This window comes from Streptomyces sp. 8N706, assembly GCF_052245415.1.
Lineage (GTDB): Bacteria > Actinomycetota > Actinomycetes > Streptomycetales > Streptomycetaceae > Streptomyces.
The window spans coordinates 1-45,282 of record NZ_JBQQBW010000057.1 but is presented as its reverse complement, the minus strand read 5'-3'; the positions used below and the strand labels follow the sequence as shown (position 1 = coordinate 45,282).

Genomic DNA, 45,282 nt, shown 5'->3' with positions numbered 1-45,282 from the left:
TCCGAGGTCCTCGGGGTGGAGAGGGTCGGCGTCCACGACAACTTCTTCGACCTGGGCGGCGACTCGATCCTGTCCATCCAGGTCGTCTCCCGTGCCCGCCAGGCCGGACTCCACCTCACCTCGAAGCTGCTCTTCCTGCACCAGAGCATTGCCGCTCTCGCGGGCGTCGTGGCCACCGCCGAGCAGCCCTCCTCCGCCGCACCGGCGGAGGTCTTCGGGCGTGCCGAACTGACGCCCATCCAGCGCTGGTTCCTCGACGAGCACACCGTCGATCCCGACCACTACGCGATGTCCGTGCACCTCGAGCTCGCCCCCGGCACAGAGGCCGCGCTGCTGGAGCGGGCCCTCGACGCGGTCGTCGCCCACCACGACGCCCTGCGCATGTGCTACACGCGCCAGGGCAGCGAGTGGATCCAGGAGTACGGCGACCGGCCCAGCGGCATCCTCACCGTCCGCGACATCACCGGCGCCGAGGACACCGAACAGGCCGTGAACGACGCCGCCCTGGAGGCCCAGCGCGCCCTCGACCTGTCCACCGGAACCCTGATCAAGGGCGTCCACATCCGGCTCGGCGACGGCGCAGCCCCCGGCCTCTTCCTCGCCGTCCACCACATCGTCATGGACGGCGTGTCCTGGCGCGTCCTCCTGGAGGACCTGGCCACCGCCTACGACCAGCTCACTCAGGGCCGCCCCGCCGACCTCGGCGCCAAGACCAGCAGTTACCAGCAGTGGGCGGAGCGCCTGACCGCGCACGTCCGCTCCGGTGGCCTCGACCACGAGGTCGACCACTGGCGCGCCGTCGACCCCGACAACTCGCCCGCCCTGCCCGTCGACCACCCGGACGGCCGCAACGCCACCGCCGCCGAGCAGACCGTCGAGGTACGCCTCGGCCGCGAGGAGACCGAGGCACTGCTCCACCGCGTCCCGTCGGTGTACCGCACCCAGATCAATGACGTGCTCGTCACCGCCCTCGGCCGCACCCTGGCGGACTGGACGGGCGCCGACCGCCTCGTCCTCGGCCTGGAGGGGCACGGCCGCGAAGAGCTCTTCGACGACCTCGACCTGTCCCGCACCGTCGGCTGGTACACCACCCACTTCCCGGTCGCCCTCACCCTCCCCGCCGGGCGCGGCTGGGGCGAGACGGTCAAGTCCGTCAAGGAGCAACTGCGCGCCGTCCCGGGCCGCGGCCTCGGCTACGACGCCCTGCGGTTCCTCTCTCTCCCCGGCACCCCGGGCCACGCCCTGCGCGCTGATCGGCTGCCGCCGATCAGCTTCAACTACCTCGGCCAGTGGGACGGCACCACCGCACAGGACAGCCTGATCCGCGACCGTCTCCTCGCCCTCGGCCAAGACCACTCGCCGGACGAGACCCGCCCGTACCTCCTCGACATCGTCGGAATGGCCGAGGACGGCAGCCTCGGCTTCAGCTGGATCTTCTCCGGCGAGGTCTTCGACCGATCCACGGTGGAGCGCGTGGCGCACGAGCACCTGGCGGCGCTGCGCGCCCTGCTGGAGCACTGCCAGCACCCGGCGAGCGGCGGCGCGACCCCGTCCGACTTCCCGCTCGCTGGCCTGGACCAGGCTTCGGTGGACCGGATCGCCGGCGACGGCCGGGACGTCGAGGACGTCTACCCGCTCACGCCCATGCAGAGCGGCATGCTCTTCCACACCCTCGCCGAGCCCGGCTCCGGCGCCTACTTCGAGCAGATGAGTTTCGTCCTGGACGGCGTCGGCGACCCGGAGCTTCTGGAGCGGGCGTGGCAGCACGTCACCGACCACCTGGAGATCCTGCGCGGCGCCGTCGTGTGGGAGCAGGTGGACCGCCCGCTGCTGGTGGTGCGCAGGCACGTTGAGCCGCCGGTCGTCCACCTCGACTGGCGCGGCCTGACCGCCGACGAGCAGGCCCGCGCGCTGGAGCGCCATCTGGCGGAGGACCGGGCGCGCGGCATCGACCTGTCGGCCGCCCCGCTGATGAGGATCACCATCGCCCGCACGTCCGACACCTCCGTACGGGTGGTTCGCACCTCCCACCACGTGCTGCTGGACGGCTGGAGCACCTTCCAGATGCTCGACGAGCTGACCACGGCCTACCGGGCCCTGCTGGACGGGGAGAAGCCCGCCCTGCCCGCGCGGCGCCCCTTCAAAGCCTACGTGGAGTGGCTGGAGCGCCAGGACCTGACCGAGGCGGAGGCGCACTGGCGCGCCCTGCTGGACGGGTTCGACGAGCCGACGGCACTGCCGTACGACCGCCGCCCCGCCGCCACGCACCGCGCGCAGTCCGCCGAGCGGCTGGTGACCCGGCTCTCCGCCGACGCTTCGCGACGGCTCTACGGATTCGCCCGCGCCCACCGGCTCACCGTCAACGCGGTGGTGCAGGGCGCCTGGGCCCTGCTGCTGTCCCGGTACGCGGGGGAGCGCGACGTCGTGTTCGGCGCCACCGTCTCCGGCCGCTCCGCCGGCCTGCCGGGCGTGGACTCCATGGTCGGCATGCTCATCAACGCCCTCCCGGTGCGCGTCGGGATCGACGGTGACGCGCCGGTCGGCGAGTGGCTGGCCCGCGTGCAGCGGGCCCAGGTCGAGGCGCGGCAGTACGAGTACGTGCCGCTGACCCGCATCCAGGGCTGGAGCCGCGTCGAGCGCGGCACCAACCTCTTCGACAGCCTGGTCGCCTTCGAGAACTTCCCCGTCGACGGGGACACCGGACGCGCCGACGACGGCATCCGTCTGCACGGCCTCGAAGGCGCCGACGTCACCAACTTCCCGCTGAACCTCATCGCCTACGCCGGCGAGGAGCTCGCGTACGCCCTCGCCTACGACCCCGAGCTGTTCGACACGTCCACCGTCGAGCGGATGTCCGGGCACCTGAACGCCCTGCTCACCGGCATGGCCGAGACACCCGAACAGCCGGTGTCGGCGGTGTCCATGCTCGCTGCGGGTGAGTGGGAGCGGGTGGTGGGTGAGTGGGCTGTGACGGATGGTGTGGGTGCGTGGGAGGGGACGGTTCATGGCCGGGTGGCTGAGCGTGCCGCGCTGTTGCCGGATGCGGTGGCCGTGTCGTGTGCGGGTGAGTCGCTGACGTATCGGGAGCTGGAGGAGTCGGCGAATCGGCTGGCCCGGCACCTGATGGGGTTGGGTGCTGGTCCGGGGCGTCTGGTGGCGTTGTCGGTGGAGCGGGGTCTGCAGATGGTTGTGGGCCTGTTGGGGATTTTGAAGTCGGGTGCGGCGTATGTGCCGTTGGATCCGGCGTATCCGGCGGAGCGGCTGGCGTACATGCTGGAGGATTCGGGTGCCGGGCTGCTGGTGACGCACCGGGGCCTGGCGTCGGGTCTGCCGGTCGCGGGTGTGCGGGTGGTGGATCTGGACGCTGAGCGGGAGGTCATCGCCGGGCTTCCGGCGACGGCTCCGGTGACGTCGGTATCGGCTTCGGATCTGGCGTATGTGATCTACACGTCGGGTTCGACGGGCCGTCCGAAGGGTGTGGCGGTGGAGCACCGTTCGGTGCTGCATCTGTTGGCCAATTGCCAGCCGCTGTATAACTTCGGCGCGGATGATGTGTGGACGGTGTTCCACTCGTATGCCTTCGACTTCTCCGTGTGGGAACTGTGGGGCGCGCTCGTGACCGGTGGGCGCGTGGTCGTGGTCGGCCACGACACCGCCCGCAGTCCGGAGGCCATGTGGCGGCTACTCCGGGAGGAGCGGGTCACGATCCTCAACCAGACTCCGTCCATGTTCCGGGAGCTGGTCGAACAGGCTGCCCGGTCCTCCGCTTCGCCCCTGCCGGGCCTCCGGTGGGTGGTGTTCGGTGGGGAGGCGTTGGAGCCGAAGCATGTGCTGACGTGGTTCGAGCGGTACGCGTCCGCCGGGACGCGGCTGGTGAACATGTACGGCATCACCGAGACGACGGTGCATGTGACGTTCCAGGAGATCGACGCCGGGCATCTGGCGGCCGGTGGGCGTTTGCCGGCGGGTCGTCCGCTGCCGGGGTACCGGGTGTTCCTGCTCGATGAGCGTGGCGAGCCGGTGCCCACCGGGGTCGCGGGTGAGATCTATGTTGCCGGTGGCGGTCTGGCCCGGGGCTATCTGCATCGCCCGGCTCTGACGGCGGAACGCTTCCCGCTCAACCCGTTCGGGGCGGCGGGGGAGCGGATGTACCGCTCGGGTGATGTGGCCCGCTGGCGGGCCGACGGCACCCTGGAGTACCTGGGCCGCGCGGACGACCAGGTGAAGATCCGTGGCTTCCGTATCGAGCTCGGTGAGATCGAGACCGCGCTCGTCGGACACGATCGGGTACGCGAATGCGTCGTGGTCGCCCATGAGGGTGGGGACGGTCACCGTCGTCTGGTCGCCTATATGGTCGCCGACGGGGAGCTGCCGGTCACGGAGTTGCGTGCGCATCTGGGTGAGACGCTGCCGGACTACATGGTCCCGGCCGTCTTCGTCACCCTGGAGCGGCTGCCGCTCACCCCGAGCGGCAAGGTCGACCGGCGTTCCCTGCCCGAACCCGAGGTGCGGGCCGAGCAGCTCGGCACCACGTACACCGCGCCCCGCAACGACACCGAAGAGGCGCTGGCCGCGATCTGGGCGGACGTCCTCGGGGTAGCGAAAGTCGGCATCCACGACAACTTCTTCGAACTCGGCGGCGACTCCATCCTCTCCATCCAGGTCATCTCCCACGCCCGCCAAGCGGGTCTCCAACTGACCTCCAAGCTCATGTTCGTCCACCAGACGGTCGCCGAGTTGGCCTCCGTCGTCCAGCGCGCCGACGTCGGCGCGACCGCCGACGACGACGCGGCCGAGGCGTCCGGTACGGTCGAACTCACGCCCATCCAGCGGTGGTTCTTCGACGAGCACACCGCCCACCCCGACCAGTACGCGATGTCCGTCCACGTCACCCTGGCGCCGGATACCCACCCTGCGGTGCTGGAGCGTGCCCTGGCCGCGGTCGTCGACCACCACGACGCCCTGCGCATGCGGTACGCGGACGACGGCGCGGGCCACTGGACCCAGGAGTACGGCGAGCGCCCCAACGGGCTGCTCACCGTGCGGGACGTCACGGCCGCACCCGACCCGGAGCAGGCGCTGCACGACGCCGCGCTGGAGGCCCAGCACGCGCTGGACCTGCGCGGCGGCACCCTGGTGAAGGGCGTCTTCCTGCGCATGCCGGATGCGGTGGCTCCGCCCCGGCTGTTCCTGGCCGTGCACCACCTGGTGATGGACGGCGTGTCCTGGCGCATCGTTCTGGAGGACCTGGCCACCGTGTACGGGCAGCTCTCCGACGGCCGTGCGGCCGAGCTGGGCGCCAGGTCCAGCAGCTACCAGCAGTGGGCGCGGCGGCTCACAGAACTCGTCCGCTCCGGCGGCTTCGACCACGAGACCGCGTACTGGCGCAAGGCCTCGTCCGGCGCCGTGGACATCCCGTGCGATGGGCCGGCGTCGAGCACGTACGGCGAGCTCGCGGTGGAGTCCGTGACCCTGGACCGGGCCGAGACGGAGGCACTGCTGCAGCGGGTGCCCGCTGCGTTCCGCACGCAGATTAACGACGTGCTGCTGGCCGCGCTGGGCCGCGTACTGGAGCAGTGGGCGGGCGCGCCGGTCACGATCGCCCTCGAAGGCCACGGCCGCGAAGAGCTGTTCGACGACGTGGACCTGTCCAGGACGGTCGGCTGGTTCACCACCATCTACCCCGTCACCCTCGACGTGCCCGAGGGTCCCTGGGGTATGGCGCTGAAGGCCGTCAAGAAGGCCCTGCGCAAGCTGCCCGGACGGGGACTCGGCTACGGCGCCCTGCGCTACCTGTCCGAGCCCGGCAGCCCCGCGTACACCGCCCTCGCGGCGGCCCCGCACCCGCAGATCAGCTTCAACTACCTGGGCCAGTGGGACGGCACCACGAGTGACAGCGGACTGATCCGGGACCGGCTGGACGGCCTCGGCGCCGACCAGGCACCCGGCCAGACCCGCCCGCACCTGATCGACGTCGTCGCCGCCGTCAGCGACGGCGAACTGCGGATCGACTGGATGCACGCGCCGTCCGCCCACACCCCCACCACCGTCCGCCGGCTCGCTGACGACTTCGCCAGCGCCCTGCGACAGATCGTCGCAGCGGCCGGTAACTGACTGACCTATTGGAAGGCTGTTGTTGTGGCTCGCTACGTACTGAGTGACGACGAAAAGAACGAACTGGCGCGGATCGCAGACGAGTTACTCGCGGCACACCCCGTCTGGGCACCCCTGGACTACGCGGACGACATCCGCGTCGAGGCGGAGCGGCTGCCGGAGGGCGTGCGCCGCTTCTTGGTCGCCTCCCGCGGCGCGGAGGACGCCATCATCGTCGTGGCGAACCTCCCGCTCGACGAGAACCTCGTACCGACGCCCCCCAGCTGGCAGGTCGCGGAGAAGGAGGGCACCGGGATACGCGAGGAGCTGGTACTGCTGCTGATCGGGTCCGTGCTCGGTGACCCTCTCGGCTGGGTCAACCAGCAGAACGGCCGACTCGTGCACGACGTCTGCCCGTCCAAGGGGCAGGAGAACTCCCTGACCAGCGCGAGCAGCCAGCAGCAGCTCACACTGCACACGGAGGACGTGTTCCACTCCTGCCGGGGCGACTACGTGGCCCTGATGTGCCTGCGCAACCCCGACGCCGTGGGCACGACGGTCGCGCTGGTCGAGTCGGTGGAGTTCGACAAGCCGGTGCGGCAGGTGCTGCACCAGGACCGCTTCCGGTTCTTCCCGGACGACTCCCACAACGTGGTGCCGCAGCACACCGCGGAGAACCCCTCGGCGCTGGAGGAGCGCCCGCATGAGGTGGCGTCCGTGCTCTTCGGCCCCGAGGAGGCGCCCTATCTGCGGATCGACGCCGACTTCACCAGCCCGGTGCCCGGCGACACCGAGGCCGAGCGGGCCATGAAGCAGGCCGCCGACCAGCTGGCCGCCGCCGCCGAGCGGGTCGTCCTGAGCCCCGGTGAGGCCGTGTTCATCGACAACTACCGCGCTATCCATGGCCGGGACACGTTCACGCCGCGCTACGACGGGACCGACCGCTGGCTCAAGCGCACCAGCCTGGTGCGCGATCTGCGGCGCACCTACGTGCGGACGAAGTCGCGCTCCCGGCTGCTCGGCTGATGGCGCGCAAGGCCTGGGAGCGGGGCGGCGCACGCGGTTTCTCCCTGCTGTGGGTGAGCGCGGCGTTCGGCGAGTTCGCCTACAGCACCTCGCTGATCGTGCTGCCGCTGATTGTCCTGGCCCTCACCGGCTCACCCTCGCAGGCGGGGATCACCGGATTCGTCGACGCGGCCGCGATGCTCCTGGCGGGGCTGCCCGCCGGGGCCGTCGCCGACCGGTACGACCGCCGAACCGTGATGCTGTGGTGCCAGGCCGCGCTGGTCGCCGTGTTCGGCGCGCTCGCCCTGTTGCTGTGGGCGGACGCGGTCTCGCTGCCCGCGCTGGTGGTGCTCGCCCTGGTGAACGGGGCGGCCACCGCCCTGACGACGGCGGCGGGCGAGGCGATGATCCCGAGCCTGGTGTCGGAGGAACGGCTCTCCGACGCGGTGGCGATGAGCGCGGCGCGGACGTACGCGGGCCAGCTCGCCGGCACGTCCGCCGGCGGGTTCCTGCTGGCGGTGAAGAACACCTTCCCGTTCGTCGTGGGGTGCCTGGCGCATCTGGCCGGGCTGGTGCTGCTGCTGTTCCTGAAGCGGCGGTCCCCGGTCGGCGGCGCCGCCGACCGGCCGGAGACCAGCGGGCGGGGGTTGATGGAGGGGGTCCGCTGGATCGCGCGCCATAGGTTCCTGCGCGTCGGGCTGGTCTGCGCGACGGCGACGAACTTCTTCTTCGGCGTCATCTACTTCATCGTCATCGCTTCCGCGCAGACCAGCGGCATGAACACCGGGCTCATCGGGGTCATGGCCGGACTGCTGGGCGTCGGCGGCCTGGTGGGCGCCCTGGCCGCGCCGCTGCTCCAGCGCGTCCTCACCGGCGCCCGGCCCATCTTCGTCGTGCTGTGGGCATTCGTGCTGCTCACGGCCGGGATCGCGGTGCTGCCGGGCGGCTGGACGCCGGGGGTGCTGCTGGGGGCGATCGCCTTCACGGCGCCGACGGCGAACGCGTACTTCGCCACGTACCAGTTGCTGCTCACCCCGGACAGCCACCGGGGGCGGGTCGTGAGCGTAGCGGCCATCGCGAGCGGCGGGGGCGGCGCGATCGCCCCGTTGGCGGGCGGCATCGTACTGGACCTGGCGGGCCGGTTCGCCGGACTGCTGGGCTGTACGGCCGTGATGGCGGTCATCGCCCTGCTGACGTCGCTGAGCCCGGCTATGCGCGACGTGCCGAAACCCGAACCGACGGAGACGCCGACGGACGCCCAACTGGAGCCAGAGCCGGAGCCGGACAAGGCCACGGCCTGACGCCCCCGCCGACCCCAACCCCACCCCGACCCCACAGCTTCTTACAGACAGGGAAAGACAGCTCACCATGACGATTGATCTGGCCAACCCCGATCTCTACACCACTGACGCCCGCTTCGACATGTGGCAGGAGTACATCCGGTCGGACGCGAAGGTCTGGAGCGAGCCGGGAATCTCCCCGTCCGGTTTCTGGTCGGTCTTCTCCCACCGCGACGTCTCCGCCGTCCTTTCCCCCAAGGCTCCTTTCACCTCCGAGTACGGCATGATGATCGGCTTCGACGCCGAGCGCCCGGACACCTCGGGCGGCCGGATGCTGGTGGTGAGCGACGGAAGTTGGCATTCCGTTCTCAAGCGCCTCATCGGCCCGTTCCTCTCCCGGCTGCGTGCCCCCGAACTGCAATCGGTGCTGCAGCAGGAGGTCAAGGAGATCATCGAGCGGCTGAGGTCGGAGGACTCCACCGACATCGCGCTCGGCGTCGGGCCGCGGCTCCCCGCCGCCATCGTGTGCGAGGTCATCGGCGTACCCCTCAGCGAGCGGGAGCAGCTGATCGAGCTGACCAACCACGCCTTCGGCGGCGAGGAGAACAGCTTCGACAAGATGACGCCCGCCGAAGCGCACACGGAAATCCTCTTCTACTTCCACGAACTGATCGAGCGGCGCCAGAAGGAGCCCGGTCCGGACCTGGTGAGCGTGCTGCTCGCCGACGGCCGGCTGAGCACCGAGGACGTGCTGATCAACTGCGACAACGTGCTGATCGGTGGCAACGAGACCACCCGGCATTCGATCACCGGTGCCTTCCACGCTTTCCAGGCCTTCCCCGGCACGCTCGACGCGCTGCACGCCGACCCGGACCTGACGGACCGGGCCGTCGAGGAGGTGGTCCGCTGGACCTCTCCGGCGGCGCACGTGCTGCGCGTGGCCACCGAGGACTGCGAGATCGGCGGCCAGCAGATCCGCAAGGGCCAGGCGGTAGTGGCCTGGCTGTCGGCGGCCAACCGCGACGAGAGGCTCTTCCCAGACCCGCACCGCTTCGTTCCGGACCGCGCCCCCAACCGCCACCTGGGCTTCGGGACCGGACCGCACCACTGCCTCGGCGCGGCCCTCGCCCGGCTCGAACTGCACGAATTGGTATGTCAGTTGGCGACCGAGGCGCGGGGTGTCGAGCCGCGAGGGGAGGTCTCCTGGATGCGGTCGAACCTGGTCCAGGGCTACCGCAGCCTGAAGGTCTCGATGGACTGGTGCTGAGCGTCCCGGCATTCATATGATCACGAAACGACCGCTGGGTGGGGGGTGCCTCGTCGTGCTGGAACTGTGCCTCAGTGTTGAGGACTTGGCTCGCATTCGCATCATCGGAACCCTGGGCGTGGCGTTCGAAACGCATCTGGCCTGGGGGCGGCTGGCGGAGCAGCAACGCGACGCCCTTTCCGAATGGCGCCGGACGGCTCGGCACCGAGTGCGCAGACATTCCGTCGCGCACCAGGCGATGGATCCGACGCAATCGCTCGTGGAAACCCTGACGTCACCCCTCCCGCGCGATACGGACGCCTTCCACTCGGTGGCCGTCGAACCCTTCTGGGACCGTATTCACCGGTTGCTGAAAGCGGAACGCGACGCATGTGGCCGGGCGATGCTCATCGGCGGCATGGAGCAGGTCCTCAACACCAGACACAGCGCTATCCGGTGGGACGCCCCGGTGCTCCGCATCGACAACTCCCAGCCCGTCCGGCGCACCACCCTGGCCGGCCGCGGCATGACGCTCGTGCCCTCACTGTTCGCGCCCCACCCCATCCTGATCGACGACCGCATGGGCTGGCAGGGGCTGCCCATCCTCGTCTACAACATCACCCCGGACGCGGGGACCGCCGCCGCGCTGTGGCAGAGCCGCGAAGGCGAATCGGCTCTGCACGCCCTGCTCGGCCGCACGCGCGCCGACGTCCTCGCGGCCTTACGGGAAACTAGGTCCACAGGACAGGTCGCCGACCGCCTCCGGATATCCAGTCCCTCCGCCAGCAAACACCTCGCCATCCTGCGCCGCGCCGGATTCGTGACCACGGAACGCCGTCAGAACTCGGCGGTCCACAGCCTCACCCCGCTGGGCGAGGCCATCCTCGGCTGAAGAATCGGACCCCTCACATGCTCTCGCCCTGCCTGACCCGACTCACCTCACCCGCCGACCCGGCCCGGCGCTTGGTGTGCTTCCCGCACGCGGGCGGCGCCGCGAGCTTCTACCGCGGCTGGTCGCGGTACACCGACCCCTCAGTCGAGCTCCTGGCCGTCCAGTACCCCGGCCGCGAGAACCGTTTCCGCGAGCCGCTGATCCCGACGATGGACCCGCTCGCATCGGCCGTCGCCGAGGAGCTGCTGGGTTTGTCGCCCCTGCCCACCGTGCTCTTCGGCCACAGCATGGGCGCGGCCGTCGCGTACGAGGCCCTCCTCCGCATCGAGCGGAGCGGCGCCACCCACGTCACCCGCCTGTGCGTCTCCGGCCGGAGCCCCGACGCCGACGTGCGCGCGGCTGTACGAACGGACGAGGAGGTGATCGACGCAGTCACGTCCCTGGGCGGCACCAACGCGGCCGTCTTCGCCGACCCGGACCTACGCGAGATGCTCCTCCCGATCATCCGCAACGACTACCACCTCATCGACGGCTACCGCCGGGCCGGCGACGCGCCGCCGCTACGCGCCGACGTCCACGCCCTCACCGGCGACCGGGACCCCCAGGTCACCCCGCGGGACGCGGAGGGGTGGCGCACCACGACCTCGGGCTCCTTCTCCCTCACCGTCTTCGAGGGCGACCACTTCTACCTGGTCCCCGCCGCCGAGCGGGTCACCCGTAGCGCCATGGAGGCAGCACCGCCCCTTCCGGTTTAGTGGCATGCCCGTGGTCGGGGCACCTGTCGGGGGGATTCGGGGGTGCGCCGGATGTCGTGAAACGCGCCGGAACCGGAACCTTGCCGTATGACTCGGAACCGGTCGGCACTCATCCTCGTACTGCTGCTCTGTCTGGGGGTTCTGGGCTCCGCCACCCTCCCCCCACCCGAGCAACGGGCGCTCCGGGCCTTGGAGCGTGTCGCCCGCCCGCTGCGCACGACGGAGCCGTCCGGGGGCCTGGGCGACCTGCGGCCGCTCGGGCGCATGGTGGGCGACGCGAAGGTGGTGGGGCTGGGCGAGGCGACGCACAGCTCGCACGAGTTCTTCACCATGAAGCATCGCGTCCTGCGCTACCTGGTGGAGCACAAGGGCTTCCGCACCTTCGCGCTGGAGACCAGCTGGAGCAGCGGCCTGCGGCTGGACGCGTACGTGCGTACCGGCAAGGGTAATCCGCGGCGCATCATGCGGGAGGAGTTCCAGGACACGTACGCGTGGTGGAACGCGGAGGAGTACCTCGCCCTCATCGAGTGGATACGCGCGTACAACATCCGTCACCCGGAGGATCCGCTGCGGTTCATGGGCGACGACTTCGCGTACGCAGGGCCCGAGCTCTACGACACGGTGTTCTGGTACGTGGCCCGGTACCGCCCCGGGCTGCTGCCGCGCTTCACCGAGCTGTACCGGGGCCTGCGGCCCACCACCTCGGCCGGCACGTACATGAGGGACTACCTCACCCGCCCCCTGGCCGAGCGCCGCGCCATGGCCGCCCGGACCGCGTCCGCCCTGTCGCTGCTCGCCCGGCAGCCGGCCCCGGCGGTCGCGACGGAGGATGCCCACGCCTGGGCGGTGCAGCACGCGAGGGCCATCGCGCAGACCGCCCAGGGGTACGCCTTCGACTTCGACGACCCGGAGCAGCTGAAGGCGTCCATGGCCTACCGCGACGAGCTCATGGCGGACAACGTCGCCTGGTGGCAGGCGCGGACGGGCCACAAGGTGCTGCTGTCGGCCCACAACAACCACGTCTCGTACCGCACCTGCGACCCACGCTATCCGCGCATGCAGGGCGCGTTCCTGCACGAGCGGCTCGGCGATGACTACGTGAGCGTCGGCGCGACCTTCGGCCACGGCTCCTTCAACGCGACCGGACCCGACGGCGCCACCCGCGTCTACACCGTGGGCGATCCGGCGGAGGGCAGCAACGAGGACTTCCTTGACCGCGTGAGCCACCGCGACTACCTCGTCGACCTCCGCACCGCCCCGGACTTGGCCCGCACTTGGCTGGACGCCCCCCGCCCCGCGCGCAGCATCGGCACGGACTACCCCGGCCGCCCACACCGCATCGCAGCCTCCCGGTCCCACGACATCGTGATCCACCTCCACCAGGTCACCCCGGCCCACCTGCTGGCCGTCCCGCGCTGACGACCCAGTCTGGACACACCGGTCGCCATGACCTGGGACTCACGCACGCGGTCCGCGCGCCGCTGCCCGGGCCGCTCGTCGAGCGTGTCGCCCGCGCTGATTCACAGGAAGCGCCTCACAGGAAGCGCCGCACGGGCGCGACGGCGGTTTCGCGGAGGCGCTGGAGACCGGCGCGGCGCTTCCAGCGGGTGAGGTCGATCTCGAGTGGTCATCAGTACGTGCACCTCGCTCCCGATGCGCACCTGGCGATTCTCGGTGCGTGGACACGGCTTGAATCCCATTTGATCGTCCCCGCCACAGCTGCTTGGTTCCCGAGCCGGCGCTGGCGATGGCAGCTGCGCAGTTGTGAAGAAGGGGAACCGCGCGGTTCACCCCGCGACCTGGGATGGAGGCACCTCTGGAGGATTCCACTGCCTCTTTGAGCGGCGCCGGTCGTCAAGCCGATCTCGGGCGTGACCACCGGCGCCGAACGCGCTTTCCAGCACCCTCGGAAAGCGGTTCCAGCTCCGGCTGGTGATCGCCGCGCGGTCCCCTGTACGCAAGTTCGTGACTGGCTGACCCTCGTGACGCTCGTTTGACGCACAGGCGCTCTGAACGCTCCCTGAAGTCGGTCGCAGAGCCCCTCGGACCTCGTATCTTGTCTCCCAGTCGCAATTTGCACATCTTCCCGATGACGCATCACGTGGAGCTTCCGCGCTCGGGTACCTTGGCGGTTGTCTTAACGGAGGTTGGCGGATACCAATATCGATAATGCAACCGTCAGGTGCGACTGAGCTTCTTGGGTTGATGAAGATCGTCCTGCGGGTGGCCGCGAAATCTCCGTACCCTGCGTGCCCACAACGGAGACCTTGCGCGGTACGGACCTGGACAGCGGTACGGACCTGGACATGATCGAACAACCCTATGACGGATGCGGAACGCGCCTGCTGGGCGTGCGAGTGATCAGGCCCGTCGCTCGTCGTATCCTGGCCGACCCCGAGTACAAGACACCCAGCAGGAGCCGCACCGAGACCGTGCTCAGGACCGGGTCGCCGGTCAGCGTGGTGCGACAGGCTCCAGCTCTGCATCGGGCCCCACCGCCGAGTGCAGTCGTGCGTAGGCTCCCTCGGCGGCCAGGAGCTGGTCATGGGTGCCGCGCTCGACGATGCGGCCGCCTTCCATGACGACGATGAGGTCCGCGTCGCGGATGGTGGAGAGCCGGTGGGCGATGACGAAGCTGGTGCGGCCCGCGCGCAGCTCGTGTGCCGCACGCTGGATGAGGACCTCCGTACGGGTGTCGACGGAGCTCGTCGCCTCGTCCAGGAGCAGGATCGCGGGCCGGGCCAGGAAGGCCCGGGCAATGGTGATGAGCTGCTTCTCGCCCGCGCTGACGTTGGCCGACTCCTCGTCCAGGAGCGTGTCGTAGCCGTCCGGCAGGGTGCGGATGAAGCGGTCCGCGCACGTGGCGCGGGCGGCGGCCACGATCTCCTCTCGAGTGGCCTCGGGGCGCCCGTAGGCGATGTTCTCGGCGATGGTGCCGGAGAAGAGCCAGGCGTCCTGGAGCACCAGGCCGATGTGGGAGCGCAGGTCCTCGCGGGTCAGGGTGGTGATATCGGTGCCGTCCAGGAGAATGCGCCCCTCGTCGGTTTCGTAGAACCGCGTGAGGAGGTTGCCCAGAGTGGTCTTGCCCGCGCCGGTCTGACCGACGACCGCCACGGTCTGGCCGGGTTCGACGGTGAGGGAGAGGTCTTCGATGAGGGGGGTGTCAGGGGAGTAGCGGAAACGGACCTTCTCGAACCGGACGTGTCCGCGGGGTTTTTGGAGGCGCGCGGGGCACTCGGGGTCGGGCCCCTGTTCGTCGGCGTCCAGGAGGTCGTGGATCCGCTCCGCGGAGGCGAGGGCGGACTGCAGTCGGGCGGCGATGCCGGCGACCTCGACGATCGGCTGGCTGAACTGCCGGGAGTAGAGGATGAACGCCTGGACGTCCCCGATGGACAGGGCCCCGGCGACCACGCGCAGCGCGCCGACGACTGCCACGACGACATAGCCGAGGTTGGAGACGAACATCATCGACGGCTCGATGGCGCCGGAGACGAACTGGGCCCGGGCGCCGGCGCGGTAGAGGGCCTCGTTGTGCTCGTCGAAGGCACGCTCGGCCTGCTCGCGCCGCCCGAAGCTCTTGACCAGCGCGTGCCCGGTGTAGACCTCCTCGACATGGGCGTTCAGCGCTCCGGTGGCGGACCACTGCTGGGCGAACCGCGGCTGTGCGCGCTTGCTGATCCGGGCCGCGAGCACGGCCGACAGCGGTACGCAGGCCAGCATGATCAGTGCCAGCAGCGGCGAGATGACGAACATCAGGACCAGCATGCTCAGCACGGAGAACACCGCCGTGATCAGCTGACTGAGGGTCTGTTGGAGGGTCTGCTGGAGGTTGTCGACGTCATTGGTCACCCGGCTGAGCATCTCGCCCGCCGGGTGGCGGTCGAAGTACCGCAGTGGCAGGCGGGCGAGCTTGGCCTCCACGGACCCGCGCAGCGCGAAGACCACACGCTGGACGACGGCCGTGACCAGCCGCCCCTGGAGGAGGATGAGGATGGCGGCGGCGGCGAAGAGCGCGAGCGCGATCAGCAGCGCTCGGGCGATCCCGTCGAAGTCAACTCCCCTGGATCCATGGGTGGGCTGGATGCCGTCGAAGATGAGGTCCGTGGCCCTGCCGAGGAGCATCGGGCCCGACGCGTTGAGCGCGACGCCGCCGAGGCCGAGGGCGACCGCCACAGCCACCAGGGCACGGTGCGGCCGCAGCAGTCCCAGCGTGCGGCGGGCGGGGCCGCGCCGCCCGCGCCTAGGGCCGTCCGTCGAGACCATGGACAGCCTCCTGAAGGGTCGTGGCGGCTCCGGCGTCCGGGCCGGATTCGCCGGGGTGGCCGGTGATCGCGGTGAGTTGGGACCGGGCGATGTCCCGGTACGTTGTACTGGTGTGCAGCAGCTCCTCGTGCGTTCCGGTGGCGGCCACCCGTCCCGCCTCCAGGACCACGATGCGCTGTGCGTGTTGGACGGTGCTGACGCGCTGGGCGACGGTGAGCACCGTCGCCCGGGAGACCTCCGGCTCCAGGGCGGCCCGCAGCGCGGCGTCCGTGGCGTAGTCCAGCGCGGAGAAGCAGTCGTCGAAGAGATAGATGTCCGGCCTGCGCAGCAGGGTACGGGCGATTGCCAGGCGCTGCCGCTGCCCGCCGGACACATTGGTGCCGCCCTGGGCGATCGGCGAGTTCAGACCCTCGGGCAGGCGCTGTACGAAATCGCGGGCCTGGGCGATCTCCAGCGCGTGCCAGAGGTCGTCGTCGGTGGCGCCCGGGTCGCCGAAGCGCAAATTGCTGGCGACGGTGCCGGAGAAGAGGTACGGCCGCTGCGGTACGAAGCCGACGGTGCGGCGCAGCACCTCCGCGTCCAGTGTGCGGACATCGACGCCGTTGACGTGGACGGAGCCGCCGGTGGCGTCGAAGTGCCGCAGCACGAGATTGAGCAGGGTGGTCTTGCCGCTGCCGGTGCTGCCGAGGATCGCCACCGTCTCGCCGGGCCCGGCGCTCAGATCGATCCCGCGCAGCACCGGCTCCTCCGCTCCCGGATAGCGGAACTCCGCGTCACTCAAGGTGAGGTGGCCGACCGCTGGCCCGACGCGTACGGGCTCGCGCGGCGCCGCCACGCTCGGCTCCGTCGCCAGTACCCGCTGGATGCGCTCGGCCGAGACCCTCGCGCGCGGCATCGCCAGGCACACGAAGGTCACCATCACCACCGACATCAGGATCAGCGTCAGATAGCTCAGAAACGCGCTGAGCGCACCGAACCGCATCGCCCCGGCGTCGATACGGTGGGCCCCGAACCACAGCACGGCCACCATGAAGGCATTGAGGACCAGCAGCACGACGGGGATGATGGTGGCCAGCAGCCGGCCGACGCGCAGCGAGATGTCGCGCAATTCGGAATTGGTGCGGCGGAATCTCGCGCTTTCATGGGCGTCGCGTACGAATGCCCGTACGACGCGGACTCCGGTAATGCGTTCGCGCAGCAACTCGTTGATGTGGTCCAGATATATCTGCATACGGGCGTAGAACGGATCGGTGCGGCCGAGGACGAGGCCGAAGGACATTCCGATGGCCACCATCAGTGCCACCAGGAGCAGGGAGAGCGGAATGTCCTGGTGGAGTGCGAGCGCGATACTGCCCAGGCACATCAGGGGAGCCGATACGGCGACGCCGCACGCGGACACCGCCAGCATCTGTACCTGCTGCACGTCGTTGACGGTCCGCGTCATCAGCGACGGAGTGCCGAACTGCCCGACCTCGCGAGCCGAGAAGTCCAGCACGCGGCGGAAGACGGCCGAGCGTATGTCGCGGCCCATCGCCATGGCAGTGCGGGCACCCAGCGACACCGCGCCCACGGACGCCGCGACCTGGACGAGCGCCACGGCCAGCATGCCCAGGCCCGTCCGGGTGATGTAGCCGCTGTCGGCCTTGACGACGCCGTTGTCGATGATCACGGCGCCCAGCGTCGGCAGGGCCAAAGTGGCCAGGATCTGCGCCAGTTGCAGCAGCGCCAGCAGGGCGACGGAGCGCCGGTGGGGCCGCAGATGGGTTCGCAGAATTCTGAGCAGCACCGGGCGACGCTCCAGGAGAGGGCAGGCCGGGTATCGGCGGTATGGGTGAGGGTGCCGACCGGGCCTGGACGGGGCACACCCGGACAGTGCAGCGCACCGCACACCGGAAAATCCCTAGTGTCCCGGCGGCATGGTGCCGCGGGGCCGTACCGGATCCGGCGGCGCACGTCTCGACAGGCCGGAAAGACACGGTGGTGGGGACTCGGGAATTCCCTAGTGTGCCCGGAATTTCTTGACACCGCGACCGGCGGCTTGGAAGCGTGCGAATGCCCAGCGTCTGGACCGCGGCGTGTTCGATGTCATTCGATACCAAGAGGTCAAGTAGCCGATTTCGGCTCTGCGTTTGGGCGTTCTGTCCTATGCGGAGGAAGGAAATGAGATGTCCAAGCGTGCGCTGATCACCGGAATTACCGGGCAGGACGGCTCCTATCTGGCCGAGCACCTGCTCGCGCAGGGGTACCAGGTGTGGGGCCTGATGCGAGGTCAGGCGAACCCCCGCAAGTCGCGGGTCAGCCGACTCGTCTCCGACCTGTCCTTCGTCGACGGCGACTTGATGGACCAGGCCAGCCTGGTCTCCGCCGTCGACAAGGTGCAGCCCGACGAGGTCTACAACCTCGGTGCGATCTCCTTCGTGCCGATGTCCTGGCAGCAGGCCGAACTCGTCAGCGAGATCAACGGCATGGGCGTGCTGCGCATGCTGGAGGCGATCCGCATGGTCAGCGGCCTGAACGGCTCGCGGAGCGGCGGCAGCGGCCGGATACGCTTCTACCAGGCGTCCTCGTCGGAGATGTTCGGCAAGGTCGCCGAGACCCCGCAGTGCGAGACGACCATCTTCCGCCCGCGCAGCCCCTACGGCGTCGCGAAGACCTACGGTCACTTCATCACCCGCAACTACCGTGAGTCCTTCGACATGTATGCCGTCTCCGGCATGCTGTTCAACCACGAATCCCCGCGCCGTGGCGCGGAGTTCGTGACCCGGAAAATCTCCCTGGCGGTGGCCCGCATCAAGCTCGGCTACCAGGACAAGCTGTCCCTGGGCAACCTCGACGCCGTACGCGACTGGGGTTTCGCCGGGGACTACGTCCGTGCCATGCACCTGATGCTCCAGCAGGACGAGCCGGGCGACTATGTGATCGGAACCGGCCAGATGCACTCGGTCCGCGACGCCGTCCGCATCGCCTTCGAGCACGTGGGCCTGAACTGGGAGGACTACGTCCACATCGACCCCTCGCTGGTGCGCCCGGCCGAGGTGGAGATCCTGTGCGCGGACGCCGAGCGCGCCCGTACCCAGCTGGGCTGGGAGCCCACCGTCGACTTCCCCGAACTGATGCGCATGATGGTCGACTCCGATCTGCGCCAGGCGTCCCGCGAGCGGGAGTACGGGGACCTGCTGCTGGCCGCCAGCTGGTAGCCGGGCGCACGGGATACCGTTCCTGAGGGCTGAGCGGGAGTGAGTCCTGTTGCCAGAACCCAGGCTCAGCCGCGACGCGCTTGCGCCCGACGGACAGGCCGTCGATCTCGTCCAGGGCCGCATGGATGCGCGGGGCTCCGTAGGTCCCGTGGGACCGCTCGTGGTGCCCGCGGATCCTCTCCATGAGCTCGGCGTCCTCCCGCTGCCGGCGGGAGGGGCCGCGGTCCTTCCAGGCGTAGTAGCCCTGCCGCGACACACTCAGCGGCCGGGCCAGGAGGGAGACGTCGGGTGTGCCGTGTTCTCGTCGATCAGTCGGTAGCAGGTCACCGACCGCTCTCCCGGACGAAGGAAACCGTGGCCTTGCGGAGGATCCCCTTCTCGTCGCGCAACCGCTTCACCTCAGGCGCAGTTGGGCGAGTTCCTCCTGCTCGTCGCCGGTCGGTCCCGGACGCTCCCAGGCGTCCACTCGGTCCTGGTCAACCCAGGTACGGATGGTCTGGGCGGGCATGATGAACTCCTCCTTGCGGGATCCAGTGTCACACAGCAGAAGTCCATCAAACCGGGGCAACTTCCACCGCGCCGTCACGCGGAGCACGGACACTAGGTAATTTCCCGCATTTTTCCTTGTGGAATGGACGTGTGGAACACAGGAGCCGGTGATCGGCCGCCGCATCCCGGCAGACCGGTCCGGCGCCCATCGCGAGGAGGAGGAACCAGCACCATGACGACGACCACGGCGGAAGGGCTCTGGGCCCGGTGCTACCACCCGGCTCCGCACCATCGGCGCCAGCTCATCTGCTTTCCGCACGCGGGCGGTTCGGCCTCCTTCTTCTTCCCGGTGTCGGCACAGCTGTCGCCCGTGGCGGAGGTGCTGTCGGTGCAGTACCCCGGCCGCCAGGACCGGCGCACCGAGACCAGCCCCGGCGACATCGCGACCATGGCCGATCAGGTGTACGCGGCCCTGCGGGACCGGCTCAGGTCGCGGCCGACGGCGTTCTTCGGGCACAGCATGGGCGCGATGGTCGCGTTCGAGGTGGCCCGGCGGCTGGAGGCCGACGGCGGCGAACTGACGCACCTCTTCGCCTCGGGGCGGCGCGCGCCCTCGCGCTACCGCGCGGAGAGCGTGCACCGGCGCGACGACGACGGGATCGTCGCCGAGCTGAAGCTGCTCTCCGGTACGGACGCCTCGCTGCTGGGCGACGAGGAGCTCCTGCGCATGATCCTCCCGGCGATCCGTAGCGACTACACCGCGGTGGAGACCTACCGCTGCGACCCCGGGGCGGCGATCAAGGCGCCGATCACCGCGTTGACGGGTGACAACGACCCCAAGACCACCCTGGAGGAGGCCGAGGACTGGCGTGCGCACACCACGGGCGCGTTCGACCTCCAGGTCTATCCGGGCGGTCACTTCTTCCTCGGCTCCCAGGCCCCCGCCGTACTGGCGCTGCTGCGTGGACATCTCACCGCCGCCGAGGAGTTGGCGCACTGAGGTGGTTCCTGGCCACGAGTCTGTTGATCATGTACTCTGGCGCACGTCAGACATCACCCTTTAGGGTGATTTGCAGCACGATGTAGTGACGCCCCGTCGCATCCGTTGTGTCTCGGAGGCGCGAGGAGCCCTATGGTGCGAGACCGGAGTGTCAATTCCTGCTTGAACAGCACTTTGGTTGGCCGAGCCGATGACGTGAGGGCGCTCAACCGCCTTGCCCGCGCGGCGCGTGGGGGGCGCGCGAGCTCGGCGGTGGTGACGGGTCCGACCGGAATCGGCAAGTCTGCCCTCCTGCGTGCTTTCCTCGGCGGGGACGCCTGCCGGCACGCGACGGTTCTGCAGGGCACCTGCGAGGAGGGCGCCTCGGGCGACTCCTGGGGCGGCGTACGCACCCTGCTCGGCCCGACCGCGCAGGACGCCTCCCCCGAAGACGCCGCCCTCCTCGCCCTCACCCCCGGCACGCTGGCCGGTGAGCCGCCGCACGCCCCCGCCGTCCAGCGCGCGTTCCACGGCCTGTACCGCCACGCGGCGAACGCGCTGAGCCGCTGCCCGCTCGTCCTGGCCCTGGACGACGTCCACCACTGCGACGAACTCTCCCTGCACTGGCTGGACTTCCTGCTGCGCCGGGCCGACGGCCTCCCCCTGCTCGTCGTCCTCACCCGGCAGGAGGAGGCCACCGCCCTCGATCACGGTGCCCCGGGCCACCGCGCCCTGGCGGACCTCACCGCCCGCCGCCGCACCACGACGCTGCGCCTGCGGCCGATGACCGAGACGGATGTCGCCGAGGTCGTACGGCAGTTCTTCCCGGCACCCGCCGCCCCTGCCTTCGTCACCCGCGCCTGGGTCATGACCGGCGGTAATCCCCGCCTCCTGGACCGCCTGCTGCGCGAACTGTGGGCCGAGGGCGCCGGTTCGGGCGTGGGCGGCGCCGACCGGATCGCCGAGACCGGCGGTCGCGTCCTGGCACGCTGGGCACGCGAACTCCTGGACCGCCGGCCGCTCTGGGTCGGCGAGGTCGCGCGGGCGGTGGCGGTCCTCGGCGAGCGAGGCGCCGACCACGTCGGCCCCCTGGCCGCCGTCCCCGCCGATGTCGTCGAGGATGCCCTGATGGTGCTGCGCGAGGCCGGACTGCTGACGCCCGGCGGCAGGCACCTTGCGGACGGAGCGGTGCGCGAGGCGGTGCTGGAACCCCTGGACGCCCAGGCGCTGTCGCGCCTGCACACGCGGGCGGCCCTGCTCCTGAGCGACGCGGGCCGGCCCGCCGAAGAGGTCGCCGACCACCTCCTGCCGCTGCCCTCGATATCCGAACCATGGATGCCCGGCGTCCTGCTGGAGGCCGCTGTCCGGGCCGAGGCGCGCGGCGCCCCGGAGACCGCGGCCCGCTACCTGTACCGGGTACTGGAAGTGGACCCCGACAGCGTGGAGGTCCGCGTCCGGCTGGCCCGAGCACTGGCCGAGACCGACCCGCCCGAGGCCATCGGCCTGCTCCGCGGAGCGCTGGCGCCCAGCGTCGACATCCGCACCCGGGCGAGGATCGCCGCGCAGTTCGGCACGACCTGCCTGGCCGCGCGCGAAAGCACCGCCGCCCTGGGCATGCTCGAAGAGGTCCTGGACGCCCTCGACGCCGAACTCGGCCCCGACCTCCTGCCGGCCGACCGCGAACTGCGCACGCTCGTCGAGTCGGTGCTGCTGATCGTCGGCTCACAGGGCCGCAGCACGATCGCCGCGACACGGAAGCGGGCCGCCGCGGCGATGACCGTGCCCGAGGGCGACACCCCCGCCCAGCGCCAGAAGCTGGCGGCGATGGCGGTACTGACGGCACTCGACGACCAGGCTCCCGAACCGGCGGTGAAGTGCGCCCTGCGCGCGGCCTCCTCCCCCCCACTTCCCCTGAAAAACTGGTCCCTGATCAACTCCGCCTTCGTCCTGGGCCTCGCCGACCGCACCGAGGACGCCCTGCACGCGCTGGACCGTCTCCTGCGCCACGGCCGGGAGAACTCCCGCGGCTGGACCTACTCCCTGGCCCTGTCCACCCGCGCCCTGCTCCTGCACGGCCTGGGCGCACTCCCGGACGCGCTCGCGGACGCCAGGGCGGCGGTGCAGATCAGCGGCGCGGAACGGTGGGGCGAGACGGTGGTCCTGCCGCGCCTGGCCCTGGCGGGCGTACTGGTGGACCGGGGCGAGGCCGCGCGTGCCGAGAAGCTGCTGACCAGCACCGGACCCGCCTGGCGCGACCAGTACGTGTGGACCTACCCCCGTTACCTCTTGGCCCACGGCCGTGCCCGCCACGCCTTGGGGGACGCAGAGGGCGCACTGGCGCTGTTCCGCGAGTGCGGCAGGTCACTGGAGGAGGACGGAGTGCGCCACGCGGCATACGTGCCCTGGTGGGCGGAGGCGGCCTGCGTGCTCGCGGAACTGGGCCGCGCCGAGGAGGCCCAGGAGCCCGCCGCGCACGGCACGCGGCTCGCACGGCGCTGGGGCACCCCACGCGTCCTCGGCCTGGCCGCCCTGGCCCGCGGCGTGGCCACCCCCGGCGAGAAGGGCGTGGAACTGCTGGGCGAGGCGGTGCGGGAACTGTCCGCCTCACCGGCCCGCGTCGAACACGCCCGTGCCGAACTCGTCCTCGGCCAGGTCCTGTTGACGGCCGGTGACCGGCGCGGCGCGCGCGAGCACCTGCGCGCCGCGTCCGACCTCGCCCAGCGTTACGGCGCCGTCGCGCTGGGCCAGAACGCCCGCGGCGCCCTGCTGGAGGCGGGCGGCCGCATGCGGAAGATGACCGCCTCGCCCCTGGACCTGCTCACCAGCATGGAACGCAAGGTCGCCGGCCTCGCCGCCGGCGGTGCCGGAAACCGCTCGATCGCACAGTCGCTGTACGTCACCGTACGCACGGTCGAGACGCATCTGACCAGCGTGTACCGCAAGTTGGATATTGCCGAGCGCGCCCAGCTCGCCGCGGTTCTCCGCTCCCCGGGCGTCCGCGGGGCACGGGTGCCACGGCAGGCGTCGCGGCCGCGCGGACAGCGCTGAGAGCGGCCGGGGTGATGTCTGTGACCGGGCTGAAGGCCGAGCAGCTATACGCTGGGTTTATACGGGCGGGGCATCGGCGCACCGACCCACCCCTGCTCGAACGCGAGGAGGGGCAAGCACAGTTGAGGAACGTGGTGGCCGCGCTCGGTGAAGGCCGCCCCGCCGTCGTCTCCGTGACCGGCCGCCCCGGCTTCGGCCACAACGCCCTGCTGCGCTGGACCGCCCGCCTCGCGGAGGAGCGCTCCGTACGCGTCCTGAGCGTCAGCGGCTCCCTGGCCGAACGCGACCTGAGCCACGGAGCCGTGACCCAACTCCTCACCTCGCTGGGCGAGGTGGCCGAACCCTCCCTGCGGGCCCTGCGCGGGCACCACGAGCCGGACGGCCTGCCGGGCCTGCCCGAACTCCTGCACACCGCCCGCCGCACACCCACGCTCGTGACGGTGGAGGACGCACAGTGGCTGGACACGGCCTCCCTGCACTGGCTGCAGGCCCTGGTACGCCGCCTGTCGACCGGCATCCCCCTCGCACTGCTCATCGGCAACACCGGGCTGGACCCGCACGGCCCCGCCTGGCTGGCCGACGCCGCCCCCTCCGCGCGGCTGACCCGCCATCTCACCGTCCGTCCACTGAGCCCTCGCGCGGTCGCCGCCCTCGCCGAGCACATCTGCGGCACCCCCTGCGACGAGGCGTTCGCCGCCGCGGCCACCCAGGCGTCCTACGGCAGCCCCGCCGTACTGCACGCGGCCCTGCACTGCTTCGCCGCCGCCGGCCACCGGCCGACCGCCGACCGCATCCCGCAGCTGCGCACCCTGATCACCGGCATCATCGGCGACCGCGCGGGGCGCGCACTGCGGGGACTGACCGACGAGGCCACCGCCGTCCTGCGCGCGCTGGCCGTCGGTGGCGACCTGCTGGAGTTCCCCCTGATCTGTTCCCTGGCCGGGCTGCGCACCGTACGCGATTCCCGGCTGCGCGCGGCGCTGGAAATGGCCGGCTTCACCATCCCCGACGGCTCCTACGAACGCATCTGCCTGCCCGTCGTCCAGGCCCGCATCCTGGAGGACGCGCCCGCCGCCGAACGCGCCGCCCTGCACGCCCGCGCCGCCCATCTCGCCTACCGAGCCGTGGCCGACGACGAGGACGTCGCCCGCCTCCTCCTCCAGGCACCCCCCATCGGCGAGCCCTGGGCGGTCCACGCCCTGCGCGGTGGCTTCGAAGCCGCCATGCGACGAGACGAATTCGCCCGCGCCACCGCCTACCTGAGTCGCGCCCTGGACGAGCCCCAAGACCCCCTTCAGCACGCACAGATCAGCCTCGACCTGGCCGGCGCCGAGACCGTGGCCGCCCCTGAAGCCGGCGACCGCAGACTCAGCACCCTCGTCCACGCTCCGGGCGAGGGCGAACCATGGGCCCAACTGCGCGTGCGGGCCCTGGACATGGGCCTGGCCCGCGGCGACGACTCCTGGGGCCGCCGCGCCGCTGCCCAGGCCCTCGCCACCCCCCACGGCAGCGAGCGCGACGACCTGATCGCGCTGCACTGGTACGCCGCCGAGATCGGGCCCGAGGTCACCGACATCCCCGCCCTGCCCGAACGCCCCCTCGCCCCCGCCCAGGCCGGCATCCGCGCTTGGCAGCTCGCCGCACGCGGCCGGCACCGCGCAAGGGCCGCGGATCTGGCCCGCCGCGCCCTGGAAGCAGGCAACGCCGCACCCGTAGTGCCCCGCCTGGTCGCCGCCAGGGCACTGTGGCTCACCGACGCCGCCACCGAAGCCGAGGACCGCCTCGCCGCCATCATCGCCGAACTGCGCCGCCGCCACTGCCACCCCGCTCTCGCTCGCGCCCTGGTCCTGTCCGCCGAACTGCACCTGCGCGGCGGCCGCCTGGACGCCGCCGAACGCGCCGCGGACGCCGCTGAACGGGCACTGCCCGCCGCTGCCTGGCACCCCTTGGCCGCCCCGCACCTCATGGCCGTACGTACCGTCATCGCCCTGGAGACCAGCCGCCGCGACGAGGCCCGCGCCCTGTTCGACGCCCCCATGCCGCCCGGCTCCGAATACGGCGCCCACTGGTCCTACCTGCTGTACGCCCGCGCCCGCGTGGCCACCGACGCAGAACGCTGGGCCGAGGCCGTCGAACTGTTCAAGGAGAGCGGACGCTGGCTGCTGAGCAAACAATGGGTCAACCCCATCGTGATGCCCTGGCGTTCGCTGGCCGCCCGGGCCTGTCTCCCACTCGGCGACCAGGAACAGGCCCAGCGCCTGATCCAGGAGGAAATCACCCTCGCCCGCCACTGGGGCGCCCCCAGCGCACTGGCCCTGGCCCACCTGTGCGCCGGATCCCTCGGCCACCAGGAGCCGGCCGTCGGCGTCGGCGCATCCCCCCGCATCCCGCGCGGCCTGCCCACCCGGCTCACCTACGCCTGGGTCCTGGCCGAACTTGCCACCGCGGAAGTCACCAAGGGCGACCGCGCCACCGCGGCCCGCCTGCTGACCGAACTGTCCCGCAGCACCGTCACCCACTCCTCCAGCCGCCTGGCTGAGCGCGTGCGGTGGCTGACCGCCCGGCTGGAACAGCCCGCCACCCCCGACGACGCCGGCCTTCCCAAGGAGTGGGCCGCCCTGTCGCCCGCCGAGCGGCAGACCGCCGAACTGGCCCGCCGCGGCCTCAGCAACCGGGAGATCGCCGAACAGCTCTCGGTGAGCCGGCGCACCGTCGAGCTGCGGCTGAGCAGTACGTACAAAAAGCTGCACATCACCTCACGCAAGGAACTCCGCGCGCGGAGCCAGCCGACGGAAAGGGACGTAACCGATGCTGTATGAGCGGGAATCCGAGCTGGCCCACATCGACACCGCAGTACGTCGGGCACAGGCGGGCCGTTCCTCCGTACTGCTGCTGACCGGCCCCCTGGGCATCGGCCGGTCCGCCCTCCTCCACGAGGCCGGCGCCCATCTCCCCGACACCTTACGGGTCTTACGGGCCAACGCCGCACCCATGGAGCAACACTTCGCCTTCGGCATCGTCCACCAGATCCTCGCCCCCCTCCTGGCCGGCGACCTCACCGCCCCCGGCGGCCAGGACACAGGCAGCACCCCCCGGCCGGTCCCCGCCGGCAGCCTCCCCGCCCCCGGCGACGAGGACGCCGCCGCCTCCGAAGCCGTCCTGCACGACCTGCGGTCCCTGCTGGCCGAAGCCTGCGCCGCCACCCCCGTACTCATCCTCGTCGACGACCTGCAGTGGGCCGACCTCCCCTCCCTGCGCTGGCTCGCCTACGTGGCCCGGCGCCCGCACGGGCTGCGCGCCGCCCTCGTGTGCACCCTGCGCGACGGCGACCCCCGCGCCCAGCACCCGCTCATCCGCGACATCGCGGACGCCGCCGACATCCTGCGTCCCGCCCCGCTCTCGCTCGACAGCACCCGGGCCCTGATCCACCACCACCTGGGCGAACCCGCCGACGACACCTACGCCCACGCCTGCCACGACACCTGCGCCGGCAACCCCCTCTTCCTCCATTCCGTCCTGCGCGACCTTGCCCTGAGCGGCCACCGCCCCACCGCCGAACACGCCGACCAGGCCCGCGTGCAGCGCCCGGCCCAGCTCCGCGACCGCCTGGCCGGCTGCCTGTACACCCAGCCCGCCCCCGTACGCGACCTGGCCGCGGCCATCGCCGCCTTCGGTGACCACGGCGAGCCCGACCTCATCCAGCGCCACGCGCGACTGGACACCATCGGCTGCCAGCAGGCCCTGCGCACCCTGTACCACCTCGGCCTGCTCGCCCCCCACGACACCCCGCGCTTCATCCACCGCGTCGTCCGCGACGCCGTCGAATCCGCTCTCACCGTCGCCGAACGCGAACGCTCCCGGGACGCCGCGGCCGAACTCCTCCACCAGGCCGGCCGCCCCGCCGAACACGTCGCCGACCTGCTGATGGCCGTCACCGCCACCCACCGCCCGTGGGCCGTGGGGGTACTGCGGACAGCCGCCGAGGCCGCGCTGCGCCGCGGTGTGCCGGGCACCGCCGCCCGCTATCTGCAGCGCGCCCTGCTGGAGAGCACCGCGGGCGACGGCGAGCGCGCACGCCTGCTGATCGAGCTGGCCGGCGCCGAACGCGGCATCGACCCCGCCGCCTGCGAACGCCACATCAGCCAGGCCGTCCGCCTCCTGCCATCGGCCACCGACCGGGCCGCCGCCACCTTGCGCATCCCGCCCAACTTCTTGGGCGAGGCACCCCCCTCGGTGATGGACCGGCTGCGCCGTGCCTCCGAAGACCTCGACTCCACGGCGCCGCACCAAGGACGTGCTCGCGAGATCGCCCTGGGCCTGGAAGCGCGCCTGTGGCACGCCGGGCACGAGAACCCGACGGAACTGACCGGTGCGGTGGAACGCCTGCGCGCACTGGGCGCTCCGCCCCCCTTGGACACCGGCGGTGCCCGCGAACTGGCGGCCGTTCTGACCAGCGCGGCGGTTCTCTCGAGTGCCCTGCCGGCACCGGACGTCGCGGCCCTGGCCGGACGGATCCTGGAACGCGAGCCGGTGGCCGCCGCACGCGCCTCCACCGCACTCCCGCTGGTCACGGTGGCCCTGTACGCCGCCGACGCAGTGGAGGGCATCAACACCCGCCTGTCCTGCGAGCAGCTCTCCGACCGCCCGCATGCGGTGGTGCATGCCGAGAACGCCCTGATCCAGCTCGCCTGCGGCCGCCTGACGCAGGCCCGCGAACAGGTCGACCGGGCCGCCGAGCTGGCCGACGCGGACTGGCGCGAGCCCACCGCCGTCGTCCGGGCCGCGGTGGCCATGGAAACCGGCGACACCCAGCTGATCGAACGCCTCCTGGAAGACGCCGGGCAGCGCTGGCCGGACAGCCTCGCCCTGACGGCCATGCTGCAACTCCTCACAGCCTCGCTCGACGCCCGACGCGGCCGCGGCGTCCAGGCCCTGGAATCCCTCTTGGCCTGCGGCCGCCAACTGGAAGCGACCGGCTGGCGCAACTCCGCCCTCTATCCCTGGCGGCCCCGCGCCATCGTCCTCCACCACCGCCTGGGCGAGCCCCGCCCGGCCCTGGCCCTGGCGGAAGAAGAACTGGCCTGGGCGCGGCAGTGGGCGGCCCCCGCCGCCCTCGGCCGCGCCCTGCGCCTGAAGGCCCTCCTGCCCGGCGGAGGGGGCGTTCCCGCCCTGCGCGAGTCCGCCGAGATCCTCCGCACGTCCGCGAACACGCTCGAACTGGCCCGCACCCTCCTTCAGTTGGGCCGAGCCATGGAGAGCGGCAAGGAATCGAAGGCGGTGCTGCGCGAGGCCGCCGATCTCGCCACCGCCTGCGGCGCCCCCTGGCTGACCGAACGCGCCTGCGCGGCCCTGGGAAGCTCCGCCCCGAGCCCGGAGGCATCGCTCACCCACAGCGAGCGCAAGGTCGTCTCACTCGTGGGCCGGGGCCTGACCAATCAGGAAATCGCCGATGAGCTGGGTGTGAGTACCCGTGCGGTGGAGAAGCATCTGACCTCGTGTTACCGGAAGTTGGGTGTGGTGGGGCGACGCGAGCTGCCGGGAGGCCGGAGTGTGAGCGGGGCGTCCGTGCCGCGCTGAGTACGCCGTGGTGAGTGCCTCTTACGGTGCGGCATACCGGCGGTAACCGACGCGGGGTATTCGGGGGTCCGAAAGGGCAACGGCGCGGGTATTCGGTGGGGCCGAAAGGGCAACGGCGCGGGGGTATTCGGGGCGATCGAAAGGGCAAACGGCGCGAGGTGTTCGGGGGGACCGAAAGGTCGGGGCGGGACCGTACCGTCCGCGAGTGCGACCACAGGTTTAGCGGTGGGGGCCGGGTGAGCGTTGACGCTTGTCCGGATCGCTCGCTAGTGTCGATTGTGTCGGGGAGATCGGAATTCTTTCCCGACAGCTGCCGGGTCTTCGGTTTACCCGGCCCGTTTCTTTCTCCGGTTTCTCTTTCTCGCTCGATCTCTCTTGTATTTCTGGTTTACAGACGGGGGTTGGAAAGGATGTCGGTCCCTTGATGTTTTCTGCTCTGGAGGATTCTCCGCAGATTTCGGCAGGCCGGAGTGCGGTCGGTGCGCTCGGCGTGGCGGGACGGCGGGAAGGGCGGCCCTCGTCCGACCAGCCGGGCGTGTGCATGGCCGTACTGGACCCGGCGCTGACGATCCGTCACGCCAACCAGGAGTTCTTCCGCCACTTCGCGACCCCCACCGCGGCTTCCGTCGACGTACTCGCCTCTCCCCCCTCCGAATCCTCGACAACGGCACCCGACGTCTGCGGGCGCAATTTCCGCGAACTGATGCACCCCAGCGTGCGGCAGCCGCTCATGCGGCAGTTCGAGCGGCTGCTGGAGGGCCGCCGCGACCGGTTCGCCGCGCACGTGGTGGCGCTGCGGCCGACAGGCGACGCATTCACCGGCAGCCTCACGGCCGCCGTCGTGAGCGACTACGCCCCCGACCCGGCCGCGGTTCTCGTTCTGATGCGGTCAAAAGAGAGCGCGGAGGACGACGCGGTGGTGGCGCCCCGAAAGAAATTACTCAGCGAGATCGACGCGCGAATTCTGGAGGGAATCGCGGCGGGCTTGTCCACGATTCCGCTGGCCTCCCGGCTGTATCTCAGCCGACAGGGGGTGGAGTATCACGTCACCGGACTGCTGCGGAAACTGAAGGTCCCCAACCGCGCGGCCCTGGTCTCCCGCGCGTATGCGATGGGGGTGCTGACGGTGGGAACCTGGCCGCCCCGTGTCGTGGACGATTTCATCAAGTAGCACACCCGCATTCCCGTGGTTCGCCGCGCGGACTTGCGGGCCAGGTCCCGCCTTTGGGCCCTGGCCCGAGCCGAAAGAGAACCAACGAGACACAAGACGCCGGGGGCGCCGCGGAGCATCCGCGGCGCCCCCGGCGCCTTGGCGCGCGGCCGGCCCCGGGGGTCCGGCCGACTCTAGGGAATTCCATGGCCACCCCTGTCGAGACTGGGCGTGTGGCGTGCGGGAAGTCGAGCTGCCTCGTGCAGGGCACGCAGATAACTCAGTCGTTGTGGAACAGCCGTCCCCCGTGCCGGATGCCCACATCGGAATCCTCTGCTGTCCGCCGGTCTTGAGATGGGTTGGGTTGAACGTGGCGAACATGGACCAGGAACAGAAGCTCCGCGACTACCTGAAGCGGGCCAGTGCCGATCTGCGGCGCTCCCGGCAGCGGGTGGGCGAGCTGGAGGCGGCGGCCCGCGAGCCGATCGCGATCGTGGGCATGAGCTGTCGCTTCCCGGGAGGCGTGAGCAGCCCCGAGGAACTCTGGTCCCTGCTCGCCGCCGACGGTGACGGCATCACGAGGGCCCCCGCCGACCGCGGCTGGGAACTGTCGGCCGAGGACGCGGGGGAGTTCTCCGGCGGATTCCTGCACGACGCGGCCGAGTTCGACGCCTCCTTCTTCGGGATCTCCCCCCGTGAGGCACTCGCCATGGATCCGCAGCAGCGGCTGCTGCTGGAGTCCTCCTGGGAAGCCTTCGAGCGGGCCGGTATCGACCCGGCGGCGGTCCGGGGAACCAGGACGGGCATGTTCGTCGGGGCGATGCCCCAGGAATACCGGGTGGGCCCGGACGACGACGTCCAGGGCTTCGCCCTGACGGGCACCACCACCAGCGTCATCTCGGGCCGGCTCGCGTACTTCTTCGGGGCCGTGGGCCCGGCGGTCACCATCGACACCGCCTGCTCCTCCTCCCTCGTGGCCCTGCACCTGGCCGCCCACTCCCTGCGCCAGGGCGAGTGCTCCCTGGCCTTGGCCGCCGGTGTCACCGTGATGTCCAGCCCCGCCACATTCGTGGAGTTCAGCCGCCAGGGCGGTCTCTCCGCCGACGGGCGCTGCCGCTCCTTCGCCGACTCCGCCAACGGCACCGGCTGGGCCGAGGGTGTGGGCGTCCTGGTCCTGGAACGCCTCTCGGAGGCCCGTCGCAACGGGCACGAGATCCTGGCCGTCATCCGGGGCTCCGCCGTCAACCAGGACGGTGCCTCCAACGGGCTGACCGCGCCCAACGGGCCCTCGCAGCAACGGGTGATCGAGCAGGCGCTGGTCAGCGCGCGGCTCTCGGCCGACGAGATCGACGTCGTCGAGGCGCACGGCACCGGTACCACCCTGGGCGACCCCGTCGAGGCCCAGGCGCTGCTGGCGACCTATGGCCGCAACCGCGATGGCGACCGCCCGCTGCTGCTGGGCTCCGTGAAATCGAACCTCGGCCACACCCAGGCGGCGGCCGGCATGGCCGGCGTCATCAAGATGGTGCTGGCCATGCGGCACGGCCTGCTCCCGCGCACACTCCATGTGGACGCGCCGTCCTCGCACGTCGACTGGACACAGGGGGCCGTGCGCCTGCTCACCGAGCAAGCCCCGTGGCCGCGGGGCGAACAGCCGCGCCGGGCCGGCGTCTCCTCGTTCGGGCTCAGCGGCACCAACGCGCACACGATCCTGGAGGAGGCCCCGCCCGCCCCGTCCCCCGAGGCAGGCCAGGGGGGCCAGGAGGACACCGTACGGCCGGCCGCCGCCGACCCCGTGGCGGCGGGCGCCGTCCCGTGGCTCGTCTCCGGCCGCACCCGCGAGGCGCTGCGCGCCCAGGCGGCGCGGCTGCTCGAACACCTCACGTCCCGCCCCGGTCTCGCGCCCGTGAACCCCGTGGACGTCGCCTACTCCCTGGCCACGGCCCGCTCCGGCCTGGAGCACCGTGCCGCGTTCACCGCGGCCGACCTGGACCGGGCCCGCGCCGCCCTCACCGCGCTCGCCGACGGCGCGCCGGCCCCGGGCCTGGTGCAGGACACCGCGCGGACACGGTCCAAGCTCGCCTTCCTCTTCGCGGGCCAAGGCTCTCAGCGGCCGGGCATGGGGCGTGAACTGGCCGCCCGCTTCCCCCTCTTCGCCACCGCCCTCGACGACGTCCTCACCCACCTCGACCAGGGCCTCGAACGGCCCCTGAAGGACGTGCTGTTCGCCGCCGAGGGCACGCCCGAGGCCGCCCTGCTCGACGAGACCGGTTACGCCCAGCCCGCACTGTTCGCGATCGAGGTGGCGCTGTACCGGCTCGCCGAGTCCTTCGGCATCAAGCCGGACTTCCTCGCCGGGCACTCCATCGGCGAGATCGCCGCGGCGCACGTGGCCGGGGTCTTCTCCGTGGCCGACGCCGCGGCCCTGGTGCTCGCCCGCGGCCGCCTCATGCAGGCGCTCCCCGAAGGCGGCGCCATGGTCTCCCTCGAAGCCACCGAAGAGGAGGTCCTGCCCCTCCTGGAGGATCGGCAGGACCGCGTCTCGGTCGCCGCGGTCAACGGGCCCACCGCCGTCGTGGTCGCCGGCCGGGCCGACGACGTCACCGCCGTCGCCGAACACTTCGGCGCGCTGGGCCGCAAGACCAAGCGGCTGCGTGTCTCGCATGCGTTCCACTCCCCGCTCATGGAGCCCATGCTGGAGGAGTTCCGCACCGCCGTCTCCCGGCTCACACCGCAGGCGCCCGTGATCCCGGTCGTCTCCGGCCTGACCGGCACCCTCGCCACGGTGGAGCAGCTGACCTCCCCCGACTACTGGGTGGACCACGCCCGCCACGCCGTACGATTCGCCGACGCCCTCGCCTGGCTCGACGGCCACGGCGCCGCCACCTTCCTGGAACTGGGCCCCGACGGCGTCCTGTCCGCCATGGCCCAGACCTGCCTGGCCGCGGCCGGCACCGCCGACGGTGTCCCCGACTCCGCTGACACCGCCGGCCCCGCTGATGGCGTTCCCGCCACGCTCGCCGTGCTGCGGCCGGGCCGCCCCGAGGCCGAGGCCCTCACCGCCGCGCTGGCGGGTCTGCACACACGCGGCGTGGCCGTCCAGTGGGAGCCCTACTTCCAGGGCACCGGCGCCCGGCGCACCGACCTGCCCACCTACGCTTTCCTGCGCCGCCGCTACTGGCCCAAGAACGTGCCCGCTATGGGCGGTGACGTGCGCGCCGCCGGCCTGGGCGCGGCGCACCACCCGCTGCTGACGGCGGCCGTGTCGGTCGCCAACTCCGACGGCCTGCTGCTCACCGGCCGGCTGTCGCGGCGCACCCACCCCTGGCTCGCCGACCACGCGGTGCGCGGCACGGTGCTGCTGCCGGGCACCGCCTTCCTGGAGCTGGCCGTGCGCGCCGGGGACGAGGCCGGCTGCGATCGCGTGGAGGAACTCACCCTGGCCGCCCCGCTGGTGCTGCCCGAGGAGGGCGGCGTCCAGGTGCAGGTGTGGGTGGGCAGCCCGGACGAGTCCGGCCGCCGCGCCGTGAGCGTCCACTCCCGCCCCGACGGGCCGGAGGAACTCCCCTGGACCCAGCACGCCGCCGGCACCCTCGTCGCCGGCGAGCACCGCGCCGGCTTCGACGCCACCGCCTGGCCTCCCGCCGACGCACGTCCGCTGGACCTCGACGGCTTCTACGACCGCATGGCCGACACCGGCTTCGGATACGGCCCTCTGTTCCAGGGCCTGCGCGCCGCCTGGCGCAGCGGCGACGACGTCTACGCCGAGGTGACCCTCCCCGAGACCAACGGCGCCGACGCTGCGTCTGCTGCGTCGTTCGGGATCCACCCGGCCCTGCTGGACGCCGCGTTGCACGCCGCGGCCTTCATCGACCTTGGCGAGCACGCCCGCGGCGGCCTGCCCTTCTCGTGGCAGGACGTGACCTTGCACGCGAGCGGGGCGACGACGGTCCGCGTGAAGCTGACCCCGGCCGCCGACGACGCGGTGGCGATCGCCGTCGCCGACACCACCGGCGCCCCCGTCGCCTCCATCGGCTCGCTCGTCCTGCGCACCATGCCCGACGAGCGGCTCAGCGCCGCCAACTCTTTTGTTCGCGACGCCCTGTTCGAGCTGCTCTGGACGGAACCGCGCCAGGCCGCCCAGGCGGCGCCCGCCTCGGTCGCCGTCCTCGGCCCGGACCTCTTCGGCCTGGAGCGGGCGCTGACGTCGCCGGACCTCACGGTCACGGCGCTGCCCGGCCCGGACACCGCCATCCCGGCCCCGGAGGTGGTCCTCGCCCCCGTCGCGGGTGCAGCCGGTGCCACCGGTAACGACGTCGTTACCGCCGTGCACGACCGCACCGCCCACGTCCTGGAGCGCCTGCGGACCTGGCTGCAGAACGAGCGGTACGCCGCGTCCCGGCTGGTCTTCGTCACCCGTGGCGCGGTCGCCACCGACGGCCGGCAGGCCCCGGACCCGGTGGCCGCCGCCGTCTGGGGCCTGGTGCGGTCCGCGCAAAGCGAACACCCCGGCCGCTTCGGGCTGTTGGACATCGACCCCGACCCCGCCGAGCCCGCCGCGGAGCCGCTGTCGCGGGCCCTGGCCCTGGCTCTGGACGAGCCGCAGACCGCCGTCCGCGGCACCGCCGTGCTCACCGCGCGGCTCGCCCGCGCCCAGGCGCCGCAGACCGTAACGGAGTGGGACCCCGAGGGCACCGTGGTCCTCACCGGGGCCACCGGCGGCCTGGGCCGCGTACTGGCCCGGCACCTGGTCGCCGAGCGCGGCGTACGGCACCTGCTGCTCGCCAGCCGCCGCGGCGCCGACGCCGAGGGCGCCAGGGAACTCGTGGCCGAACTGGCCGGGTACGGCGCGCAGGTGGCCCTCACGGCATGCGACCTGGCCGACCGCGCCGCCGTGGAGCGGCTGCTGGCCGGTGTGCCCGCCGAGCACCCCGTCACCGCCGTCGTGCACAGCGCCGGCACCCTCGACGACGGCGTGATCGAGTCGCTCACCCCCGAGCGGATCAGCGCGGTCCTGCGGCCCAAGGCCGACGCCGTCTGGCACCTTCACGAGGCCACCCAGGACCTGGACCTGGCCGCCTTCGTCGTCTTCTCCTCCCTCTCCGGCACCGTGGGCGCGGCGGGCCAGGGCAACTACGCCGCCGCCAACGCCTTCCTCGACGCCCTCGCCCAACTGCGCCGGGCCCAGGGCCTGCCGGGGCTCTCCCTGGCCTGGGGCCCATGGGAGCCCACCGCCGGAATGACCGGCGGCCTGACGGACGACGACCTTGAGCGCCTGGCCCGTATGGGCACGCCCGCGCTCACCGAGGAACAGGGCATCGCCCTCTTCGACGCGGCGACCGCCACGGACGCCGCCGTCCTGCTGCCGACCAGGCTCGACCTGTCCGTCCTGCGCGTCCAGGGCGAGATACCGCCGCTGTGGCGCGGCCTGATCCGCACCCCGGCCCGCCGCTCGGTGGTCTCGGGCTCGGAGGCCGCGGTCACCCTTGTACAGAAGCTGTCCCGGCTGGCGGAGGCCGACCGCGGCGAGGTCGTGCTCGACCTCGTGGCCGGCCAAGTGGCCGCTGTACTCGGCCACTCCAGCACCGCCGACATCGACGCGCGGCGCCCGCTGCGGGAGCTGGGCTTCGACTCGCTGACCGCCGTGGAACTGCGCAACCGGCTCAGCGCGGCCACCGGCCTGCGCACCGCCGCGACGGTCATCTTCGACTACCCGACCGTCGACGCCCTCGCCGCGCACATCCTCGCCGAACTCATGGGCTCCGAAGCCGCCGCCCCGGCCGGTGCCCCCCGTGCCGCCGCCACCGCCACCCACGACGACCCCATCGTCATCGTCGGCATGAGCTGCCGCTACCCGGGCGGCGTCGCCTCGCCCGAGGACCTGTGGCGGCTGGTCAGCGAGGGCACCGACGCCATCTCGGGCCTGCCCACCGACCGGGGCTGGGACCTGGACGCGCTCTACGACCCGGACCCTGACCGCATAGGCACCTCCTACTCCCGTTTCGGCGGATTCCTGGACACCGCCGCCGACTTCGACCCCGCCTTCTTCGGCATGAGCCCCCGCGAGGCCCTGGCCACCGACTCCCAGCAGCGGCTGCTCCTCGAAGCGTCCTGGGAGGCCATGGAGCGCGCGGGTATCGACCCGGTGTCCCTGCGCGGCAGCCAGACGGGCGTGTTCGCGGGCGTGATGTACAACGACTACGCCACGGTGCTTTCCGGCGGGCAGTTCGAGGGCCACCAGGGGAGCGGCACCGCCCCGAGCGTCGCCTCCGGGCGGGTCTCCTACACCCTCGGCCTCGAAGGCCCCGCCGTCACCGTCGACACCGCCTGCTCCTCCTCCCTGGTCGCCATGCACTGGGCGATGCAGGCCCTGCGCGCGGGGGAGTGCTCCCTGGCGCTGGCCGGAGGCGTCACGGTGATGTCCACCCCCGGCGCCCTCATCGAGTTCTCCCGGCAGCGCGGACTGTCCCCCGACGGCCGCTGCAAGGCGTTCTCCGACAGCGCCGACGGCGTCGGCTGGTCCGAGGGCGTGGGCGTACTCGTCCTGGAACGGCTCTCCGACGCCCGCCGCAACGGGCACCACGTCCTGGCCGTCGTACGCGGCTCCGCCGTCAACCAGGACGGCGCCTCCAACGGCCTGACCGCGCCCAACGGCCCGTCCCAGCAGCGGGTGATCCGGCAGGCGCTGGCCGCCGCCGGACTGTCCACGGCGGACGTGGACGCGGTGGAGGGCCACGGCACCGGCACCACCCTCGGCGACCCCATCGAGGCTCAGGCCCTGCTCGCCTCCTACGGCCAGGACCGCGACGCCGAACACCCCCTGCTGCTCGGCTCCGTCAAGTCCAACATCGGCCACACCCAGGCCGCGGCCGGCGTCGCCGGTGTCATCAAGATGGTCATGGCCATGCGCCACGGCGTGCTGCCCCGCACGCTGCACGCCGACGAGCCGTCCACACACGTGGAGTGGGACACCGGAGCGGTACGCCTGCTCACCGAGGAGACCCCCTGGCCGCAGGTCGGCCGACCGCGCCGCGCCGGCGTCTCCTCCTTCGGCTTCAGCGGTACGAACGCCCACGTCATCGTCGAGGAACCGGCGGCCGCCCCGGACCCGCGCGAGGAGCGCGAACAGCCGCGGCCCGCACCGGCCGTCGTGCCGTGGCGGCTCGCCGCCAAGAGCCGGGCGGCACTCCGCGACCAGGCCGCCCGCCTGCGCTCCTTCCTGGACGACCACCCCGCGCTCGACCCGGCCGACATCGGGCTCTCCCTCGCCACCACCCGCTCCGCCTTCGACCAGCGCGCCGTCGTCACCGGCGACCGCGACGAACTGCTGCGCGCCCTGGCCGCCCTGGCCAACGACCGGCCCGACCCCGCCCTGACCGAGGGCGAGATCGGCGGCGCAGGCAAGCTGGCCGTGCTGTTCTCGGGGCAGGGCAGCCAGCGCCCCGGCGCGGGCCGTGAACTCCACGCCCGCTTCCCCGCGTTCGCCACGGCCCTCGACGAGGTGGCCGCGGCCCTCGACCCGCACCTGGACCGCCCCCTGAAGGACGTCCTGTTCGCCCCGGACGGCAGCCCCGAGGCGGAACTGCTGGACCGCACCGAGTGGACCCAGCCCGCCCTCTTCGCCATCGAGGTCGCCCTCTACCGGCTGCTGCACACCTGGGGCATCCGCCCCGACGTACTGCTCGGCCACTCGGTCGGCGAGATCGCCGCCGCACACGTCGCGGGCGTCCTCTCGCTCCCCGACGCGGCCCGCCTGGTCGCCGCGCGGGCACGGCTGATGCAGGCCCTGCCTGCCACCGGCGCCATGATCTCCCTCCAGGCCACCGAGGACGAGGTCTCCCCCCTGCTCGCCGGGCGCGAGCACGAGATCTCCCTCGCCGCCGTCAACGGACCCCGCGCCGTCGTCGTCGCCGGAGACCGGGCAGCGGCCGAGGAGATCGCCGCCCACTTCGCCACACAGGGCCGCAAGACCAAGCAGCTCCCGGTCAGCCACGCCTTCCACTCGCCGCTCATGGAGCCCATGCTCGACGGGCTGCGCGAGGTCGCGGCCGAGCTCACCTACGCCGCACCGAACCTCACCGTCATCTCCGACCTCACAGGGGAACCCGCTACCGACGAACAGCTCCGCTCCGCGGCCTACTGGGTCGCGCACGCGCGCGGCACGGTCCGCTTCGCCGACGGCATCCGCGCCGCACACGCCCACGGCGCGGGCACCTTCCTCGAACTCGGCCCCGACAGCGTCCTGCTGGCCCCCGCCCAGGACACCCTGGGCGAGGAGACGGAAGCGGACCTCGTCCCGCTGCTGCGCGCCGAGCGCGGCGAGGAGCGGTCGGTGACCACCGCGCTCGCCCGCCTGCACGTACGCGGCACCGCCGTGGACTGGCCCGCGTACTTCACCGGCACCGCCACTCGTACCGTGGACCTGCCCACCTACGCCTTCCAGCACGAGCACTACTGGCCCGAGACCACCCCCGCGCCCGGTCCGCAGGCCGCCGCCGACCCCGCGGACGCCGAACTCTGGGGCGCCGTCGAACGCGGCGACGCCACGGAGGTCGCGACCCTCCTCGGACTGCGCGACGAACAGCACGCCTCCCTCTACGCCCTGCTGCCCGCCCTGTCGTCCTGGCGCCAGCACCGGCACGAGAAGGCCCTGCTGGACTCCACCCGCTACCGTGTCGCCTGGCGGCCCGTACAGGCTGCCGCAGCCCCCGTCCTGGACGGCACCTGGCTGCTCGTCACCACCGAAGCCGACGGGAACACCGACGGCGACGAAATTCTGGACGCGCTGCGCGGCCACGGCGCCCAGTTCGAAACCCTCGTCCTGGACGCCGCCTGCCTCGACCGCGCCGAACTCACCGACCGGCTCACCGCCGTACGGGACGAGGACCGGCCGCTGACCGGCGTACTGTCCCTGCTCCCGCTCGCCGACCGGCCCGGCACCGACATCGGCGCCGAGCCGCCGACCGGGCTCGCTTTGAGCATCGTCCTGACCCAGGCACTCGCCGACACCGGCCTCGCCGCGCCCCTGTGGACCCTGACCCGCGGCGCCGTCACCACCGGACCCGCCGACCCACTCGCCGGCCCCCTCCAGGCGGCGGTCTGGGGCCTTGGCCGGGTCGCGGCCCTGGAGCACCCGCAGCTGTGGAGCGGCCTGATCGACCTGCCGCCCGTCCTCGACGCGCCCACCACCCAACACCTCGTCAGCGCCCTGGCCGCGCAGGGCGGCGAGGACCAGATCGCGATCCGCGCCACCGGCGCGCTCGGCCGCCGCCTGGTACGCCACCCGCTCGCCGAACTGCCCCCGGCCGACACCTTCACCGCGCGCGGCACCGTACTGGTCACCGGCGGCACCGGAGCGCTCGGCGCCGAGGCCGCCCGCTGGCTCGCCCGCAGCGGCGCCGACCACCTCCTGCTCACCAGCCGCCGCGGACCGGATGCCCCCGGAGCGGACGAACTTGTCGCCGAACTCGAGGAGTTGGGTGCCCGCGTCACCATCGCGGCCTGCGACACCGCCGACCGGGCGGCCCTCGCCGCGCTGCTGGACTCCGTACCGGAAGAGCACCCGCTGACCGGGGTCGTCCACGCGGCGGGCGTCGGCCAGGCCGCCGCCCTCACCGACACCCCGCTGGCGGACGCCGCGCAGGCCATGGCCGCCAAGCTGCTCGGCGCGGCCCACCTCGACAGCCTCCTGGAGGGCCACGACCTGGACTTCTTCATCCTGGTCTCCTCGATCGCCGGAGTGTGGGGCAGCGCCGGACAGAGCGCCTACAGCGCCGCCAACGCCTACCTCGACGCCCTCGCCGAGCACCGCGCGGCCCGCGGCCTGCCCGCCACCTCGGTGGCCTGGGGCCCCTGGGCCGAGGCAGGCATGGCCACCCACGAGGCCGTCACCGACGAACTGCACCGGCGCGGGCTGCGCTTCCTCGCGCCCTCGACCGCCATCGCCGAACTGCGGCGCGCCGTCGTCCAGCAGGACGTCACGGTCACCGTCGCCGACATCGACTGGGACCGCTACCACCCGGTCTTCACCTCCACCCGCCCCAGCGTCCTCTTCGACGAACTGGCCGAGGTCCAGGCCCTCGTACGCGCCGAAGGCGTCAGCGCCGCGCCCGAATTCGCCGAACGCCTGCGGGGCCTCGACGAGGACGAGCAACAGCGCCTGCTCACCGACCTGGTGCGCGCCGAGGCCGCCGTCGCACTCGGCCACGCCAGTGCCGAGGCCGTCTCCGAGCGCCGGGCCTTCCGCGACGCGGGCTTCGACTCGCTGACCGCCGTGGAACTGCGCAAGCGGCTGGCCGCGCTCACCGGCCTGCCGCTGCCCGCCACCCTCGTCTTCGACTACCCGACCCCAGCCGCCCTCGCCCGCCACCTGCGCGGCGAACTCCTGGGCACCGGACAGGGGTCGGCCGCCCCCGCGGCCGTGGCTGTGTCCTCATCGGGCAGCTTCGACGAACCCATCGCCATCGTCGGCATGAGCTGCCGCTTCCCCGGCGGTGTCCGCTCCCCGCAGCAGTTCTGGGAGCTGGTCTCCGAAGGCGTCGACGCCATCACCGACTTCCCCGTCACCCGCGGCTGGCACACCGGCCTCTACGACCCCGACCCCGACAACCCCGGCACGACGTACTCCACCCAGGGCGGCTTCCTGCACGACGCGGGCGAGTTCGACGCCTCGTTCTTCGGTATCTCGCCGCGTGAGGCCCTGTCGATGGACCCCCAGCAGCGCCTGCTGCTGGAGACCACCTGGGAGGCGTTCGAGCACGCCGGTATCGACCCCACCGCCGTCCACGGCACCAGCACCGGCACCTTCATCGGCTCCACCTACCAGGAGTACGGGTTCGGCGTGAGCGACGGCTCCGCCGGCCACCTGGTGACCGGCACCAGCCCCAGCGTCCTGTCCGGGCGGCTGGCCTACCTCTTCGGCCTCGAAGGGCCCGCCGTCACCGTCGACACGGCCTGCTCCTCCTCCCTGGTCGCCCTGCACCTGGCCTGCCAGTCCCTGCGCAATGGCGAGAGCTCCCTCGCCCTGGCGGGCGGCGCGACCGTGATGACCAACCCCAACCCGTTCGTCGCCTTCAGCCGGCAGCGCGCCCTGGCGGGCGACGGCCGCTGCAAGGCGTTCTCCGACAGCGCCGACGGCATGGCCCTCGCCGAGGGCGTCGGCATCCTCGTCCTGGAGCGGCTCTCCGACGCCCAGCGCAACGGACACGAGATACTCGCCGTCGTCCGCGGCTCGGCCATCAACCAGGACGGCGCCTCCAACGGCCTGTCGGCGCCCAACGGCCCCGCCCAGCAGCGCGTCATCCGCCAGGCCCTGGCCAACGCCAAGCTGACCCCGGCGGACATCGACGCCGTCGAGGCCCACGGCACCGGCACCGCGCTCGGCGACCCCATCGAGGCCCAGGCCCTCTTCGCCACCTACGGACCGGCCCGCGACACCGCGGACCCCCTGCTGCTGGGCTCCGTCAAGTCCAACATCGGCCACACCCAGTCGGCGGCCGGCGTCGCCGGCGTCATCAAGATGGTCCTGGCCCTGCGCCACGGACAGCTGCCGCGCACCCTGCACGCGGACACCCCCTCCCGCCACATCGACTGGACCCCCGGCACCGTCTCCCTGCTGACCGAGCCCACCGAATGGCCCGAGGGCGAGCGCCCGCGCCGCTGCGCGGTCTCCTCCTTCGGCATCAGCGGCACCAACGCCCACACCGTCCTCGAAGAAGCCCCCCGCCCCCAGGACACCGCCCCCGCACAGCCGGTGCCCCCGGCAGGCGGCGCCATACCCTGGGTGCTCTCCGCCCGGACCCCGGGCGCCCTGCGCGCCCAGGCCGCGAACCTCGCCGCCCACCTCGACGGCGAACAGGCCCCCGCGGCCCTCGACATCGGCCACACCCTGGTGGCCACCCGCACCCTCTTCGACCACCGCGCCGTCCTCGTCGGCACCGACGACCGGGCCCGGCGCGCCGCGCTCGACGCCCTGGCCACCGGCGGCTCCGACGCGGGCGTCGTCCTGGGCACGGCCGACACCGACGGCGGGACCGTCTTCGTCTTCCCCGGCCAGGGCTCCCAGTGGGTCGGCATGGGAGCGCGGCTCCTGGAAGAGTCCCCGGTCTTCGCCGAGCGCCTGACCGAATGCGCCACCGCCCTCTCGGAGTTCACCGACTGGTCCCTGCTCGACGTCCTGCGCCGGACGGAGGGCGCGCCGGCCCTGGACCGCGTCGACGTCGTCCAGCCCGCCTCGTTCGCCGTCATGGTCTCGCTGGCCGCCCTGTGGACCTCCCACGGCATCACCCCCGACGCCGTCGTCGGCCACTCGCAGGGCGAGATCGCCGCGGCCGCCGTCGCCGGCGCCCTCTCCCTGGGCGACGCGGCCCGCGTGGTCGCACTGCGCAGCCAGGCCATCGCCCGCGGGCTGGCCGGATCCGGCGGCATGCTGTCCGTCCCGCTGCCCGTGACCGACGTCGAGCGGCGCGTCGCCTCGTACGAGGACCTGTCCATCGCCGCCGTCAACGGGCCCCGGTCCGTCGTCGTCTCCGGCGCCACCGCACCACTGGACGCCCTCCAGGCCGAGCTGATCGGCGAGGACATCCGCGCCAAGCGCATCGCCGTGGACTACGCCTCGCACTCCGCGCAGGTCGAAAGGGTGCGGGACGAACTGCGCACCGTCCTCGCACCGGTGCGCCCGCGCCGCGCGCAGGTGCCCTTCTTCTCCACCGTCACCGGTGACTGGCTGGACACCACCGGCATGGACGCCGACTACTGGTACACCAACCTGCGGCAGACCGTCCGCTTCCAGCCCGCCATAGGCGAACTCCTCGCCCAGGGCCACCGCTTCTTCATCGAGGTCAGCTCCCACCCCGTACTCGCCATGGGCATCCAGGCGACCGCCGAGGAAGCCGGGGCCCCGGCCGCGGTCCTCGGCACGCTCCGGCGCGAAGCGGGCGGCACCGACCGCTTCCTGACGTCCCTCGCCGAGGCCTTCGTACGGGGCGCCGACGCCGACTGGACCGGTGTCTTCGCGGGCACCGGCGCCCGCCGCGTGCCACTGCCCACGTACGCCTTCCAGCGCGAGCACCTGTGGGCGATCCCCGACCTGCCGCAGGACCGGCCCGAAGCGGACCCCGCGGACGCGGAGTTCTGGACGGCGGTCGAGGAGGAGGACGTCGACGCCCTCGCCTCCAGCCTGCGCCTGGACCGCACCTCCCTGGCCCCGGTCCTCCCGGCCCTCTCGCACTGGCGCCAGCGCCGCCGCGACCTTTCCACTGTGGACTCCTGGCGCTACCGTGCCACCTGGAAGCCACTGACCAGCCTGCCCACCCCTTCCCTGACGGGCAGCTGGCTCGTCGTCGCCCCCGAAGGGACCGTCACCGACGCCGTCACCGGCGCCCTCGCCGCCCACGGCGCCGAACCGCGCACCCTCGTCCTGGACGACACCTGCGCCGACCGCGCGACCCTGACCGCGCGCCTGGCGGACCTCGAAGGCGCGGCGGACCTGACGGGCGTGGTGTCCCTGCTTGCCGACGCCGAGGGGCCGAGCGCCTACCACCCGGCGCTCACCCGCGGACTCGCCCTGACCCTCGCGCTCGTCCAGGCACTCGGCGACTCCGGGATCGACGCGCCCCTGTGGTGCCTGACCCGTGGGGCCGTCTCCACCGGCCGCGCGGACCGGCTCACCCACCCCGACCAGGCCCAGATCCACGGCCTGGGCTGGACCGCCGCCCTCGAACACCCGCAGCGCTGGGGCGGCCTGATCGACCTGCCCGAGCAGCTCGACCGGCGCGCGGGCGAACGCCTGGCCGCCGTCCTGTCCGGCCGCACCGGCGAGGACCAGCTCGCCCTGCGCGCCTCCGGCGTCCTGACCCGCCGCGTCGTACGGGCCGCCGGAGCCGACCCCGCCCCGGCCCGGCCCTGGTCGCCGCGCGGCACCACCCTCGTCACCGGCGGCACCGGCACCCTCGCCCCGCACCTGGCCCGCTGGCTCGCCGGGCAGGGCGCCGAGCACATCGTGCTCACCAGCCGCCGCGGCCCGGCGGCACCCGGCGCCGACGAACTCGTCAGGGAACTCGCCGAGTCGGGCTGCGAAGCCACCGTCGTCGCCTGCGACCTGACCGACCGCAGCGCCGTGGCCGACATGCTCGCGGCCCTGAAGGCCGAAGGCCGCACCGTCCGCACGGTCGTGCACACCGCCGTCACCATCGAACTCGCGCCGATCGCCGAGACCACCCCCGACGTCTTCGCGCAGGTCCTGGACGCCAAGGTCCCCGGCGCCCGGCACCTAGACGAACTCCTCGACGACGACGAGCTCGACGCGTTCGTCCTGTACTCCTCCGCCGCCGGGATGTGGGGCAGCGGCGCCCACGCCGCCTACGTCGCGGGCAACGCCTACCTCGGCGCCCTCGCCGAGCACCGCCGCGCCCGGGGCGCCCGCGCCACCGCCATCTCCTGGGGCATCTGGGCCGACGACCTCAAGCTCGGCCGCGTCGACCCCGCCCAGATCCGCCGCAGCGGACTGGTCTTCATGGAACCCCAACTGGCCCTCACCGGCCTGCGGCAGGCCCTCGACGACGACGAGACGGTCCTGGCCGTCGCGGACGTGGACTGGGAGCGCTACTACCCCGTCTTCACCGCCAACCGGCCCACCCCGCTCTTCGGGGAACTGCCCGAGGTCCGGCAGCTGGCGGAGGCGGGCACCGAACTCCCCGGCTCCGGCAACGAGTTCACCACCCGGCTGCTGGCCCTGGCCCCCGTCGAGCAGGACCGGCTCCTGCTGGACCTGGTCCGCACCGAGGCGGCCACCGCCCTCGGCCACGCCTCACCCGACGTCCTCTCCGAACAACGCGCCTTCCGCGACGTCGGCTTCGACTCACTGACCGCCGTCGACCTGCGCAACCGGATCGCCACCGTGACCGGGCTCGCCCTGCCGAGCACCATGGTCTTCGACTACCCCAACCCGCTCGCGCTGGTCGCCTACCTGCGCGACGCCATCGCCGGGTCCCACGCGGGCACCGCCGGGGCGGCCACGCACACCGCGGCCGCCACCGACGACGAGCCCATCGCCATCATCGGCATGAGCTGCCGCTACCCCGGCGGCATCGGCTCCCCGGAGGACCTGTGGCGCCTGGTCGCCGAGGGCGGCGACGCCACCGGCGAGTTCCCCACCGACCGCGGCTGGGACGCCGAGGGCCTCTACGACCCCGACCCCGACCGGGCCGGCCACACCTACTCGACCCGGGGCGGCTTCCTCCACGACGCTGCCGACTTCGACGCCTCCTTCTTCGGCATCTCGCCCCGCGAGGCCCTGGCCATGGACCCCC

General features: G+C 72.3%; 16 protein-coding genes and 1 pseudogene. 14 read left to right on the top strand and 3 right to left on the bottom strand.

Translation table 11 applies throughout. The features are described 5' to 3' along the window. The 7 genes from ACTWQE_RS21145 to ACTWQE_RS21115 all read left to right on the top strand — a co-directional run. On the top strand, positions 1-6,114 hold a 6,114-nt coding region (locus ACTWQE_RS21145; RefSeq protein ID WP_443330569.1), incomplete at its 5' end, for an amino acid adenylation domain-containing protein. Between the two features lie 24 nt (positions 6,115-6,138). Continuing rightward, complete coding sequence (locus ACTWQE_RS21140; protein ID WP_443330568.1) at positions 6,139-7,119, top strand: TauD/TfdA family dioxygenase; 981 nt, start codon at positions 6,139-6,141, stop codon at positions 7,117-7,119. Continuing rightward, positions 7,119-8,399: an MFS transporter gene (locus ACTWQE_RS21135; protein WP_443330567.1), complete on the top strand. Its 1,281-nt coding sequence runs from the start codon at positions 7,119-7,121 to the stop codon at positions 8,397-8,399. The genes ACTWQE_RS21140 and ACTWQE_RS21135 overlap by 1 nt, the downstream gene beginning before the upstream one ends. 67 nt (positions 8,400-8,466) lie before the next feature. Beyond that, positions 8,467-9,645: a cytochrome P450 gene (locus tag ACTWQE_RS21130; protein ID WP_443330566.1), complete on the top strand. Its 1,179-nt coding sequence runs from the start codon at positions 8,467-8,469 to the stop codon at positions 9,643-9,645. Positions 9,646-9,730: 85 nt separating this feature from the next. Then, positions 9,731-10,516, top strand: coding sequence for a winged helix-turn-helix domain-containing protein (locus ACTWQE_RS21125; protein WP_443330565.1), 786 nt, complete (start codon positions 9,731-9,733; stop codon positions 10,514-10,516). Positions 10,517-10,533: 17 nt separating this feature from the next. After that, the gene (locus ACTWQE_RS21120) at positions 10,534-11,271 is read left to right on the top strand and encodes a thioesterase II family protein (protein ID WP_443330564.1); all 738 of its coding nucleotides are present in this window, start codon (positions 10,534-10,536) and stop codon (positions 11,269-11,271) included. A gap of 87 nt (positions 11,272-11,358) precedes the next feature. After that, positions 11,359-12,690 (top strand): erythromycin esterase family protein, encoded by a 1,332-nt coding sequence (locus ACTWQE_RS21115; RefSeq protein ID WP_443330563.1) that lies wholly within the window; start codon positions 11,359-11,361, stop codon positions 12,688-12,690. Positions 12,691-13,725: 1,035 nt separating this feature from the next. Here the strand turns inward: ACTWQE_RS21115 and ACTWQE_RS21110 are convergent. Further along, entirely contained in the window at positions 13,726-15,534 is a 1,809-nt protein-coding gene (locus ACTWQE_RS21110; protein WP_443330562.1) for an ABC transporter ATP-binding protein, read from the bottom strand. After that, on the bottom strand, positions 15,512-17,320 hold the full coding sequence (locus ACTWQE_RS21105) for an ABC transporter ATP-binding protein (RefSeq protein WP_443330561.1): 1,809 nt from the start codon (positions 17,318-17,320) through the stop codon (positions 15,512-15,514). Before ACTWQE_RS21105 ends, ACTWQE_RS21110 begins: the two co-directional genes overlap by 23 nt. Positions 17,321-17,699: 379 nt before the next feature. Here ACTWQE_RS21105 and ACTWQE_RS21100 point away from each other — a divergent pair, with 379 nt between their 5' ends. Then, the gene (locus ACTWQE_RS21100; protein WP_443330560.1) at positions 17,700-18,731 is read left to right on the top strand and encodes a GDP-mannose 4,6-dehydratase; all 1,032 of its coding nucleotides are present in this window, start codon (positions 17,700-17,702) and stop codon (positions 18,729-18,731) included. A gap of 82 nt (positions 18,732-18,813) precedes the next feature. On the opposite strand, the pseudogene ACTWQE_RS21095 reads toward ACTWQE_RS21100, so the two are convergent. After that, positions 18,814-18,915, bottom strand: a pseudogene (locus ACTWQE_RS21095) (transposase); the annotation flags it as partial. Between the two features lie 537 nt (positions 18,916-19,452). Between ACTWQE_RS21095 and ACTWQE_RS21090 the strand changes: the two are divergent. The 6 genes from ACTWQE_RS21090 to ACTWQE_RS21065 form a co-directional block, all read left to right on the top strand. Next, entirely contained in the window at positions 19,453-20,220 is a 768-nt protein-coding gene (locus ACTWQE_RS21090) for a thioesterase II family protein (protein WP_443330559.1), read from the top strand. 132 nt (positions 20,221-20,352) lie between these two features. Next, positions 20,353-23,247 carry an AAA family ATPase gene (locus ACTWQE_RS21085; RefSeq protein ID WP_443330558.1) on the top strand — a complete coding sequence of 965 codons (2,895 nt, stop codon included), beginning with the start codon at positions 20,353-20,355 and terminating at the stop codon, positions 23,245-23,247. Between the two features lie 20 nt (positions 23,248-23,267). Next, the gene (locus ACTWQE_RS21080) at positions 23,268-26,066 is read left to right on the top strand and encodes an AAA family ATPase (protein ID WP_443330557.1); all 2,799 of its coding nucleotides are present in this window, start codon (positions 23,268-23,270) and stop codon (positions 26,064-26,066) included. Further along, positions 26,056-28,824, top strand: coding sequence for an ATP-binding protein (locus ACTWQE_RS21075; RefSeq protein ID WP_443330556.1), 2,769 nt, complete (start codon positions 26,056-26,058; stop codon positions 28,822-28,824). The genes ACTWQE_RS21080 and ACTWQE_RS21075 overlap by 11 nt, the downstream gene beginning before the upstream one ends. 421 nt (positions 28,825-29,245) lie before the next feature. Further along, positions 29,246-29,995, top strand: a complete 750-nt coding sequence (locus tag ACTWQE_RS21070) for a LuxR C-terminal-related transcriptional regulator (protein ID WP_443330570.1) — start codon at positions 29,246-29,248, stop codon at positions 29,993-29,995. Between the two features lie 358 nt (positions 29,996-30,353). Next, positions 30,354-45,282 (top strand): type I polyketide synthase (locus ACTWQE_RS21065; protein WP_443330555.1); only part of this gene is annotated, 14,929 nt, incomplete at its 3' end.

Excerpts from the sequence above, each read along its gene's own strand:
- ACTWQE_RS21100 (WP_443330560.1), top strand. The coding sequence starts at position 17,700 with ATGTCCAAGCGTGCGCTGATCACCGGAATTACCGGGCAGGACGGCTCC.
- ACTWQE_RS21120 (WP_443330564.1), top strand. The coding sequence starts at position 10,534 with ATGCTCTCGCCCTGCCTGACCCGACTCACCTCACCCGCCGACCCGGCC.
- ACTWQE_RS21115 (WP_443330563.1), top strand. The coding sequence starts at position 11,359 with ATGACTCGGAACCGGTCGGCACTCATCCTCGTACTGCTGCTCTGTCTG.
- ACTWQE_RS21135 (WP_443330567.1), top strand. The coding sequence starts at position 7,119 with ATGGCGCGCAAGGCCTGGGAGCGGGGCGGCGCACGCGGTTTCTCCCTG.
- ACTWQE_RS21090 (WP_443330559.1), top strand. The coding sequence starts at position 19,453 with ATGACGACGACCACGGCGGAAGGGCTCTGGGCCCGGTGCTACCACCCG.
- ACTWQE_RS21130 (WP_443330566.1), top strand. The coding sequence starts at position 8,467 with ATGACGATTGATCTGGCCAACCCCGATCTCTACACCACTGACGCCCGC.
- ACTWQE_RS21075 (WP_443330556.1), top strand. The coding sequence starts at position 26,056 with ATGCTGTATGAGCGGGAATCCGAGCTGGCCCACATCGACACCGCAGTA.
- ACTWQE_RS21110 (WP_443330562.1), bottom strand. The coding sequence starts at position 15,534 with ATGGTCTCGACGGACGGCCCTAGGCGCGGGCGGCGCGGCCCCGCCCGC.
- ACTWQE_RS21085 (WP_443330558.1), top strand. The coding sequence starts at position 20,353 with ATGGTGCGAGACCGGAGTGTCAATTCCTGCTTGAACAGCACTTTGGTT.